We start from the raw sequence: 57,671 nt of genomic DNA, 5'->3' as shown, positions 1-57,671 counted from the left end.
ACGCAACCCCGACTCCTCGGCGAAGGCGAACAGGGTCCCTACCTGTACCCCGACGGCACCGGCGGCGACAGCGTCGGCCACCCGCTCCGGGGTGCCGTAGGCCCCGGCCAGCCAGAAGGGCAGTCCGATGGCTGTCATGGCCGCGAGGTCGGCGTTGTCACGCAGGCCGTAGACCGGCTGCCCGGCGTCGTCCAGGGCCATCTTGCCGCGCGGCGGCGCGCTGTGGCCGCCCGCCAGCGGGCCCTCCACGATGAAGCCGTCCGGCCGGAACTGCTCGCTGCGGTTGAGGAACGCGGCCAGCACGTGCAGGGACACGATGGCCAGGAACTGCGGGCGCTTCAGCTCGGGCAGCGCGTCGCCCAGCAGCTCGACCGGGTCGAGCGAGGCGATGTAGGGCCGGGTAGCGTCCGCGACGTCGATGGTGAGCTCACCGGGGAGCCCGGCGGCGAAGTTGTTCAGCAGTTGCGGGATCTCGCGCGGGATGCCGGCGCCCATCAGGACGTAGTCGACACCGGCGAGCATGGCCCCGAGGACAGCGGACAGGGTCGCCGTCTGGATCTTCTCCAGCAGGTTGATGCCGACGACGCCGTCGTGGCCCTCCTTGGCGAGCCACACCTCGGCGAAGTTGCCGACCAGCGCCAGCTCGATCGCCGCCGGCCGCGGGTTGAGACCGAGCGGGAGCTGGGGACGGTAGGCCGCGCCGTCGCGGCCCCCCTCGCGGAAGTACCGATCGAGCACCCGCGACGCCATCGCTGGGGACGGGAAGTGTGCCAGGGCGCGCCGGATGTGACCACCCTCGTCGCCGTCCTGCAGCCGCCTGGCCACGACGCTGTCGAGGGCCGTCCCCGAGACCACGCCGAGCTGACCGGTCAGGGAGACCTGCCGGGCGAGTTGCCAGCTGGACACAGCGACACCCATGCCGCCCTGAATGATGACGGGGCGCGTCACCACGGCCGTCTGCTCTACCGTCATATTCATAAACCTACGGTACCGTAACTTACGCCTGGCCCTGAATCGGGCGGGAGCGCCCACGAACCCCTGTCGACCGTTGTCATGGCGCCGATCCGGGGGCAGCGTTCTGCCTATAACTGAGCCTGGGCCGAATGTGATTTCGGCGACAGAGCCGGACAGGTTGGTGGAGTTGGGCTCCCCCCCGGGTGGTGAACGGATGGGGAGCTGCGTGGCGACGTGAGTCGGCTCGTCCTCGGCTCCGAACCCGATCGAGAGCGGTCGTACGGTGCCCTGTGGTCGAATGGCCCTGGACGATCCACACACTTCCCGGAGGAGTCACCCGATGCGCGCTGCCGTCGCTGTCAGCCAGGACTACGACCACCCGCTGGACGGCCTGCAGGTGCAGGAGATGCCCGATCCCGAGCCCGGACCCGGTTCGGTGAAGGTGCACGTACGTGCCGCCTCGCTGAACATGCATGATGTGTGGACGCTGCGCGGGGTAGGGCATCCGGCCGAGAAGCTGCCCCGGATCCTGGGCTGCGACGTCGCGGGCGTGACCGACGACGGCCGCGAGGTGGTCGTCGCCTCGGTGATCGGTGACCCGAGCGCGGGTGGGGGTGACGAGACGCTGGACCCGCGCCGGACGCTGGTCTCGGAGAACATCGACGGCGCCCTGGCCGAGCAGATCGTGGTGCCCGAGCGCAACCTGATCGACAAGCCGGCAGCCCTGTCGTTCGAGGAGGCCGCCTGCCTGCCGACGGCCTGGGGCACCGCGTTCCGGATGCTGTTCACCCGCGCCGGGGTCCGTCCCGGCGACCGGGTGCTGGTGCAGGGCGCCTCGGGCGGGGTGAACTCGGCGGCGATCACGCTGGCGGTGGCCGCCGGTGCCCGGGTCTACGCCACCGCTCGCACCCCGGAGAAGCAGGAGTACGCCCGCAGCCTGGGCGCGATCCCGTTCGCGTCCGGAGGCCGGCTTCCCGAGCGGGTCGAGGTCGTCGTGGACAACGTCGGCGCCGCGACGTGGGCGCACTCGCTGCGCTGCCTGAAGCCCGGTGGCCTGGTCGTGACGTGCGGCGCGACCACCGGCGGCGCGCCGGATCCGGAGCTGAACCGGGTGTTCTACCAGCAGCTGCGGGTGATCGGCTCCACCGGCGCCACCCGCGGGGAGGTCGAGTCCCTGCTGCGCTTCATGGCAGACCGCGATATCCACCCGCACATCGACCGGGTGATCGGGCTGGACGAGGTGAAGGACGGGTTCGCGGCCATGATCGCCGGCGAGTTCCTGGGCAAGATCGTCGTCACGCCATAGCCACCGATCACTGCCGATCAGTCATCCCCCGCCTGGGCCACTCACTCCGTGAGCAGCCGGGCGATGGCGGCGGCCTGGGTGAGGGCGTTGAGGTGTCCGCCCGGCGCCACCTCGACCTCGAGGCCGAGACGCTCGGCCACGATGCGGCGCTGGAAGTCCAGCGGGAACAGCCGGTCGTCCCGGGCAGCCAGGAACCGGGTCGGCACGTCCGGCCACGCCGCCAACGGCCATGGATCGGCGAACGGCCGCCCCGACTGCACCACCTCAGGCCCGGCCTTGGCCTCGGCCAGTAGCTCCGGATCGGCGTCGTGGAAGTAGAGCTCCCACGGATCCTCGAGGGTGGCGGGATCGCGCCCCTGCTGCTCGGCGTACGCCCGGGCTGCCGCGGCCTGCCCGGTCACGACCCACCAGTCGCCACCGGTCTCCCCCGGCGAGGGTGTCATGGCGTTGAGCAGGACGATCTGCTCGACCTCGAGCCGGTCGCAGACCAGGGGCGCGACCAGGCCTCCCATGGACTGCGCGACCAGCGTCACCGGTCCGGGCACGTCGACGGCCCGTACGACGGCGTCGGCGTACGCCACCAGCCCGGCGGAGTCGTCGTCGGCCGGCAGCTCCACGGCGATCGCGGTGTGGCCGAGCGAGCGCAGCTCCGCCACCAGCCGATGCCAGGACCACGCCCGGCCCCCGGCTCCGGGAATCAGTACGAAGGTCGTCATGTCATCTCGCTCCCGCCCTCATCGACGACACGGATCAGGGGCGATCAAGGAGCGCGTTGAGGTTCGGCAGGTCCACGAACTGCGAGAAGGTTCCCGTGTCGGCGATCTCCTGCGCGGCGGCGAGGAAGCCACGCCAGGCGGTCTTGGCGAGCATCCCACCCACGCTGATCCGTCGTACGCCGAGGCCGGCGGCCTCAGCGACGGTGGTGAAGGGGGTGTGGATCAGCAGGTTCACGGGTTTGGGTGACACGGCGGCGACGATCGCGGACACGTGGCCCAGCGAGGTGATCCAGGGCGCGTAGAGGCAGTCGGCTCCTGCTTCGGCGTACGCGCTGAGCCGACGGATCGTCTCGTCGATGTCGGGACGGTCCCAGACGAACCCCTCCGAGCGGGCCGTCAGGACGACCCCCGTGCCGCTGTCGTCGATCGCGGCCCGGGCCGCCTGGATGCGCTCCACGGCGAGGCCGAAGTCGAACAGTGGCGCGGCCGGATCGCCGGAGAAGTCCTCGATGGAGAGCCCTGCCACGCCGGTCTGCACCGCCAGACCCACATTCACCGCCAGGTCCCCAGGCTGGGCGGCGAAGCCGCCCTGGAAGTCCGCGTTCACCGGCAGGTCCACGGCGGCGACGATGACGCGGAGGTGCGCCAGGGTCTGCTCGAGGCCGACCCTGTTGTCCGACCGACCCACCGACCAGGCGAAACCGGCACTCGTCGTCGCCAGGGCGCTGAAGCCCATCGCCGCGAGCGCTCGCGCGGTCCCGGCATCCCACGGGTTCGGCATCACGAAGCATCCCGAGGCGTGCAGCCGCCGGAACTCGGCCGTCCGGTCTGCGCTGCTGTTCATGGCACACCTCGTTCATTGGGGGTGGCGGGCTCGGAACCGCCGGCCAAATCAGGAGAATCCCGATTCCCAGCGTACGGAGGTGCCGTCGAGGAGGTCAACGACTCCGGCCGACCATGGGTCCGCACGGAGGAGCTGGTAATCACTCGCCTTCCCGAGCGCGTTCAGGATGCTTCGGACAGGCGGCGAACCACGTACTGATTGAGGCTGAGGTGCTCCTCGGCGGCTTGGATGGCGAGTCGGCGGTGCAGGCTCTCACCGACCCGCAGATTGAACTTGCCCGAGTAGGTTCGCTGTGACAGGGGTTCGGGCACGACCTCGTCGGCGGCGGTGAGATCGGCCACCGTGTCAGCCACCAGAGCCACCAGTCCCTGCAAGGCCTCGGCCTGAGAGCCGGCCAGCCACGACAGGGACGGGAACTCTGCACAGGTGGCGACATACTCGCCGTCCTCGACAGACCAGGTCACCCGGTAGGTGTATCGGGACACGTCTGGGTGCTGCTGGGTCATTTCGCCTCCTTCTTGTCGATCGCGGCCAGGACCTGCCGCACCTGGTAAGACTTGGCCTTGCCGTTGTCGTTCTGGATGTTCACGCGCGGGTCGCCGGGCCACGGGGTCTTGAACACCGCATGGGAGCCGCCGCTGCGCCGTGGTGACCCGAAGTAGTGTTCGCAGACCTTGTGGAGGTCCTCGTAGCGGACATCCTGAGGATTTCTCCTCATTCCGGCGACGAGCTTCTCCACGGACGACACACCGCAATGGTACTACTAGCGGTACCACGCTCAACGGCGCGCGCCGCAAGGCGCCTCATCTCGGGCGCCGAGGGCGATCCAGACGTCCGGGAGCCTGCACGACTTCATCGATGCACTGGGGCGCTCGTTCAATGGCTGATCTGTCCTGAACGCTGATGGCGCGACCCTCACCGGCAGCCGGTGGGGGTCCCGGCGTGTTGAGGCAGTGCGGCATCGCGGACTGACGCCTCAGACGGCCGCGCCGATCGGTGACGGCAACTGAGCGAGGCACCCACGTTCAAGGTCGCGGAATCTCCAGCCAGCGACCGTGCGGGTCGGCGCTCCCCCAGCTGACCGGATCGAGCTCGTCGGCACCCTGCCAGCGGTGGACGCCCAACTGCGCCACCCCTCGGTCGTCGGCTCCTTGCGCCAGCGGCGGCAGCCCGGGCACCGCGTCGGCCGGTTCGGCGGAGCACCAGCTGACCCGCGCTCCGGAGCTCCGGGCGAAGCCGGCCAGTGCCTCGGCAAACAAGACACGGCGGGAGCGCTCGACATAGGTCAGTGCCCAGGAGGTGACCACGACCAGGTGCGCGTCCCCGGTAGCCGTGCCGAGCGCTGCCGCCAGGGCGCCGTGGACCACGTCCGGATCGGTCAGGTCGCCATCGCGCAGCGTGGGCCGGTCCCGGTGCGGCAGCTGCTGGCGCTGGCGGACCGCGGCCCGGAAGCGTTCGACGCGTTCAGGCATGTCCGGCCACAGGCAGGCCTGGAGCCAGCGCAACGTGTCGTGGTCCTCCGGCGGGACCGTCGCGAGGTCGACCCCGACCCGGGCCACGATCCGGGGCGGGTGCAGTGCCGGGACCGTCAGGGTCCCGAGGCGGTCGTCCGCACGGTTATGCACCGCCGATGAGCGGTCGCCCCAGGCCAGTTCGGCATTCCCGGGGCCGGTCACCCGGACGTCGTACCGGTCCGGGGTGAGCAGCAGCCCGGCACTGGTGCCGAACCCGACCAGCGCCACGGGCCGGCGGGGCGAGGCCAGCGCGAGCATCGCCAGCACGTACGTGCTCCGGTTCACTTCGTTGGTCTGGACCGTACGGCCGGCGATCGTGGCCCGGAGCTGTTCGCGATGGCAGAGCACCAGGTCGCGGACCTCGGGCCACGAGCCGGGTGTACGCCACTCATCGGGGGCGGGAGCCTGAGCCGGATCGGTCAGCGAGGCGAACCAGCGGGCGACCGCCGGCGGATCGTCGGGGGCGACCTCGACCAGTCGCAGCACCAGCTCATGGAGCGCGGCGAGCAGCAGCACCGGTCGCTCCTGGCCGGGACGGGCCGCCAGCAGCAGCTCGGCGACCTCGTCGTCCTCGGCCGACGCGGTGCAGATCGCGTGGTAGAGCGGCAGGGACGGGTAGGCGGCGGCGAAGTCAACGAACCGGCGTCGGATGACGGCAAGGCGGTCGGCATCCACGATGGAGGGCACCTCAGCAGCCCCCGTACACCCCGTCGCTGTACGGGCTCAGGACGATCGCGGTGATCTCCTGGGAGGCGGGCCAGTCCGGGTGATCCATCAGTGTCCCGCCGTACCAGTTGTCGGAGTACTTCTCGCTGACGGCGAGGAACAGGATCATCGCGCCCTGGCCGCGGAGCTGGGCGGCGTAGAACGGGCCGCCGTTGCCGTTCTTGGCGACGATCGTCGCGTCCGGATGCCTCTGGCGGACCTGACCCCAGGTCATGCCGACCCGGGCCCCCTTCCAGGTGACCGGTCCGGGCCGGTTCGCGGAGACCTCGACCAGCTCCTTCGCCGCACCGAACGTGACCCCGAGCGGTTCGTCGCGATACGGGCCCGACACCACGTAGCCGCCACACACGTCATCCGGCAGCGGCCGGACGATGTCCCGACGGGTGCCCTCGGAGGCGGTCATCCCCAGCCGGAGCCGTCCGTAGCCGGCGTAGCTGAACACGTCGGCGGTGGCCGGGTCGGCGGACCGTGAGGGCGTGCTGGAGGCGGTGGCCGTGGGGCTCGGCGTCCGGCTGGTCGCGCTCGGCGTCGGGCCGACCACACTCGGAGTCGGACTTGCGGTGACCGAAGCCATGGTCGGCGTCTGCGGGGCCGTCGGCGTGGGCGTCTGGGCCGGCGTGGCTGACGCCGCAGGCCCGGACCCTGCCAGTGACTGGGTACCCAGGCCACAGCCGGCGAGCAACGTGCAGGCGGCCAGCGCCACCACAACCCACCGGATGCGCATGCGTGTCCCTCCACAACGGAGCCGGACCGTACCCGACTGGGCGCCGGTCCTGGCAGGAGGCTAGCGCAGCGAGGGGTTGCTGTGGGCCGGGTCGGCCGCTGAACCGTCGGTCCATCGAAGTTTGTACCTGCTGAAGACTGTGCCAGGTAACGACCACCCGTAGACCTCTTGAGGTTTACAACCCTTGTGTCATACTCGGGGTGTGTGGGAAGTAGACGTCAGCCTCATCGAAGACTGGCTCCTCGGCCTCGACCAAGATGATTACGACCTCATCATCGCCGCCCTGGAAGTCCTGGCTGAGGAAGGCCCGACACTGGGACGTCCTCTTGTCGACACCATCAAGGCGTCCCGGCACAAGAACATGAAGGAGCTGCGGCCAGGTTCGACCGGCAGATCAGAGATCAGGATCCTGTTCGCGTTTGACCCTAGACGCCACGCAATCCTTCTCGTCGCCGGCGACAAGGCCGGCAAATGGCAACGCTGGTACGCGCGCCAGCTCCCACTGGCGGATGACCTGTTCGATCAGCACCTGAACAAGCTGGGCAGGAGGAAGAGATGACCACTCTGAAGCAGATCACTGAGCGCCGGCCCGTGCGTCGCGACGTGGTGGATGACCACAAGGAGCGCATGCTGGCCGAGACCAGGGCGTGGCGGTTGCGGGAGCTCCGCGAGCAGTTCGACATCACCCAGGTCGAGCTGGCCGAGGAACTCGATATCAGCCAGAACCGTGTCTCTCGGATCGAACGCGGGGACATCGACAAGACGCAGGTCGATACCCTGCGCCGCTACGTCGAAGCGCTCGGAGGAACGCTCCGACTCGAAGTACAGGTCGGAGACCAGACGTTCCAGATCGCCTGAGCACCGTGCAACGCCGCCCGTGGTGGGGCATCAGCGCTACAGTCCCAGAATGGCCTCGTTGAACGACCCGCTGGAGCTGCGTCACGGACGTACGCTGCCGAACCACCTGGTGCTCGCGCCGATGACCAACCTGCAGAGCCATCCGGACGGGACGATCTCCGACATCGAGATCGACTGGCTCCTGGCGCGTGCCCGCGGCGGGTTCGGGATCACCATGACCGCCGCCGCGTACGTGAACCCGGCCGGCCAGGTCTGGCCCGGCCAACTCGGCATCTCCTCGGACGCGCACATCGCAGGTCTGGAGCGCCTCGCGCGCGAGGTGGCCGCGGCGGGCTCGGTCTCGTCGGTGCAGCTCCACCACGGTGGCGTGAAGGCGATCGCCGCGGTCTCCGGCCACGACGTGGTCGGTCCGTGGGCCGATGCCCAGACGGGCGTACGGGAACTGTCGACCGGCGAGGTGCAGCAGGTGGTCGACGACTTCGCCGCGGCTGCGCTGCGGGCCGAGAAGGCCGGGATCGACGGCGTCGAGGTGCACGGCGGCCACGGCTACCTGGTCGGCCAGTTCCTCGACGAGTCGAACAACACGCGCGAGGACGGGTACGGGGGTGACTCCGGCGGGCGGGCGCGGTTCGTCCACGAGGTGATGCGCGCGATCCGCGGCCGGACCGGACCGGACTTCCAGGTCGGGCTGCGCCTGTCCGTCGAACGCTACGGCTTGGTCCCCGACGAGATGGTCGACCTCGTCGCCGACCTCCTGGCCGGCGGTGACCTCGACTACATCGACCTTTCCCTGTGGGACGTCAGGAAGCTGCCCGTCCACGCCCCCGAGGGCAGCCGGATGCTGATCGAGGACTTCCTGGAACTGCCGCGGCACGGGACCGCCCTGGGAGTCGCGGGGCACATCGCGAGCGCCGCCGACGCGCAGTGGGTGCTGGACCAGGGCGCCGACCTCGGCTTCGTCGGCAAGGCCGCCATCGCCGACCACGCGTTCGCCCAGCGGGCGATGGCCGATGCCGGCTACCGGGCCCCCAACTTCCCCGTCACGAAGGACCACCTGCGCGCCGAGATGCTGGGCGAGCCCTTCGTGGAGTACTTCGCGACCAACTGGCCGCACCTGGTCACCGCCTGAGCCTGTTCCAGGTCAGTCCTGCGGATCGGGCATCGAGCCATCCCGTCGCCATCCGGTCGGCTTCGCCCCAGTCCCGTCCGTCGGACAACTGCCCCAATTTCTGGAACGCGCCCCGCCACGGCTAAAATGCCACCGCTGTCATTCATACCGGCGTGAACGCCACCCAAAGAAAGGCACTAACAGTGCTGAGGCTTGCTCGTGACCGTAAGACTTCCTTTGTTCGGCTCACGTTCGCGATTCCTGCCGACATCGTCACGGGGACCGTCAGCGTCGTCGGTGACTTCAACGACTGGACGCCCGGCACGCACGTGCTCCGCCGCCGCAGCAACGGCACCTACAGTGCCGCGGTCACCGTGAGCCCCGGTTCCACTCTGCGCTTCCGCTACCTCGGCGAGAACGGCCACTGGTTCGACGATCCTGACGCCGACTACGTCGACCCGCAGGGCAGCGTGGTGCAGGTCCAGGTCTGAGACGCGGTTGCTCGCCTGATCACGACAGCCGCCGTGGTCCCTGGGGCCGGTAGCCGTTCACGTCGGAGCGGCTTGTGCGGATGCGTCAGGGACGACCGACGATGCGTCGGCCGGCGCGAGCGGCGAAGCGATCCAGTGCCTCCGTCAGGCCCGGGACGGTCCACACCGTCGCGCCGTTGATCGGCTTCTCCTGCCGGATGACCCCGACGGCCACCAGCCGATCCAGGATCCGGTAGGCGCTGGAGGGCGAGACACCTCGGTCGGTCACCATCTGCGCGGTGAAGGCCGGTTCGGACGCGCACAGCTCGGCGAAGATGAGCAGATTCACTGTACGCCGCTGCGCGCTACCGATTGCTGCTTCGCGGAGGGCCTGCGCATCATCGCGCAGGACGGCCGCATTGTCGAGGGCCCTGCGCGTGGCATAGGAGAACCGTTCGATGATCGGTTCGATCTCACCTTGGCGGTAGGCGGTGAGTGCGGCGAAGTAGGCATCCGTGTCCGCCAGCAGTCCGGAGGAGATCGGCACCGACAGGTGCCGGGTCACTCCTCTGCGCCGCAGGATGGCGCTCACCAGCGCCCGACCGGTGCGGCCGTTGCCGTCGGTGAACGGGTGGATGGTCTCGAACTGGGCATGCGCGATCGCCGCCTGGACCAGCGGTTGGATGTCGTCGCGTCGAATGAACCCGACCAGGTCGACGATGTCGCTCTCGACGGCATCAGGGTGGACGCCGACGTACGCGGCGGCGACCGGCGACTGTCCGCCGATCCACACCCACTCACGACGGAACTGGCCGGCGTTGTCCGGATCATCCCCGCCGTCGAGCCGCTCGTGCATCGCCCGAATGGTATTGGCACTGATCCGGTCGGCCAGGTCGACAGCGGCCCGCAGTGCCGCGGTGTTGCGGGCGATCATGGTGGCGTCGGGACGGCTGGAATCCCCCAGGGCTGCCAGGGCGATCCGGCGCGCGTTCGCCGTCAGGTGCTCGATCTGCGAGCTGGCGGCCGATTCACTGCGTAGCAGCACCGAGGAGAACGGCACGCCCCATCCGGCGGATTCCTTGTCGAAGGCCTCCATCCGGGCCACGGCCTCGTCGGCATCGGCCACCACATCGGGGCTGACCGGCGGCACCAGGGCACTGATGTGGGGCACGACGGCGTAGCGGAAGGTCCCACGGTTCGCCAGGCGCTGGCGACGGCTCGCCGCCGAGTCGGGTCGGTCCCAGTCGGCCTCGCCGTGGCCGAGCGCCGGCCAGACTGCCGCGGGATCCGCCGGTGTTGGCGCATGATTGTCAGCCTGCTGGTCCATCTCACCCCCTTGATGGGACCAATGTATGCGTATTTTCCCAATAAGTAGCCTATTGGGAATCATCTGCTCGATGCTCCTGGTTGCGGGTGACGCTTTCCCTCCACGGTGACGAAGAGCAAGCCTGCGCCTCTGTGAAGAGTCGCCATGGGAATGTTCGTACGCTCCATAACAACGCTGTTCACGGGCATGTCACCTTCCTTGGGACAGGCCACGGCGCGCGATCAGGATCCTGGTCCGGTTCGGGGCACAGCTCGCCCACCAGGTGGTGGGCGCGAGAGGCATCCGAGCCAGGGACTCAGTCAGTGATCACGTACGCCGCGAGGAACTCTTCTCCCCATGCGGCCTGCGAATACGTCCATCGTCAGGTCGGCAGTCGGCGGGCGTCCAATGCCAAAGCCGCATCCGGCTATCCGTGCTGTGTATACGTCCCAGTCGGAGCTGGTTTCCGAAGCGTCGCAGCGCGATCATGAGTTGGACGACTGTCCGAAGAGGCCGTGATCCGGGCTGCGGCACTGGCCGGGTGCAGTTCCGGCAGGTCGTGGTGGCTTGGAGCCTGTGACCTACGGAGTGTCACGGGCCGAGGAGTCTCGCCTGATGAAGACCCAACGCGAGAGAGGAGGCGTCATAGCTCGTGTACTGATGGCGCAACTGCCAGATCCGATCCGCCAGCGGACCGATCTCGTGTCGGGTCAGAGAGAACGCGAAATAATCATGCCGAGCTTCCTCAGCAGCGGCGGAGTCGATCCGTCCACCCAGCAGCAACCCTCCCAGCACCGAGAGCACCTCCACGTCGAGCAAGCAAGGAGCATGGATCTCGTCGCTCAGCGCATCGAGCAACGCGTCGCTCACCCCGCGGCCGACAAGGGCCTCGACCATGGCCGAGGCGTCGACCACGATCACCGGCGGCCTGCCTGTACTGCTGCGACGATCTCCTCCGAGGTGGGGCCGCTCGAGCGGTCCCGGGCCTTAAGACGAGCGATGATCTGGTCATTCGTCGGCCTGGCGGCGATCCTGGCCAGCTCGGCGGCGACGTACGCCGACAGCGACTTCCCCTCGGCAGCCGCGCGTTCCTTCAGCGTGGCGGCCACTTCATCGGAGACATCACGGATGTAGAGAGTCGCCATTGCTCAACGCTAGCATCCTGCAAGCAGGCCCCAGGTATCCTTGGTCGTCACGACCCGTCGCCGCCGAGCGGTGGCTCCGTCAGTGCCTGATAGGCCGGTCGCAGCACGTCGACCAGCGAGTGGCCGCGTACGGTGACCGGCACTGGCGGCAGCTGATCGAGCAGGGTCGCACCGCCTGCGCCCGAGGGCGCGGGTCTCATCGCCGGGCCCGCGACGTAGAAGTCGTCGAGGAGCTCGACCAGCGGCACGACCCGGTCCTCCTCGACATCGGACGTCGCCACGTCGAGAGAGGCGAGCAGGTCCTCGCGGTCGCGACCGCGCCAGGCGAGGATCTCGAAGGGGTCCTCGTCGAAGCGTTCGGCGAGCAGGTAGAACACTGCGGCCAAGTGCTTGCACGGCACCGCCACGTCCGGACACGAGCAGTCCATGGTGAGGTCGGCGCCCGGGAACAGGGGCAGGTCGAGGTCGGCGAAGACCTGCTCGATGTCGGGCGGCATCGTCCCGGAGAGCAGCTGCGCGACGAACCACGCATCCGTGGCCAGGCGTTCCTGGATCCGCGCCCACTGGTCCTTGCCGTACGCCGTGACGCCGATCCGCACCCGGTAGGGGCGGGCCCGCGAACCCTGCACACTCGCGGCCACCTGCCCGGCGGCCAGGTCCAGCGAGATCACCTGGCCGCGGCGGGCGTAGTTGCGACCCCGGGCGAGCCGGGCGCCCATCCCGATCTGCTCGAGTGTGTCGAGGAAACGGGTCGACCACCACGTGGTGGCGATCTTGCCGCGCGCGCTGCGGGCACGCAGACCGCCCTCGACGGAGCGCGGCACGGACGGCGGGTAGAACCCGGAGGCGTACGGGTCGGAGCGCCTACTCACCGACGGCCTCCTTCGACAGGGTGAACAGGTCGCGCAGCCGATCGGTCGACAGCTCGGTCAGCCACGATTCCCCGTCGCCGACGGCCAGGTCCGCGAGCGCCTTCTTCTCCTCGATGAGCTGGTCGATGCGCTCCTCCAGGGTGCCGGTCCCGACGAACTTGTGCACCTGCACGCGCCGTTGCTGGCCGATCCGGAAGGCCCGGTCGGTGGCCTGGTTCTCCACGGCCGGGTTCCACCAGCGGTCGAGGTGGATGACGTGGTTGGCGGCGGTGAGGTTGAGTCCGGTGCCGCCGGCCTTCAGCGACAGCAGGAAGATCGGCGCGCCCTGCCCCGCCTGGAAGCGCTCCACCATCTCGACGCGACGCTGCCGGGACGTGCTGCCGGACAGATACGCGACGTCGGTGTCGAAGCGGGCGGCGAGGTGAGGGACGAGCAGTTCGGCGAACTCGGTGAACTGGGTGAAGCACAGCACCCGGTCCCCCTCGGCGAGGATCTCCTCCAGGATCTCCTCCAGCCGCAGAATCTTCCCCGAGCGCCGGCCGATCGCCGAATGGTCGTGCAGCAACTGTGCGGGATGGTTGCAGACCTGCTTGAGCTTGGTCATCGCGGCCAGCACGTTGCCGCGCCGCTGGATGCCGTCGGACTCCTCGATCCGCGCCATCATCTCGTCGACCACGGACTGGTAGAGGGAGGCCTGTTCGACGGTCAGCCGGTAGGGCTGGCGCAGCTCGATCTTCTCGGGCAGGTCGTCGATGATCGCCGGGTCGGACTTCAATCGCCTCAGGATGTACGGCCGGGTGATCCGACGCAACAGTCCCACCGCCTCGTCGTCGTGGTGACGTTCGATCGGTGTCGCGAAGCGCTCCCGGAACACCTCGGCGGGGCCGAGCATGCCGGGATTTACCACATCCATGATCGACCACAGCTCGGCGAGCCGGTTCTCGACCGGAGTGCCGGTCAGGGCGATCCGCTGTCCCGCCGCCAACCGGCGGACCGCCTTGGCCGTACGGGAGTGGCGGTTCTTGATCGCCTGGGCCTCGTCGAGCACGAGCCGTTCCCAGGTGATCGTGGAGAGTTCGTCGATGTCGTTGAGTGTGGTCGCGTACGTGGTGATCAGCAGGTCGGTCCTGGCGAGCACGGCGGTCAGGTCGTCGCCACGGGGGCGATCAGGTCCGTGGTGGGCGACCACCCGCAGGCCCGGCGCGAACCGTGCGGCCTCGGCCTGCCAGTTGCCGATCAGTGAGACCGGGCAGAGCAACAGCGTGGGACGCCTCACCGCACCGGCCTCCGGCGTGGTCCGGGCGCGGGCGGTCGTCTCCAGGGCCAGCAGCTGCACCGTCTTGCCGAGTCCCATGTCGTCGGCCAGGCAGGCCCCCATCCCGAGTCGGCCGAGGAAATCGAGCCAGCTCAGGCCTCGGCTCTGGTAGGGGCGCAAGGTGGCGGTGAAACTCTCCGGCGGTTCGACCGCCCCGATCGACGCCGGCGCCGTGCCGTCCAGCAGGTCACCCAGCCAACCGGCGGCGCTGACCCCGGTGAGCGGCAGCGGCAGATCGAGATCGTCTGGGTGACCGGCGGCGAGCCCCAGGAACTCCCCCGCCGTGGTTCGGCCCGTTCCTGACGACCGGAGGAAGTCCAGTCCGCGCGCCAGTTGTGCCGCATCGACGGCGACCCACTCACCACGCAGTCGCACCAGCGGGGCCTTCGCGGCGACCAGGGCGGCGATCTCGTCCGCGCTCAGGCTGTGCTCGCCGACGGCGAGTTCCCAGCGGAAGTCGCACAGCTGGTCGCGGCCGAGGGCGATGCCGGTGGCGTCCGCGTCGCTGGGGGTCGCGCTCACCCGCAGTCCCATCCTGGCCCGGCGCCCCCACCATGCCGGGAGCAGCACCTCGACCCCGGCCTGGTCAAGAGCGGTGGCCGCCACGGTGAGGAAGCCGGCGGCGCCGTCGGTGTCGAGGTCGAGGCCGGACGGTTGGGCCTGCCGCAGACCCGGTTCCAGATCGGGGTAGATGGCCTGGGCGCGCGCAAGCTCGGCCAGCAGCACCTCACGGGGGCGTTGGAGCCAGCGGCCGAGCGTGCCGTCGTCGCCCCAGATATGGTCGGCATCGACCAGCAGGCTGGGGTCGGCCCGCGACCGGAGCAGGAAGTCGAGGCGCCAGGCGGGCGGAGCGGTCTGCTCGGCGGGATCCTCGGCGGCCGGTTCACCGACATCTGGATCCCCGGTGGCGGGGTCGTTCAGGCGCAGGACCAGGTGGGCGGGGCCGGGGTGCTGCACACCCACCGCGGCCCATGGCTGCAGGTATTCGGCCAGGGCGTCCAGGTCGGCCTCGCTCGCCTCCACGCGGGCATCGGGGCCGGTGAGCGCGTCGAGCCAGGCCTCGACGACGGGCGGACGGGCAGGCTTCCGTCCCCGGCGCGGGGGCAGGAACGATCCCGGGAGCCGTAGGCGGGCGCGGGCGTCCACCAGCGCGTCCAGCGCTTCGGTGACGAGCGCCGGCGCGGACCGGGTCGCATCAGCGGCCCGGAACGCCGGGGGCATCGCCGCGATCAGCGCGTGCGCGGCCGTCGCATCGGGCCCGGTGAGCACCGCACGCCAGCGCGCCTCGGCGCCGACCTCACCCCGCTCCAGGGCGGGGTACAGCCGGCCGCGGTCGACGAGCTCGTCGGCGAATCCCGCCAGGTCTAGCAGCTGGCGGACGGAGGCAGCGGGGCGTACGTCGTAGGCGTCAGCTCGCTCGTCCGGGTGGGCGTCGTCGATGTCGGCGGTGTCGTCGGGGTGTACGAAGCGGGACAGACGCTCGGCGATCGCAGCCGGGGCGAGCCACACCAGCGGCACCGTCCAGGCGAGCAGCGACGGGGCGGCATCGGTCGACCTGCGCGGTGCGATGCGGATCAGTTCCGGGGAGTCGAGCGGTGATCGACGCAGCGATGGCAGGTGCACGGTCGCCCTGGACGGTTGCCCACCGAGGAGATCGGCCAGCGTCGCCGCAGTCGCCGCGAAGGGATGGGGACGGGCGCTGCGCAGCGCCTGGCTGGGGCTGGACACCGGCAGCCTGGAGTCCTCGGCCCAGATCCCGGCACCGACACCCGATGCCCAGACGGTATGCAGCACCAACACGCGACGCCCAGCCCCTCACCTGATGACTCTGTCCTGGGAGGCTCCAGCGTAGCGGAGCGCGAGGAGGTCGCGGGCAGCCAGGCCGCCGTGCGATCCTACTGGTGGCCGGAGACAAGGCCGGCCGATGGAAGAGCTGGTACTCCCGCAACATCCCGGTGGCGGACGACCTCTACGACGAGCATCTGAGGAAACTGGGACGGAGGAAACGATGACCACCTTGGAGCAGATCACCGAACACAGGCCCGTGCGTCGAGATGTGGTCGACGCCCACAAGGAGCGCATGCATGCTGGCCGAAATGCGGCTGCGCGGGCACCGCGTTCGGCGGCCGACGCGTGCCCGAGTACTCGCTGTTCCTCGTCCGCAATTCCCTGACCAAGGTCGGCTACAAGTTCTCCACCTACGCGGCATGCTCCCGTACGCCGGGGAGGAAATGCGACAACCACAGCACAGCGACACAAACTGCACCAGGAACCCGGAACCACACCCTTTCGATTCTTTCGATTCAGCGCTAGTCTGGGGGCATGGGTACGCAAACGCACGATCAGACGGTGCTGCCGCCCCAGGACCTGGAGGCCATGCTGGACCTGTCACGCTTCCTCGACCACATGCCCGAGCCGGCTGCCCTCCTGGGTCCCGACGGGCAGACGGTCCCGCTTCCGCTCGAGGTCTTCAGCGTCTTGGAGTCCGTGGTGTCCGCGATGCGGCAGGGCAAGGCCATCACCGTCGCCCCTGTCGACCAGATTCTCACAACTCAGGAAGCAGCTGACTTCCTGGGCATCAGCCGCCCGACGCTCGTGAAGCTCCTCGAGTCCGGCGAGATCGATTTCGAGCAACCCGGGGCGGGTCGCCACCGTCGCGTACGGCTCCAGGACCTCCTTGCCTACAAGGATCGCCGCCGCACCACACGACGCAAAGCACTCGACGACCTCACGCACGAAGCTGCCGAGGCTGGTCTGTATCAGTCGGATGTCGACTACGCCGCAGCACTGAAGGCCGCGCGTAAGCGCCGTCCGAAGGAAGCTCATTGACTCGATTCAGCGCGCTTCTCGACGCATGCGTCCTGGTGCCCATCGCCTTGGCAGACACCTTCTTGCGCTTGGCAGAAGCAGGCCTCTACCGTCCGCTCTGGAGCAGCACCATCCTCGACGAAATGGTGGCGGCCGTGGAGGAGGTACATCCCGACCTGGCCGACGGGCGAGCCCGACGACGCGCCGAAGTCATGCGCACAGCATTCGACGACGCCTGCGTGACGGGATGGGAGCCGCTCTTGGCCGGAATCGACTTGCCCGACATCGATGATCGACATGTGGTCGCGGCCGCCCAGCGGGGGCGCGCAGACATCATCGTCACCTTCAATCTGAAGGACTTCCCATCAGCAATCCTGGACGACCTCGATATCGAAATCCAGCATCCTGACGAGTTCCTCTTGAACCAGCTTGACCTGGACCCCGAACGCACTATGCGTGTGCTGCAGGAGCAGTCGCTCGTCACTCGCAACCCAGCGATCACGATCCACGAACTGATTCGCCTACTTTCCCGTTGCGGGGTCAGCCGCTTCTCGGAAGCAGCCAAAGGACAGCTCTGGCGGGTCCGGTGAGTAGGGTGCGATCCCTTCCCGATCGGATGTCAGCGCGCTCGCCATCCGGCGGAAATGGCTCCCAGGTAGAGATCCTGTGGCCCGGACGCCACAGGATCTCTACCTGAACGGGGGCCCCGATCGCGGGACTGCGAACATCGTCTTCCATGAGTACTTCGGCGTGGACCCGGACCTGATCCTGGACCTCGCCGATCACCATCTCGGCCCGCTGGCCGAGCGCCGACACAGCCTCCGAACCGCCCGCCCTGCTCCACCTGGCCGTATTCGTCCGGGCCGACCGGTCCACTGGCACTACTGGGACCAACCTCTGACATCATCACCTCGACGCCGTCCTGCTTCTTCCCTCGGAGGTTCCGTTGTCCTCTCTAGCCGATGCCGTGCTGCCGCTGGTCCGTACGCGCGCCGACCTGCACCGCTGGAGCGCCTCCAATGCGTACGGGCGCCAGCTGCACGAGGCCGTGGCCATGCTCCGGCAGGCCGCCCGGGACGAGCCCGCCGACGAGGTGCTCGGGGTGACGCAGCGGGCGATCGCGAGTGCGCTGCGGGTGATCTGGCGAGCCGATGACTCCAGCGGCATCATCGGCGACGCCATCCGGGACCTGCTCGACCTGCACGCCGAACTGGTCAGGGCCGCGCAACCCGCGGCGACCAAGATCATCAACTGGATGATCAACTTCCAGTTCGTCCAGGAAGTGGACTACTTCACCATCGACCCGGTCGCGTACGCCCCGGCGCTCGGCGGGAGGGGACTGGCGCGGTACCGGGAGAAGCTGGCCGAGATCGCCGACACCCTGGGCCCGGAGCTGAGCGACGAGGAGGAGGCCGGCCTCCGGGGCCAGCGCACCGCCCACCCGGAGAGCTGGGAACGTCGGATCAACGAGCGACACATCCGGTTCACGCTGGCCTGGAACGCGCAACGGCTCGCGGTCTGGGACCGCGATGTTCCGGCGATCATCGCCACCCACGCCCGTGACCGCAAGGTCGCCGCTTGGTTCACGGACACCGCCGAAGCCCTCGCCGAGATCGGCGAGTACGACCTGGCGATCGACTGGGCCCGCCAGGGCGCGGACTTCGATCGGGGTCACCAGTCGGTCGACGCCGCCGCGTACTGGTGCGCCCTGTTGGCCGACCACCGCCCGCAGGAGGAGTTGGCTGCGCGGCTGGAGGTGTTCCGGCGCTGGCCAACCGCCGGCCACGCGGGCGCCGTACACAAGGCGGCCGGCGATGCCTGGCCCGAGCACCGCGACGCGATCATGGCCGGCCTGGCGCAGCAGCCCAGCGAGGCCGTCGGGTTCGCCCTGCACGCCCTGAAGGACGTCCGTCTGGCCTGGACGCTGGCCCATTCGCTCGGTCTGGGCGATGCCTACCTCTGGGACGAGCTCGCCTCCGCGTACGAAAAGGTGGACCCGCTCGCCACCCTGCCGGTGCACACCGCACTGCTCGTGGCGGACCTCGAGGTCGCTGACGCCAGGCGCTACCGCGCCGCGGCTCGACGGCTGGCGAAGATGCGCACCCTTGCTCGCAAGACCGACCAAAGTGCCGAGGTGGACCAGCTCATCGCCGAACTGCGCGCCACTCACCGACGACGTACACGGCTGCAGCAGGAGTTCGACAAGGCCGGGCTGCCCTGACCGCGACGGTCCTCCGCCCTGTTCGGGCCAGGAACGACGGCTGCGTGACCCCGAGCCGCGTCGCTTCCAGTCAGCCGCTACGTGTCGGCAGGTAGCGGCTGACCGGAACCGAAGCGGCTGGTACGGGGTGATCCGGAGGCAACTGCGGGCCCGCCGATGTTGGCGCATGGTTGTCGACCTGCTGGCCCAGCTCGCCCGCTTGATGGGAGCGATGTACGCGCGTTTTCGCCAGGGTCGGCTCCGCCTCGCAGGCCGACGTCGAGGCCCCCGCCTTCACGGCCTGGACGCTGCTGTCCGTGGAACCGGCCCAGACGAAGGGTCCGGGCTGGCCGATGAACCGTACGTCTCCGCAGTGGTACCGGCTGGGGCTCAGGTCCTGAACGACAGGCGCTCCAGCGTCCCCCCACGCTCCCGCTCCTCGGTACACGAGGGGGTGAGCAGGACACGATCGGTCCGCGGTATACAACGGGGCACACGAGAGGTGGGCCCCTACCGGCAGCGCCTCCAGCAGGGACCCACCGGTCCTGGTGACCGCGGGAACGTCAGCCCGCGGACCTGAGCCCGTGGGATGCGACCCCGCAGCTGTCAGCCGACGCCGAGCAACGCGTGTGCGCGCTTTCCGTCGGCGCGGAATTCGGCGGTGCTGCTGCTGTGGACGATCTCGCCCTTCTGCATCACCAGCACGCGCTCCGCGACGTCGAACGCCAGCCTGAGGTCCTGCTCGACGATGAGAACCGCCAGTCCGGTCGACCTCAGCCGGGTCAGGACGTCGCCGACCTGTCCCACCACCGCCGGGGCGAGGCCGTCGGAGGGCTCGTCGAGGACCAGCAGCTTGGGGTTCCCGACCAGGGCACGGCCGATCGCCAGCATCTGCTGCTCACCGCCGGACAACTGGGAACCCAGGTTCGTCCTCCGCTCCCCCAACCGCGGCATCAACTCCATCACCGACTTCACCGTCCACTCCCCACGCTTGCGGGCGGAGATCAGCAGGTGCTCCTCGACGGTCAGCGAGGCGAACACCCGTCGGCCTTGCGGAACGATGCCGACGCCGGCCTTGGCCAAGGCGCTGGGCGGCTTGCGGGCCAGGTCGATGCCGTTGATCAGCACCTGCCCCGAGCTCGGCCGGACCAGCCCCATGATCGACTCCATCAGGGTGGTCTTGCCGACCCCGTTGCGTCCGAGCACCGCCACCGATTCGCCGGTGTCGAGGCTCAGATTGACCCCGTTGAGCACCCGGCTGCCGTCATAGCCGGCGACCAGGTCCTTGACCTCAAGCAACATCGCTACCTCCCGAGTAGAACAGCGGCTCCGCACCCTCGGACTCACCGAGATAGGCGACTTTGACGGCCTCGTCCTCCCGTACCTCGGCGGGACTGCCGTGGGCGATCAGGCGCCCGGCGGCCAGGACGCTCACCGACTGGGCCAGTCGGAACACCAGGTCGAGGTCGTGCTCGACGATCAGGACCGTGACGTCGGCCGGCAGGCTCTCGATCAGATCCATGAACCGATGGGTCTCCGCCGCCGACATGCCCGCGGCCGGCTCGTCGAAGAGCACCATCGTCGGATTGCAGGCCAGCACCATGCCGACCTCCAGCTGGCGGCGCTCGCCGTGCGACAGGTTGCCGCACAGCTCACCCGCCCGATCGGCCAGGCCGACGTTGGTGAGGTGCTCCATGGTGCGTTCGCGGATCTTCCGGTCGGCACGCGGGCTCGGGAAGAACCGCCAGGGCCTACCCTCGAAGCCCTCCACGGCCAGCGCAACGTTGTCCAGCACCGACATGTTGAGGAACAGGCTGGAGTGCTGGAACGTACGCACCAGACCGGCACGGGCCCTGGTCGACTCGGACTCCGCGGTGATGTCCTGCCCGTTGAAGGTGATCGTCCCTGCGGTGGCCTTGCGAGCCCCGCCGATCACCGAGAAGAGCGTCGACTTGCCCGCCCCGTTGGGACCGATGAGCGCGTGCCGCGCCCCTCGCTCCACCTCGAAGCTGACGTCATCGACAGCCTTCAGTGACCCGTAGTGCAGGCTCACGCCCTCGAGCTTCAGCAGTGCCTCGGACATCAGAGCTCATCTCCTTCTCCGGCGATCGGGGTGGGGCCCACAGCAGCGGCCCGCCTGCGGCTGAGCCCGGCAATGCCGCGCGGCAGGAGGAACACCGCGAGCACGAACACGAAGCCCAGGATCATGCCGCCGCGACCGTCGGCGATCGCGCCGATCTCGTCTCGGATCAGGATGACGATCGCCGCAGCGACGATCGGGCCCCAAATGGTCCCGGCACCGCCGAACACCACCGACAGCAGCGCGATCGCGGCCAGCGCGAACGCCATGTCGCCCGGGGAGACGAACCGCGCCTGGGCGGTCCAGGCCGTTCCGGCCATGCCGGCGAGTGACCCTGCGAAGGTGAACGCCACCAGCTTCACCATGAACGTACGCCGGCCGATGGCCCGCATCCGCTCCTCGCCGTCCCTGATGCCCCGCATGGAGCGACCCATCGGGGACCTGACCAGGATGACCGACAGCGCCACGCCGAGGGCGAACACGAACAGCACCCACCAGTACAGGTAGCCGACCAGCGCGATCGGTTCGCCACCGGGCAGGATCGAGATCCCGGGGATGCCGGAGAGCCCGTTGGAGCCGCCGGTGAGGGCCATCGCCTCCGCCTGCTTGTGCGCGAGTTCCGTGATGGCCAGTGTCACCATCAGGAACACGAAGCCCTTGGTGCGTACGGCCACGATGCCGGTGACCAGGGCGAGTGCCGCGGCCACCAGTGTCCCGACCACCATTTGCACGAAGGCATTGGTGGTCAGGTAGATGCCGGTCAGACCCGCGGCGTACGCGCCGGCACCGAAGTACGCGACCTGGCCGAGGGTGGGCAGGCCGGTGTAGCCGGTGAGCAGGTCCACGCTGACCACCAGCAGGGCGAAGGCGAGGATGCGCGACAGCATCGTCACCGGATAGGGCGACAGCCACAACGGCACCGACGCCAGCACCAGCAGGGCCACCACGGCCAGCAGCAGCCCCAGCCAGCGCCGTCGTCCGCCGCCCCTGACCGCGTGGCGCGGAGCGGGGGTCTTCGTGCCGGGGTCGACGGTCGTCTTCTCGTTGTTGATGGTGGACATCAGTGGCCACCTCCGTGTCCGTGCTTGGACGGCAGCAGGCCGGCCGGCTTGATCAGCAGGATCGCCGCCATGACGGCGAACATGAGGAACGACGCGTAGCCCGACAGCAGCGCAACGCCGACGGTCTGGACCTCGCCGACCAGCAGGGCGCCGACGGCCGCGCCCTTCAGTGACCCGAGGCCGCCGATCACGACGATGACCAGCGCGTACACCAGCATGAGGTTGTCGTTGCCCGGCTGGGCGCCCATCAGCGGGGACGCGATCAGGCCACCGACGGCGGCGAGGGCTGCGCCGCCACCGAAGACGCCCGCCAGCACCAGTCGCGTACGCACCCCGATCGCCTCGACCATGCCTCGGTCGTTGACCGTGGCCCGGACGACCGCACCGATGGTGGTCTTCTCCAGCAGCAGCCACAGGCCGATGCCGACCACCAGTCCGACGCCGATCAGCACGAGCCGGTAGACGGGATAGGGCGCGCCCAGGAACGGCACGCTGCCGGCCAGCGCGGGCGGCGGCGGCACCGTCTTCACATCGCCGCCGAAGACCATCAGCAGCAGGTCGCCGACGATCATCGCCACCCCCAGGGTGAGCATCGCCTGTCGGAGGTGGTCCCTGACCGAGGTGGTGAGCACCGCCAGCAGCACACCCGCCAGCAGGCCGACCAGTGCCGCGACCAGCACGGCTGCGAAGGAGAGGGCGCTGGAGGCGCCCCCACCGAGGACGGCCACCCCGACGTACGCCCCGATCAACGCGATCGAGCCGTGCGCGAGGTTGAGCACGTCCATGGTCCCGAAGACCAGCGACAGTCCGATCGCCACGATGAACAGCACCGCGCCGAGCGCGATGCCGTTCACCATGGTCACGGAGTTCGCGACGAACCAGTCCATGGCTGGATCAGCCCGCCTTCAGTTCTTCGACGACTGCGTTGACCCGCTTGCCGTCGACGACCCGCACCTCACGCAGGTAGTACTTCTGGTCGGGGTCGTGCTGGGCGTTGAAGGACCAGGTGCCGCGCGGGGAGTCGATCTGGCCGACCTTGCCGATGGCTGCCCCGATGGCCTCGCCCGTGGTGCCGTCGGCCTTCTTCAGGGCCTCCGCGAGGACGTTCGCCGCGTCGTACGCCTGCACGGAGTAGACGGTGGGCGAGGTCTTGTAGGCGTCGCTGTAGGCCTTGACGAACTCCTTGTTCTTCGGGTTGTCGAGCTGGTCGGAGTAGTGCAGGGAGGTCTGCACTCCGTTGGCGGCGTCGCCCTGGGCGTCGAGCACCGAGCCCTCGGTCAGGAAGCCGGAGCCGTAGAGCTTGATGCCGGTGCCACCGAGGAACTGCTTGAACTGCTTGACGAAGCCAACGGCCTCCGAGCCGGCGTAGAAGACGTAGACGGCCTTGGCGCCGGAGTTGCGCACGTTGTTGAGGTAGGGCTGCCAGTCGGTGGTCGCGCCGAACGGCGGGGTGTACTCCTCGCCGGCGACCTTGCCGCCCGCTGCGGTGAAGGCCTTCTTGAAGCCGCCGACCTGCTCCTTGCCGGCGGCGTAGTCGGAGCCGAGCAGGTAGACCGAGCCGCTGCCGATCTCCTCCTTCACCTTCGCTCCCATCGGCGCGTTGACCCCGCCGTTGGTGAAGCTGGTCCGCCAGATGTAGTCCGAGGGGGTGTCGACGAGCTTGTCGCTGCCGGCGTTCGCCACGATCAGCGGGACCTTGTTCTGGTTGAAGGTGTTCGCCAGGCCCGAGGCGGTGGCGGAGTTGACCAGGCCGACCACGGCCGAGACCTGGTCCTGGGTGACCAGTCGCTCGGTGGCCGGGATACCGGTCTGCGGGCCGTTGCCCTCGTCGGTCTCCACGAGCTGGACGGTCTTGCCGCCGAGCTTGTTGTCGTTCTGGGTGAGGTAGAGCTTGAAGCCCTGCTCCATGTCCTTGCCCAGGGCGGCATAGGTGCCGGACTTGGGCACCGAGAGGCCGATCTTGACGGACCCGGAGGTGCCTCCGGACCCGCCGCTGCCGCCTCCGAGGGAGCCGCCGCCACAGGCGGTGAGCATCATGGCGCCGACGAGGGCCGGGACGACGGCCGCCTTGCGCAGGAATGAAGCGCTCAGGAATGACATTGATTCTCCTTTGAATCTTTTGGGTTCTGCTCCGCCGGAGTCGTACGACCCGGGGGACGTTGGTGCATCTCGGCCGCCGGCCGAGGGGTGGGAGCGATCGGCCTGTCGGCCATCGCCCGCAGGACGTACGTGTCAGGTCACAGCCACGTGCCGCCCTGGATGGCGGAGGGTTCCTCCTCGCCGGGACGGAAGCCATGGATCCAGTCCAGGTGACGGTCCCAGGCCGACGGATCGGCGAGCCGGGCGTTGCGCTCGTCGGCACGCGGGCCGTCGGGCAGGTGGAGCACGTCGGCGTTGGTGATGGAGGCGTACTGGATCTTGCGGGTCCGGCCCCGGCGCAGCCGCTCGTACTCGGCGCGGGCGGCGTCGAGGTCGGTGCCGGCGGCGAGCTGCTCGGCGAGCACGATGGCGTCCTCGATCGAGGTGTTCGCGCCCTGGCCGTGGTGCGGCACCATGGCGTGGGCGGCATCGCCGAGCAGGGTGACGCGGCCCTTCGACCAGCGGCTGAGCGGGGGCCGGTGGAACAGCGCCCAGCGCTCGGTGGAGGAGACGGCCGAGACCATCTCGACGATCGCCGGAGCCCAGTCGCCGAAGCTGGCCAGCTTCTCCTCGTCGTTCGTCGGCGCGATCCAGCCCTTGTGCGGCCAGGGGGACGGGTTGCGCTCGACCAGGAAGAAGTTGTGGTCCCCCTCGGAGTTGATCGGGTAGTGCAGGCAGTGCCGTCCGGGGCCCATCCAGAACTGGATCGCCTCCGGATCGGGCATCGAGGGCATCTGTTCGGGCGGGACGATGCCGCGGAAGGCGCTGGCACCGGAGTACAGGGCGTCGTCGTAGCCGAGCAGCAGGCGGCGTACGGTCGAGCGGGCGCCGTCGGCGCCGATGACCAGGTCTGCGGTGGCGGAGGTGCCGTCGGTGAAGTGCAGCACGGCCTCGTTGCCCGAGTCGTCGATGTCGACCAGGCGCTTGTTGAGCTTGATCGCGTCCATGCCGACGGCGCCGGTCAGGACGACCTGGAGGTCGACGCGGTGGATGCCGACCCAGGGTGCGCCGTAGCGGGCCCGGTAGTCGAAGCGGTGCTCGGCGATCTTGCGGCCGTCGCGCCCGTCACGGTAGATCAGCGCCTGGACCTCGAACCAGCGCTCCTCCAGCGGCCCTCCCAGGCCGAGCCGGTCGATGAAGTACCGCGTGGAGGCCGCCGACAGCCCGACCGCGGCACCGACCTCCCGGAGCTCGGACGCCGCCTCGTAGAGGGTGCACTCGATGCCCTTCTCGCGCAGGGCGAGGGCCAGGGCCAGGCCGCCGATCCCGGCGCCCACGATGGCGATCCGCAGGTCCTTCACCAGTCCTCCTCGTTGAGTGTGACGAGGGCCACACTAGGAGTCGGACTCTGTCGCGTCATGAGACAAACACGGGGACCGTGAGTGCGAAGTTCAGACATCTGTTCAATCCCCGCCCGGGGCCTCACGTTCACGGACGGAACGGAGGCCAACCGGGGGCCGCCAGGGCTAACACATCCCGGTAGCGTGCCTCACAGTGAGACACCGGTCACACTACGGGGCAGGGGCGAACCGTTTTCCGACCCGCCGGGTCGGCCAGCAGCCCGGTCAGTCGGACGATCGTGCAGGTCAGACGATCCCGGCCAGCCTCGCGATGCGCATGCCGATGGTGAGTTCCTGGCGCAGCACCGGGTCCGCGATGTCCACGCCGGCCAGCGCACCGATCCGGCCGAGGCGGTAGTAGAGCGTCGAGCGGTGGATGTGGAGTGCACCGGTGGTTGCGGCGACGTCACCGCCGCAGTCGAGGTAGGCCTCCACTGTGCCAAGGAGCTCCTCCCCCAGTCCGGCGGCCAGGAGACGACGGACCTGCACCGGCAGGTCGTCCGGTCCGAGCGCGGCCAGCGGCAGGCGCACCAGCACCCGATCGATCCCGAGGGAGTCCCAGACGGAGACGTGGACCGGTGAGCGGGTGGCAGTGTTGACCCGCAAGGCGTCCCGGGCCCGCCGGAACGAATCGGCGACCCGGTCGAGGTCGCCGACGAGGGGACCGATGCCGGCACGTATCGTGGCGAGTTCCGTGCGGTCGAGGAGACGCTCGAGGCGCTCCGCCACGACCGCACGGGGGAAGACCAGTACACCGACACCATCCTCGAGTACTGCCCCGACGAGCGAGGCTGTGGAGGTGCGCGCGACGAACTCGATCACCGACTCGACGGCGAGCTCGACCGTCGCGTCCGGATCGGGCAATGCGCCCAGTTCTGCGTCGCAACCGAGGGCGACGGCGGAGTAGTTCCGGGAGGCGCCCAACATTCCCTCGCGCAGGAAGGATTCCGCGGCCGTACGGCGGGCCGCCTCGGTGTCCCCCACCAGGTCGCGCAGAAGGCCCGACATCCGATGGTGGTCACGCTCGGCGTAGAGGGAGCGGAGGGACAGCAGCATGCCCAGCGTGGGGGTGTGCTGGGCAAGGATCTCGCGCGCCGCCTCGGGCAGGTCGGCCTCGTCGGGCGCGCACGGGACCAGCAGGAACCCGACCTGCTGCCGGTTGTCGCGCAGCGGGAGGAGCCGAATAGTGCCGTGGCCGGGGAGGTCGCGGACCTGTTCGGTCCCTGCAGGGGGGACCTGCCACGCATCGCTGTGCGCGAGGACGGTGGACAGCCGGACCCGGTCGGCCTCGGTCTCGTGGATCGAGTAACCCACCACACGGAGCCGCTCGTCGGTCAGGACCAGGCGGCGTCCCAGCAGTTCCGAAAGGTCCTGCAGGGTGTCATGGAGGTCAGCGCTGGGGGCCACCCGCCGATCGTACGCGTTGGTCAGCCGTTCGCCCTGCGCCGCCGAGGACGAGGACGACGTCGGCCATGCGCGGAGCGCGGTTGATGGAGGCCACGAGAAGGTAGCGTTCGCCCACCGGGCGATGGCCGACGCCGACTACCAGGCACCGGCCTTCCCAGTCACGAAGGATCACCTGTGCGCCGAGATGCTGGGCGAGTCCTTCGTGGAGTACTTCGCGACCGCCTGGCCACATCTGGTCAACAGCTGAGCGGGCCGGAGGAACTGACAGCCGTGGGTTCCCCGCGGGAGTCCGGCTGTGCGCCCACCATCTGCTTCGCTTGCAGGTAGCCGCTACGCGTCGACGGCATGCGTCCCGCTCCCCCACGGCTCATCCGACCCGCAGCCCCTCCACGGCAGGACGGAAGAGCAGAACACCTGCCCGTCGATCCGGGCGGCCGCACTGGCCGGATGAGGCTCGGGCAACGGTTCCAGGGGCAGCCGTGAGAACACCCCGGCCCAGTGCTGGCCCCGGACCATCACCTCCGCGGTCAGGACCTTGTCGTAGCCGGGCACCTCGAGCCGGGGCGAGACCTCGGTCAGCAGCAGAACGTCGCAGTCCAGGTTGAGCAGGAAGTCGACGTGCGCCGGCTGGCAGCGACTGTCGAGGTTCCAGGTGCCGATCCGCAGGGCTTCACTCACCGCCGAGCACCGCCTTGACCGCCGCCACGGCGTCGGCGACGCGCACGGGTCCGTCCTCGGGCAGGTCCCAGCACTCGATCGTCACCACCGGCACGCCCGTCCGTACGGCCAGGGCGATCTCGCTGAGCGTGCCCCAGCTGCAGCCGACCGCGATCACGGCGTCACAGCTGCGCACCAGCAGTGCGTTGCGCATCTCCCCCAGCCCGGTGGGCAGGGCGACGGTCAGGTAGAGGTTGGCGGCGCTCCGGTCGGAGCCAGGCAGCAGCCCCACCGTTGTGCCCCCGGCCTCGAACGCTCCGCGGCTCGCGGCCTCCATCACGCCGCCGAGGCCGCCGGTGAGCACGACGGCTCCGCGAGCGGCGACGAGCCGGCCGACCTGGTGGGCCTGGGCCAGCAGGGCCGGGGAGACGTCCTGGCCGGGGCCCACGATGCCGATGTAACGCACGGATCCCGACTCGGTCATGGCAGTCACCCTCTCAGCTCACCCGATCGACAACGACCACCTGCGCCTCGTGGCCGCCGCTGTCGAGTTTCGCATCGCACGTGTAGAGCGGCACCTCCAGGGCTTCGGCCAACGCGATAGAGGAGGCGTCATGGCTCGTGTACTGATGGCTCAGCTGCCAGATGCGGTCCGCCAGCGGTTCGATCTCGTGGCGGGTCAGGGAGAACGCGAAGTGATCGTGCCGAGCTTCCTCTGCTGCGGCCGAGTCGATCCGTCCCCCCAGCAGCAGGCCTCGGAGCACCGAGAGCACCTCCACGTCAAGCAAGCACGGAGCATGGATCTCGTCGCCCAGGGCATCGAGCAACGCGTCGCTCACCCCGCGGCCGACAAGAGCCTCGACCATGGCCGAGGCGTCGATCACGATCACCGGCGGCCGGCCCGTACGGCTGCGACGATCTCGTCCGAGGTCGGTCCGCTCGAGCGGTCCCGGGCCTTCAGACGAGCGATGATCTGGTCGTTCGTCGGCCGGGCGGCGATCCTGGCCAGCTCGGCGGGGACGTACGCCGACAGCGACTTCCCCTCGGCCGCCGCACGTTCCTTCAGAATGGCGGCCACTTCATCGGAGACATCACGGATGTAGAGGGTCGTCATGACTTCATGCTAGCAGTGTGCAAGCAGCGGGTGGGAAGCTTCGAGGCCAGCTATCCGCCGGCTGGACTCCACCTCGCCATAGCCCAGGCTCCTCGACTCCACGATCTGGGCGGGCACCATGACGACCGGCATCCGCACCTCACGACGTTTCGGGAACAACGCCTAACCGCGCATGTGGGAATGCTTCAGGCAGCTGATGGAACGGACTGCCGGGCGCACGTTCAGGTGACGAAACGGCTGGCGGGTCAGGAGATGTCCTGTTTCAGCTCCGTACGATCTGCTCATTGGTCAAGACTGATCACGTGGCTGATTGGACTCCCCTACGAAGGGCTCTCGACGACGTTACGACCTCCGTGACATACGCATGGTCTGACCTGGACAAGCTCGTCGGCGGCCTTCCTCGCTCTGCCTACGAGTACAGCGCGTACTGGAAGGGCGCTCGGGGCGGATGGCCTGGCTTCACCACCGTTGACGTACGAGTCGGCGAGTCGGTGACCTTCGTGAGGATCGCGGACACGCCTCCTGCCGAGCTGGCGCGCAGGGTCGCGCCTCCCCAGGGAGGCCCTCAGCCGTCACGGGTCAGCGGCGAGAAGCGGCCTGACCTCGTTCTTGTCGGATGCGTCAAGAGCAAGCTGCCTTTGCCGGCTCCGGCGAAGGACCTCTACATCTCGGCGCTGTTCCGCAAGGAGCGGGAGTACGCCGAGCATCTGGGCGTTCTTTGGTTCATCCTCTCGGCGGAGCATGGCCTGGTCGCTCCCGATACCATCCTCGAGCCGTACGACCGGCAGCTCAGCAAGACCTCCCGTGACTACCGTCTGGCCTGGGGCCGACAGGTGATCGTCGACCTCAACCGCGTGGCCGGCGATTTACAGGGCCGCACTATCGAAATCCACGCCGGCTCGGCGTACGCGGACGCTATCCGCGACGGGTTGCTTGCCGCGGGCGCCGACGTCGTCGAACCACTCGCAGGTCTGCCGATGGGGTCCAGACTGGCGTGGTACGGGAAAAGCAAATCGATCGCGGACGAACCCAACGACTCCGATGTATCGGTACTGGTCAAGCAACTGACCGACTTCTGGAGCTGGTCACCCACAGGTGAACTACCCCGGTCCGCCCCAGGCACGCAGGGAGTCGCGACCAGCACCCAGGCATGTTGTCCCTCCTCGAAGTGGTGAAACCACCGCTCATCGACCTCGGACAGCTGACGGGTGCCGACTTCACCTCCAGCGTCCAAAGGCAAGCCGGTGGGCCGCGAGGTCGTGACGCTGCTCGTGCGCGACACTGCCCGGGTCGGACTTCTCGACACTCTCCGGTCCAGGGTTCCCTCGAGCCGCGTTCTGTCAGTGGTGCTTGAGCACCAGCAGGTGTCAGCTATAGTCGACACAAGGTCGTCGAAGTCCTCACAACCGACGATTTCGACCGATGGCTGAGGAAACTGAAGGATCGGCAAGCCAGACTCCGAATCCTGGAGCGGATTGATCGGCTCACCCATGGCCACCCCGGCGACGTGAAACCCCCTCGGCCCCAAGGCGTCTCCGAACTGTGGTCGACCTACGGGCCGGGTTACCGGATCTACTACCTGAACGAGGGTCAACGCCTGATCCTCCTGCTGTGCGGCGGCGACAGCCGACCCGGCAAGCAGACATCGAGAGGGCGCACCACTTCGCCGACGAGTGGCGCTCCGAGGAGGAGGATGACGATGACGAAGAAGAGTGAGAAGTACACGCCGTTCGATGTGGCCGACTACCTCGACAGCATCGAGGACGTCTCGGCCTACCTGGAGATCGCTCTTGAGGAGTCGTCGGATGACCCGACGGCGTTACCCCGTACCCTGGGTGTCATCGCCCGCTCCCAGAACATGAGCGAGCTCGCCCGGCGGGTCGGCATGAGCCGGGACGGCCTCTACAAGGCACTCTCGGCCGAGGGCAATCCGACGTGGTCGACGGTTCTCAAGGTGACCAACGCCCTCGGGTTGCGCCTCACGCTTCGCGCCGTGGCGTGACACTCAAATGTCCGACTCTGACACGTCTGGAGGTGAGCCCCGTGGTGCCGGTCGCTCCCCACCACACTTGCCCACACGCCTCAAAGACGCCACAATTGTGTGCATGACCATTGAACCTCTCCGCGACGTCCGCAACCACTTCAGCGACGTCATCGACCGCGTCGAGCACCAGCACGAACGCGTCACAGTCACGCGCAACGGACGCCCCGTCGCCGTGATTCTCAGCCCTGAGGACCTGGCTGAGCTCGAGGAAACCCTCTCGGTACTCAGCGATCCACAGGCCCTGGCAGACATCCGCGAAGCCGATGCTGCGTATGCAGCTGGTGACATCGTCCGCGGAGTAGATGCCGTTCGCGGCTTGCGCTCGTGAGCGAAGAACGTTACGAACTGATCCTGACCCCGCCCGCCATCCGAGCAATCCAGTCAGCGTTACCTGAGTCCGTAGCGGCAGCGGTCGTCGAGTTCCTCACCGGAGCCCTGATCGAGAATCCCCATCGCGTCGGCAAGCAGCTCCGCCGGGAACTGGGCGGCATCCATTCAGCGAGGCGCGGCACCTACCGCGTCCTCTATCGCATCAACGAGGCGCAGCGCGAAGTCGTGGTCCTCCGCATCGAGCACAGGCGCGACGTCTACCGTCCCACATGACCGCACATGCCGCCTGTCACTGCGACGTCCGGAAAGCTCCCTGGCTACGGCTGTACCGAGTCGATGCCCCTGACCAAGCAGTTGGGAACCGCTAAGCGTGGCTCCTTCATGGCAGAACTGCGTGCGATCGACCCGCTGGCCTGGAAGGGCAGGTATGACAACCCGGGCGTCCTCGACGGCACCATCTGGGCGGTCACCATCACGACCGGCATGCGCACCTCACAATCCTCCGGGAGGAACGCCTACCCGCGCACGTGGGAACGCTTCCGGCAGCTGATCGAACGGACCGCCGGGCGAACATTCAGGTGACTGAAGTCCCGCCTCGAGTCTTCCAACTCGGAGGACCGACTCTTCCCGGCACATCTACGTGAACAGAGGTCGGTCCACGCCCCGCCTCCTCGGCGCTCGCCCCCTAGCCAGCTGGCAGACTTACCAACCGTCCGAGAGATGAGGGGACGGATGTCGAATACGCAGGGTGCATCAGAGAAGTCGGTACGAGTTGCCATCAAGCAGTGGCGCGACGCACTGATCAACCTCTCCGGCCTGAACCCGCTGCTGAACTACCGCCCGAGCAGCTCGCGCACAATCGAGTTCGTCCAGCACACGACAGACGAAGTCTTGGGGATCATCAACTCGGCGAACACGACCTTCATCCGGGGGACCAAGGAGCCCGAGCGCTCAGGCGGGGCCGAGAGTTCCGAGGGCCTCGAGCTCGAAGAGGAGCTCTTGGACCAACTCGGAGGCTTCGATTCGGAGGGTAGCTCTAGCTCTGACTACCTGTACGCCAACACGACCCAGCGCACTGTCGACCGTGCCTTGCGCAATCTCGACGCGAGCTACAAGCTCGAACTCATCGACAAGGGCATCAGGACCTTGTACGTGGTGCTCGGAGAACTCCGCTGGCGGGAGACCTCGGGTGACGCTCGACGCAGTCCCCTCATTCTCCTTCCCGTCGAGTTGGATTCAGCTGCTGCTCGCGAACGCAAGTACCTGAGGGCCGCCGACGAGGACCTCGTCGTGAATCCGGCCCTATCCCTCCTCGTCATGCAGCAGTACGGTCTTCAGCTGCCCACGACCGAGGACATTGCATCCGCGCTGGAATCCGCCGGCGTCGCCTCGGCCCTCGACCTGTTCCGAAGCATCGCTTGGCCCAATGGATGGCAGGTGAGGGATTTCGCGGCACTGGGCAGCTTCAAGTTCGCGAAGGAGGCGATGTACCGCGACCTGATCGACAATGAGGACGCCATCGCCGAATCCCCCTTGGTCCAGTCACTTGCGGGATCCATCAGCGCCGACAATTCTCCCTTCAACTTCGAGCCGCACGGCGACCACGACATCGACGAGGTTGCACCCCCGGAGACGACTCCCCTCGTCCTGGACGCAGATTCGAGTCAACGAGCCGCGATCCAGGCCGCTGTCGAGGGACGGAGCTTCACGCTCGACGGACCACCGGGAACCGGCAAGAGCCAAACGATCGCGAACATCATCGGAGCCTTGATCGAAGCCGGCAAGACCGTCCTCTTCGTCTCCGAGAAGGCCGTGGCCCTGGACGTCGTACGGAATCGCTTGGCGCACAGCGGATTGGAGCCCTTCCTCTTCGAACTCCATAGCAGCAAGGCAAATCGTAGGGAAATCGCAGCAAGGCTGGGCAACGCCCTCAACAGCATGCCCGTTGCACCAGCTGGCATGGGATCTGTCGAACTCACCCGACTCCGCGAGGCGCGGCAGGAACTGTCCTCCTACGTGCAGGCCGTCAACGAGATCCGGCAGCCACTCGGGTCGAGCTACCACGCCGTCCTGGGCCGGCTCGAACAGCTGGGGCAACAGCCACTGGGCCCAGCATTCGCGGCCAATGTCCTCGAAGTGTCCGACTCGTCCTTGGCCAAAATCGTGGACCTGATCGAACGGCTCACCAAGCGGTGGCCGATGGCACTCCAGGGCGAGCGGGCGGCATGGTACGGGCTCCTCCATCACAGGAACCCGCGGTTTGAACTCCAGCAGCTGGCCACAGCCCTGGACACCCTCGATGGTGTACTGGATGACTCTGCGGAGGTACGAAATACTTTTGGGCTCGGAACACTCGCCGACCTGCATCGAACCATCCAGCTGCTCGAACGCTGGCATGCCGAACCCTCGTTCCATGTCAATCCTTGGCTCGACCAAGCGGAGATCGTTGCCGTCGGTGCCGCGCTCGCTGATTACGAACAGGCGACAGAGACCCGCGCCCGCGCTGAACAGACCGCCCGAGCGGCCCTAGGAGAGATGTGGAAGTCCGTCCGGGTCTTCCCCAGCGACGGGATCCCTCGTCTCGAGGGCGAGCTACTGGCGCTTCCCGACGTCTCCGGCAATTCGACACAACAGTCCCTGATCGCCGCCGCTGACGGACTCAGGCAGGGCCTTTCGGGTCTCACCGAACTGGCCCGACTGGCGGAGGAGCTCTCGACGCAGCTGGGTGCACGACGACCCCAGACTCCAGCGGAAGTGGGGCGGCTCATCAGTGCCGCACGGGCAGTGCTGGCCGATGATGCTCCGGAGGCGGAGTGGATCCACGACCCCGAGTCTCGAGGGTCTGCCCGCTCCATTGCGGAGCAGACGATGCAGTCCCAGCTGACTCTGGAGGAAGCAGAAGAAGTGGCCGAGGGCAGCTTCACCGAGGACCTCCTCACCATCGACCTAGCCGCACTCGAGACCTCCGCCGAGGAGAACAAGGGCTTCTTCAGGAGGTTCAGTTCTGACCACAAGGCGATGCGGGCAGCGCTCAGCGAGGTGTCTCCCCTGACCTGGCAGCAGGCTGTGGCCGCGCTGCCCACCGCCCGACGGTGGTTCGACGCACAAGCGGCCTACGACGCGCTCCTGCCATCTGCGCAGTCAATCCTCGGGCATCGGTTCTCCGCCGACCGCACCACCGACTGGGATGCCGTGACGAGGTGCTTGGAGAACGCCGACGCCACCGTGGTCTGGACGTTCCTCGACCCCTCCGCCACCAGTCGTCTACTCCACAGCCAAACCTCGATCGCTGCCGCCCGCGTACTCGTCGACGAAACCGACCGCGTTCTGGGCCGGTGGAACTCCGACCTCAGCGTCTGGGCCGCTACAGACGGCAGCCATGAGGACTTCCATTCGCTCGAGACCCGACTTCGGGACCGTGACCAGCTACTGCGGCCTGTCCTGGATCTCGTCGCTGCCCAGGCTGCCCAGCTCGGCCAGACAGCGACGTTGGCGTCACACCTGGAGGCCGCAAGGGCGCGTTCTTCCTACGAGCAGTCGGCACGTAGCGCGACCGAAGCTGCCCACAGGCTCGTTACTCTCGGCCAGCTGGAAGGTGTAGCGTCCGAACTCGCCGGAGTGGACGTCGGCCTTGTGCATCACAAGCTGCGCTGGGCGACAGCAGTCCTGGAGGCCGCGAACGCCGCCGGGGGCGAACGTACGGCCTTGCGGAACGACCAGATCACGGCGCTGCGACGCAGCGAGCCTCCCCTCGCCGGAGCCACTGACGTCCTCCAGTCTTTCGAGAAGTATGCCGAACGGGTAGTCAGCTGGTTCAGCGAGGAGCGACAGGCCTGGCTGCGCGCGGATCTACGCGATCAGTCCACGGCGGTCGAGCTCGTCGAGCACCTGACGTCTGCCGTTGACGAGATCGACGATTGGTTCTCCTTGGGTGCAGCCGTCCAGGAACTCACCGAAGCAGGCTTCGGGCCTGCATTGGCATTCGCGAAGGCGCAGGAACTCCCGCAGCAGACGATGCCTGACTTCCTCCTGGCGACGCTGTATCGCAGCTGGCTCGATGCCCAGCTGGCGGGTGACCCGCGGTTGGCCTCCGGGAGTGGCGACGACCGTGACGACCTCGTCCAGCGGTTCCGCAGGCTGGATGCCGATCTCGCCGGGGCTGCGGTGGCCAAGATCATCGAGGCTGGGGCAGCCCGCAGACCTCGCTCGTCTGCGGGCCAAGCCGCCATCATCCAGCGTGAGGCCCAGAAGAAACGCAAGCACATGCCTGTGCGGGATCTCATCGGCCAGGCGAAGGACGTGGTCCTCGCTCTGCATCCGTGCTTCATGATGAGCCCCCTGGCTGTGTCGCAGTACCTTCCGGCGGAGCAGATGTTCGATGTGGTCATCTTCGACGAGGCCAGCCAGGTCCTGCCGGCGGACGCTATCAACTGCATCTACCGGGGATCGGCCCTGATCGCCGCCGGAGACCAGAAGCAGCTTCCCCCTACCGCGTTCTTCCAGACCTCGATCGACGACGGAGACGAGGACGGCGAAGAAGACGTCGCGAACGACTTCGAGTCGATTCTGGACCTGATGAAGTCCAGTGGAGCTTTCACTCCCCTGAGCCTGCGCTGGCACTACCGCAGTCGCCATGAGAATCTGATCGCCTACTCCAACGCATCCTTCTACGATTCTCGACTCATCACCTTCCCCGGGGCACTCCACGAGTCGGAGGATGCAGGCGTCCGATTCATCAAGGTTGATGGCGTCTACCGCCGATCCTTGGGACGCAACAACCCGATCGAAGCCCGCCACGTCGCCGAACGCGTCATTCACCACTTCTCCACCCGCCCGGACAAGACACTCGGCGTCGTCGCGTTCTCGACGCCCCAACGCGATGCCATTGAAAATGCGATCGAGCTGGCCCGCGGTCAGCGTCCAGATCTGGACCAGCACTTCGGCGAGGACCGGGTCGACGGCTTCTTCGTGAAGAACCTCGAATCCGTCCAAGGCGATGAGCGAGACGTCATCATCTTCTCCATCGGCTACGGTCGCGACCAGAACGGCAAGATGTACAACAACTTCGGCCCCCTCGGAAAGAAGGGGGGCGAACGTCGGCTGAACGTCGCCATCACGCGAGCCAAGCAGCTGGTGGAAGTCGTCAGCTCCATCAGCGCCTCCGATATCGGGGAGGTCACCGGTGCCGGCTCGCGGCACCTGCGACGTTACCTCGACTTCGCCGAACGCGGCCCCTCCTCGCTGGAGATCGAACTGGGACCGTCTGGCATGGACACGGAATCACCGTTCGAGGACGCTGTGGTGTCCTACGTCACCAGCCTGGGATTCGCGGTCCAGCCTCAGGTGGGTGTCGCCGGCTATCGCATCGACATCGGCGTGAAGCATCCGGACAAGCCGGGTGCTTTCATGCTGGGCATCGAGTGCGACGGAGCCATGTACCACTCGAGCAAGGCTGCGCGCGACAGGGACCGTCTGCGCCACCAGGTCCTGGAGGGTCTGGGCTGGCGGCTCCATCACATCTGGGGCACGGCCTGGTACCGACACCCGGAGCGGGAAAAGGAACGTCTGCGGACGCTCCTGGAGGAGTTGTCCCAGAAGCCGATGACAGGTCGGCTTGCGGCATCCGCATCACCGGCTCGCCCACAGGTGATCGTCGAGACCGTCCAGCACTCCTTGGATGAATCGCCCGACTGGATCGAGGACTACTCCAAGGCCTCAGTGGGCTGGGTGGACGAAGAGGTGCTTCGCGACGTTCGCAATGCGCCTCGTCTTCGACGCTTCGTCGAGGAGGTCGCCGCGGTCGAGGCCCCCTTGCACATCGACGTCCTCTGTCAAAGGGTCCGCGATCACAGCACCATCGAACGGATCAGCGCGCGGGTCAAGGAGACGATCCTCAAGGCCGTGGAGGTCGCCGATGTCTCCTTCGATGGCGCATTCCTTCGAACGACCAACGCAGGTCCCGTGGCCGTACGGCGCTCCACCGACGATGTCAATCGCAAGGTGGAGCAAGTGGCAGACGAGGAGCTCCGTCGCGCGGTGGAACTGCTCATCGGCCACGCCATCGGGATCTCCCGAGAAGATCTGGTCACCCAGGCTGCACGAATCTTCGGCTGGCGTCGCGTGGGCGCTGGGATTCGCAACCGCGTCGAGGCTGCCATTGACGAGCTGCTGAAGGAGGGGGCAATCGAGGAAGGCCCCGGCGGATTTAGACGAACCGCCAGGACAGGTGATCACAGCAGCACCCAGCAGGCAGCCACGCGAGATGCGGGCAGAACTCAGACGAGTGACAACGTGCTTCATGGCGCCGCAACGTCACCGTCATCAGTGAAGTCGACTAACTCGACGAACTCCTCCAGCGCTTCTCGCTCCCGCGCTTCCGCCGTGCGAAGCGATGCATCTCACCGTCGTGACGATGCCGGCGATGAAGACAGCTTCGCCCAGTTGAGCAGCAGCGCGGGGCGTTCGCCTCGTCGGGCCGCGACAAGTCCGAGCAAGGCTTCACCTTCTACCGGGAAGCGGCACCCCCTCAAGACGACCATCCCCGGCGACGGCACCTGGCTGGTCGGCACCGACATCGAACCCGGCACCTACCGCACCACCCACCCCACCCCCGAGGACAAGGGCTCCTGGTACCGACTCAGCAACCTCACCGGCGCCTACGACGCCCGCATCGAAGAGGGCTACGACGCCGGCCCCATCGTCGTCACCATCCACCCCACCGACATCGCCTTCAAAACCGAAGACTGCGGAACCTGGGAACGCATCGGCTAAACGGCCAACTCAGGTCAGGAATCGACCATCGACGCCACGGGAAAGACGCTTTCAGTAGGGTGTTTGCATGACGACCAAGACCCAGGGCTCGGGCTCCCAACCATCCTCATATGAGCAGCAGGCCTGGGGTGACTTGATCAATGGCCAAGCGAAACCGACGAGGCGGGCGGCACAGGCCGTCAGCGACGGCATGACCCGCGCCTACGACGGAGTCCGGCAGTCGGACCCGGCCAAGCGAATCGGCCGGTTTGGCACCTCTGTGACGAAGAAGATTGGCGAGATCGTTCCTCAGGGGGCTAAGGATGGCGCAGGGAAAGCTGCCGATGCCGCCGGCAGAGTCGTCGAGAGCATCCCCGTGGACTGGCTAACGGACGGAGCCCGAGCAGCTGGGAAGTCAGTAGTCCGAGTTAGCCGCATCGGATTGACTCCGGAAAGAGTGGTTAGAACCCACCAGCGGAAGGGACATGCTGTTACTGCCTTCCATGAGCTACGTGGTCTCGACCTTGAACTGATCGACCGAGTGCGTGGACGTAACACGGACTTGGTGTACGCCAGCATTGGCGCCGCATCGGGTGCTGGTGCTGCGCTCGCCATGACCGGCGGCGAGGTCGGTGTCGGCACAGGAGTCGGCACTGTCCCCGGTGGTGCAGTCGTCGCATCTGCAATCACTGCCGACATCGCAGTTCTTATCGGCCTAGCATCCAGAGCAGTGGGGCAGGTTGCGCTTGCCTACGGCCACGATCCCGAAGATCCCCTTGAGAAGACGTTCGTGTTGAGTGTGGTGAACTTCGGGACGGCGACTTCCACGGCCGCGAAGCAAGCCGCCTTCGTAGACCTCGTTCGGCTCTCCCAGCTTCTCGTTCGAGGGGCCGCGTGGCGCGTGCTCGAGGAGCAGGCAATCGCCAAGATCGCGAGGAAGATCGCGGAACGCCTGGCGATCCGGTTCACCAAGAAGTCTCTGGGGAAGCTCATTCCGGTCGTTGGTGTCGGATTCGGAGCCACCATGAACTTCGCCACGCTCGAGTCAGTGGTGGACGCAGCGAACGTCGCCTACCGGCGGCGCTTCCTTGTCGACAAGTATCCGTTCCTCCTGGACGACGGTGACATTGACGGTGTTCGCGGCTTCGGGGTTGCACCCGACGACTCCGCGGACGATGTCGTCATCAGCGTTGCGGAGGATCTTGATCTAGTGGAGCAAGAAGGTGACCCATCGGACGGAGAAGTTGACGGGCGCTCCGGATTACGCACGACCGACGGCGTCAGCTAACTGCCGGATGGGCCTGTCAGCGGCGGCGAGGGCAATCACGGTTGCGCCCGTAGGCTCGCCACCTGATCAGGCGCGCTCAGGTCCAGCCTCAGCCCCTCCAGCTCCTCCGGACTCGCCTCCGAGTAGTGCATCTTCAGCAGCTCGAGCATGTCTTCCTGCCGTGGCTGCCCGAAGGTCAGCCGGTACAGCGCCACGTCCCGTTTGATCTCCTCCAGCCGCGCCGAGTCGATGCTCAGCGGGTACGGCGCGACGTGGCGCTCGATCCGCGCGTCGCCCGGATACACCCAGTGCGGAGCGAATTCCCCCAGTCGTTCCCGCTCGTCCTCGGCCAGTTCGTACGCCGCCCGCCACGGGTTCGGCTCCGCGCTGGCGAGGATCGCCCTGCGGTGCCGGGCGGCAATGTTGCGGCGCACCGCATGGCCATCGAAACGGTCGACGCGGCCCTCCCGCTGCTCGAAGTCGACGGGGTTGGCCGGGGTGTTCCAGTGCATCACCGCGTGGCACCACCAGTGGAAGTCCACGCCCTCCTGCCCCACGCTCGTCGTCGCGAGCACGAACGGCCAGAACGGGCTGTTGAACGCCTGCCGGACCAGTGGCTGGCGGTTGCTCTCCTCGGTCGCCCGCCGGCTGCCGAACCGCAGCGCGAACCGCGCCCGGATCCGCTGCTGCTCGCCGGGATTGTCGGCATCGAACAGCTCGTACGTCGCCGGCCGCAGCTCCAGCGCCACGGCCACCATCCGCGCGATGTCCATCAGAGTCTCGTCGGTGAGGTCGGCCGCGCCCTGGGCAGCGTGCACGTGATGGACGAACTCGTCGAGGACCGCCTGCAGGTTGCCCCACGCGCAGTACTGCAACACCTTGCGCCAGTACGGCAGCTGGTCGGGGATGAGCTGGTCGATCAGGAGCGCCGTCTCCGGTCGGGTGAACAGGGTACGGAAGGCCGACGACACGCGGACGGCGGCCAACCAGAGCCCCTCCTTCGTGACCTTCGCCTGACCACCCGCAATCCTGGACAGCGCGCGGTAGGCAGCGTTGCCCGGACTGTGGGCGGCGACCTCGGCGATCCTGGCCAGCGCCTCCTCGGTGACCGTACGGTCCTGCTGCTGCCCGCGAATGCGGAGCGCCAGGTCGAGGTGGTGCTGTTGACGCTCGCCACTCTGCCGACCCGTGTCGGGACCGTCGGAGGAGTGCTCCGGCTCGTCGGGCGACTCTCCGCTCGACGCTTCCTGGATCCGGGAGGTAGTCATTCCGTCCGGTGTGGAGTCAGCCCTACGCAGCGCCTCGAACCAGTGCGATGCACGCAATCCCGCCACCTCGATCGCATCGACCTGGTGCTCAGCGCGCAGCCGCCCGACGACGTCGTCGTGCAGGACCCCCGGTTCCAGCGGCGCTCCCGCCTGGTGCAGGTCAGCGCGCCGCGGATCGGCGAGGGCGGCCAGCCCGGGCATCGGCCAGAAGATCGCCAACGTGGACATCGACGAGGGTCGTTCCCGGTCGCCGTCGGGGTCCATCCGGTACGCCAATAGGTTGCGCCGGTTGCGCCGGTCCCGGTCGCGGTCCTCGACCGTCGTCCCGCGGAACGTCTCCCCCGCCCCGAGCCGGTCGGCTTCGTAGCTCAGCAGGGACGCCACCGCGCCCGGGGTCGCCATCCAGGAGGAGAAGATCAACCGCTTCGTCACGTCCTGCGCGAACTCTTCGGCGTACGGGCCGCCGGGCGCCAGGTACGGCAGCGACGGCGGTACCCAGAGCAGCTTCCACCAACCGCGCTCGACTGTGTCGGCGGCGAGATCGCGGAGGCGGGAGTTGCCCAAGTCGATCGGCTCGTACGCGTCGACCGCGCGGAAGTCGATGCGCTGGGTCCGGCCCAGCGCAGCCCGTACGGACTCCGAGCGCAACGGGTCGGTTAGCGAGGCACGGATCTGGTCGGCGATCTTGTAGCCGTCCATGAAGTTCACGAAGTACGGCGCGGACTTCCAGTAGGCGATCGTGAACGGCGCATCCACCGTCTGGGCCAGCTGCCTGAGCGCGACGTAGCCGCGCAGGTCGTCGGCCGGCGGCGGGGCCAGCGGCGTCGAATCCTCCTTGGTCATCGCGGTGGTCAGCAGGCGGGGACGTTCGGTGCGTTCCATCACGGTGAGCAGGCGGTCGCGGACCTGTTGGGTGAGGTCGTCCGCGCCACGGCCGGTGACCACGGCGTTGCGGTAGTCGCGCAGCGCCGCCGCGATCCCGTCGGTGACCTCGCCGTCTTTTCCGCCGGCCAGGAACCGGACGATCTCGAGGAAGTCGCGGTGGTGGTCCTCGCCACCGTGCGCCTCCTCGGCATAGGTGAACGGCTTGAACGGCGTCGCCGACAGCAGCAGCACCTTGGCCCGGTGGTCAGTGCCCTCCTCGTTGAAGTTGAACAGGTGGTGGGCCAGCTCGCCGGTTTCGCTGTCCTCCACCAGCAGGTCCCGGAACCGTTGGAACTCGTCCAGGATCACCAGGTCGGGGGTGAGCAGCCGAACGCTCTCTCGGGCCAAGAGCTTGCGCAGCTCGGCGACGAGAGGCCAGGCATCGTCCCACTTGTTGCGATGGTGGACCTCCTGCAGCAGGTCCTCGAACCGGTCGAGCAGGCTGCGCTCCCCCGCGGCCGCAGCGGCCAGGAAGGGGCGGGAGACGGCTGGGTCGATGCAGTCGGGCAGCTCGGGGTCGTCGAGAGCCTCGGCGATGGGTGCGCGGCCGTAGGTGAGCTGCCTGCGCAGATCACTCACGTACCAGTCCCGGAAGCGTTCGGGGTTCGAGACGGTGCCCTGCAGCACCTGGAGCGCCCCTTTGGCCCGCCAGCCGGTGAGCTGCATCTTCTTCTCTAGCAGGAGGTAGAGCATCGCCCGCTCCTGCGCCGTCCCGGAGCGCCAACTGCTGCTGAACGACGTCCCTGGTGTGAAGGAGACGAGGTTGACGGCTTTCATCAGGCCGTCGTCACCGGGCTGGGTGAAGTCGCGCGAGTGCTTGGCGAGCAGCGTGAGTCGGCTGGCGATGCCGTGCTGGGCTCCGTCAGTGACGTTGAGCTTGCGCAGGTTCTGGTGGGCCAGGTCGAGGTTGGAGCAGACATAGACGACGTCGATCCGGTCGACGTGGTCGTTGCGCTGCAGTTGCTCGACCGTACGGGCGATGACGCCGCGGGCGACGATGGTCTTGCCCAGACCGGTCTCGTCGGCGATGAGGAAGCGGTCGGTCGGGTCGTCGCCGTAGAAGCGGTCGATGATGTGCTCGACGGTGTTGCGCTGGAAGCTGGTCAGTCCGTCGAGGATGGGTTGCGCCAGGAAGGGGCGGCGATCGGTCATCGTGACACCTCCACCATCGGAAGCACGTCCATCACGGACGCCCACAGCTCGTCGAAGCCGTCGGGCAGGACCGTGCGGCCCGTCTCGGTCTCCCGCAGACGCCTCACGAGCCGGTCCAGGTCGTGCAGGGCGTCGGGTCGATCGGCCAGTGCCCGGACGAGCAGCTCGAAGACGCCGGTGCTGCCCCGGAAGGAGGCGCCCCACGATCCCGCCCCGGCGTCACCGCTCGTCTCGGCCCACAGCGCCGACGGATCGGTGAGTCCGAGCAGGAGCGAGAGGAAGCGGAGGAACTTCTCCGGGGTGTCGACTTGGCGGGCGAGCACCTCGTCGAGTCGGTGGGGCGGGTCGTTGTGCAGTGGTGCGTGCACGACGGTGCTGAGCGTCAGGCCCGACGGGTTGGTCACGCGCATGGTCACGAAGGGGGTGATGTCGGCCAGCACGGCCGGGAGGTTGGCCTCACAGGGGCCGGGATCGGTCTGGGTGTGGCTGACCCCGGGCTGGGTGAGCAGGGCAAGACGGACCAAGTGGCCGGAAGGGATGTGCAGGTCGGATTCACTGGTCAGGTGGAGCTGGTAGTCGCCGTCCCGCTCCTGTTCCACGGTGATGCGAAAGGCCACGGCGGCCAGGGTGCGCAGCAGGTTCTCCAGCTCGCGAAGGGCCTCGTCCTCCCCCGGTAGCGGTTGGTCGGCGCTGGGGGCGTACGCCTGCAGGAGCGTACGCAGGTTGGCGGCGGTCGGGCCGTCGGGTGGGTCCATCATGGTCGCGACCCCCAGGTCCTTGGCGCGGCCGATGAGTTCGACCACGAACTCGACGTTGCCGCCATAGGCCGCGGATGTCGCGTTCGCGGAGCCGATGAAGACGTGGGTCTCGCCACGGTTGCGTTCGGCGACGGTGATCTTGGCGTGCAGGCCGAACAGCTCGCTCGTCTGGGGCGTGCTCGTCCGGTCGCCACCCTGCTCGCTCGCCCGATCGCTCGGACGCTGTTCGGTGTCGGATTCGGCGGCGGTGATGTCGGCGTTCGCCAGCGGATCGAGGACGAAGACGGCGTCCCCGTCCGGACGTCGGAGCCCGGAGAGCAGGTCGGAGCCCAGGGCGTCGAGCGCCTCGGGGCGCGAGACCAGCGCCACGTCCCGGGTGTTGTTGCCGGTGACCCGGCGGACCCCGTCGGCGTCGAGGAAGGGCGAGACCACCAGGTGTCGGTAGCCGGAGAAGTCCGGCGGTGCGGTGCGCAGCTTCGGCACGCCGAGGGCGTGGAACCGGGCCTCGCTGACGTGCTCGGGCAGCGACCACTGGACCCGCTCGGCACGATCGGCCAGGTCCGTGACGCGTGCCAGCCGCTCGGGCGCCAGCTCCGTGACCGCCCACTTCGGCAGCCGGCGGAGGAACGAGGCGAGCGGTCGATTGGAGTCCAGGCGCTTCCCGGGGGCGCCGTCGAGGATGACCACGGCGTCCCAGGCCCGGCTGTCGGCGAGGTTGCGGGTGGAGCAGATCAGGCGGTAGGCGTCGGGCAGGTCGGCGGCGGTGTAGCGCAGGAACCAGATCTTGGGATGGAACAGGTACCCGGGACGGGGCCGGTCGACCGGGTGCAGCATCGGCTCGAGGAAGGCCATCAGGTCGGAGGCCTGCTGGGGGACGGTGATCTGGCCGGCCTGGCAGAAGATGTCGACCCGATCGGCGCAGGCCCGTACGGCCTCCAGTGCGGCGATGGGATCCTCGCGCGTGCGCAGGTCGTACGAGGCGAACGCGAGTGGGGCCACCAACGCGGTCGGCAGGTGCAGGGTGAAGGTCGTGGTTACGGCAGCCTCCAACCGGTACCCAGCGGGCGGGCGCAGCTGGTCCATCAGGACGACTCGACTGTCGGGCTCAAACACGGGCCAGCCCCTCGTGGATGTCGGTGATGATGGTCTTGACGGTTCCCCAGCGGTAGTCGAGGCCTCCGCTTGCTCCCCCACCCCACTGGCCGAGCAGCTTGCGGTTGGTCAGTCTGGCCTGCTTCCCCTTCAGCGAGGCCTCCCGGTTGGCGATCAGCAGGCGTGGCGCCTCATTCTCCAGAGCCGTGTGGGCCGTCCCATCGCGCATGCCCTGGACCCACGCGTCGACGAACATCCGGGTGCGAGGGGAAATCCTCGGGTTGCGGGCGTGCGCCGTTGCCCAGAAGCCGAGCATGTCCCATGCCCCCAGTTGGTGACGGGCGTCGCCCACCTCACCGAGCCAGACGCGGTACTGCTCGTGGTATTCCTCCACGCTCTTCGCGACGGTAGTGAAGCCGGCTCGCTCGTACGCCTCGGCGAGCAGCACGTTGTAGAGGCGGGTGGCGCCCTTGACTGCCAGGGAGAACAGCTCGGCATGGCGCATCAGGTGGGCGGCGGGGTCGGGAGCTGACCGGCAGGTCTCGTCCCGCCACGGGTACGGGCTGTCCTCTGTCGGCGGCTGGTCGGCGACGACGACGTGCGCGAGCAGGGTCGCCGGCACGCTCTCCAGGATGCGTTCGCGCAACCACGAGGCCTCCGGTGCCGTCAGGTCCAAGCCGCCCTCGAGAGTCGACGGGAAATCCTTCGGGGCCGGCGGCAGAGTCGGATGCCAGTCGCCCCCGGCCCGAGAGGCGAGTTCGTCAGCGGCGTCGCGCTGGTGCCTGGTGCTCGCAATCTGGTCGAGCCCGACGTCGCGGCGCAGAATGCCGAAGGTCAGCAGCCCGTTCCAGTAGATCGACGAGGGCAGGATCTTCACCCCTGCCCCAGCCCGCGCGCCGATGACTCCCCGTTGGCGCTCACCGCGATTGAGGGTCCGGACAAGGTCCCGCTCCGACCGCTCCACCTGCACGCGCACCTGGGCGGCGCTGCGGCCGGGTCTGCTCTCCTTGACGTACGCCCAGGGCACCAGCAGGAAGTAGCGCGCCCGAGTCTCGATCGTGGTGATGCCAGGGAACAGCGCGTCACTGAAGGTGTCGCGGATCTGACCGATGCCGAGCTCGTCGAGGGTTTCCTTCTGGGTGAACAGCGCGATGACCTCACGGACCCGACGCTGCTCGTCGGCTGAGGTGTCGAGCCAAGCAATCGACGACACGGCGCCTCCCTCCCCCGCCTCAACCTAGCGGGAGCACAGGAGACAGGCGCTCATTCGAAGAAGTCCTCGTCGACCTCGACGATCTGCACCGTACGCCTGACCTGGACCCCCACGCCGTAGCGGACCATCAGCGCTGCGAGACGCTGACCGTCGATGAGGATCACCCGGGTTGGCACGGAGTCGACGTAGGCCCGGGCCCCGGTGGCGAAGCGGCCGGTGGTGAAGACACCCTGGTTGGCCTGGTTGCCGTGCAGTGCCCCGACGAAGGCTTGGATCTCCGGCCGCCCGACACTGGCATCGAGGGCATAACGCTTCGCCTGGACGTAGATGCGGCTCAGCCCCAAGGCGTCCTGGTCGACGAAGCCATCGATCTCTCCATCACTGGACCGTTGGGACCCAGTGACCTTGCCTCCGGCTCCCCCGTAGCCCATCGCCAAGAACAGGCCCAGAATTGCCTGCTCAAAGAACGCAGGATTCTCGGAATTTAGCCGAGTTAGCAGGTCCGCTCCGACGCTCGCCTGGAGACGAGCGACGCCGGTCTCGATCTGCTCGACCGGGTCGATCTCCTGCGCAACCTCCAACGCATGATCTATGGGCTCAACCGACTCAACCGACTCAACCGAGGAACCCAGCAGTGGTCCGAGATCTATGAGTCGGATGCGGTGCGGATGCTGGGCCAACAGGGTTCTACCCGCTTCCGTGATCTGGTAGATCCCACGTGCCGGCCGCCGGGCTGCGCCGTATTGAGCCAGGCGGGAGAGCGCCCAGTTCGCGCGGTTCTCCCACCGGCGTTGCCCCGACTTCATCATCTCCTGGCGAGCCTGCTCGGTCAGGCCGAGCTCGTCCGCGGCGGCCTCGCGGACGTCCATGGCCTTGTGGCCGACGCCATCCGACAGAAACCGAAGAGCCGAGGCACCGAAGTACTCCCAGGTCGGGACCTCAGTCATCGGAATCTCCTAGCCTGCCCCTTTCATGTGGGGGCGTCTTGAGGGCTGGGCTGGGGATGTGAAAGTGCTCCTGGCTAGGGAGAATGGGAGTGTCTAGATCACATTCCGGCCCGTAGCAAGGAGCACCTCCGAGGTGAAGAATACCGGCTTGTACCCGCGCGTCCATATCGACCGCGCCGATGTCCCCGCGGTCGGGCAGGCCGGGGGCCTGCTGCTGGTCGAAACAATCCGCGCGACCGGCCTGGACCGGGCCCTGTCGGCGCAGCTGGCGGGCTGGCGCAAACCGTTCGCGGTGCATGATCCGGGCAAGATCATCTGCGACCTGGCCCTCACGCTCGCGTTGGGCGGGGACTGTCTGGCCGACATCGCCCAGCTGCGCGACGAGCCGGGCATCTACGGTCGGGTCGCGTCCGACCCGACCGTCTCCCGCCTCATCACCCTGCTCGCGAAGGACGCTGATCGTGCCGTGGCCGCGATCGGGCGGGCCCGCAAGGCGGCCCGTCAGAACGCCTGGCAGTTGGCGGGTGAGGCGTCCCCGGCCCGGCGGGCGACGGTGGCGGATCCGTTGGTGATCGACCTGGACGCGACCCTGGTCACCGCGCACAGCGAGAAACAGTTCGCCCGTCCGACGTTCAAGAAGGGCTATGGCTTTCACCCGTTGTGCGCGTTCGCCGACCACGGCCCCGACGGGACCGGCGAACCGCTGACGATCCTGCTGCGGCCCGGCAATGCCGGATCGAACACCGCCGCCGATCACCAGAAGGTGATCGCCGACGCGCTGGACCAGGCCGGTCTGGGGCCACGGCCCGGACGCAAGGTCCTGGTCCGCATCGACGGGGCCGGGTCGACCAAGGACACCGTCGGCACACTCACCGCGCGGAGGGTGGCGTACTCGGTCGGGTTCACCCTGCCGATGAACACCCCCGAGTTGTACCGGCTGATCCGTGAGGACATCTGGGAGCCGGCCTACAACACCGACGGCCAGCCCCGTGACGGCGCTGATGTGGCCGAGTTCACCGGGCTGCTCGACCTGGACGGGTGGCCGGCCGGGATGCGCGTCATCGTCCGCCGCGAACGGCCCCACCCCGGCGCCCAGCTGCGGTTCGACGACGTCGACGGCTACCGCCTGACCGCTTTCGCCACCAACACCACCCGCGGACAGTTGGCGGATCTGGAGGTCCGTCACCGGCGCCGGGCCCGCTGTGAGGACCGGATCCGCAACGCCAAAGACACCGGCCTGACCAACCTCCCGTTGCACGGGTTCGATGCCAACCGGATCTGGTGCCAGATCGTCGCCCTCGCCGGAGAGATCACCGCCTGGATGGGACTGCTCGCCCACCCCGACCACCAGGCCCGCCGCTGGGAACCCAAGCGACTGCGCTACCGCCTCTTCACCATCCCCGCGACCCTCGTCCGCAGAGCCCGCCGCATCCTTGTGCATGTGTCCGCCCGGCACCGCTGGTCCGGGCTCGTCGAAGAAGCGATCAACACACTGCGGGGCCTACCGGCCCCGGCCGTTGACGCCGGCCCCGACCGTTGACCGCCACCACCCCAAGGACCCCACAGGCCCGGACAGCCCGCCACCGCGTCGCCACGCGGACCATCGTCATACCCACCTGCCACAATCAGGCCACGAGGCGGAGATCCCAGCCCCGACAACGACAAGAGCCCGCACGGTGAAAGATCGAGGCTAGTCTCCTGGGCCGCATGCCACGGATTGATAATGGACCCCTCCCTTTGCACCGCGTGCTGGCGACGGCTGCCCGTCCAACGCGAAAACCGTCTCCCCTGACACCCTAATCATTCGCCAGCTTTACCAGATCCCGTCCTTACGGACGGTAGTCATCGTGGACCCGTATGCTGCTCAGTTCCACGCCCCCGTCCGCACGCGACCAGTAGTGCAGTCGACGCGCCGCCGGCGAGTTGCTCTGCAGGCTCACTCGCCAGCAGATCTCACCGCTGTCCCTGATGACGGGGGTGTCGTTGCCACCGAGGCCCGCCCGCAGGGGATGGAGCTCACGAGAGTTGAGCTCTGCATCTCTGCCCGTCAGGACATGCACGATCACCTCGATGACTTTTCCCCGCGAAATGCCTTCCACTTCCTGCAGTGTGCGCAGAAACTCGGGCCCGCAGGACCAGTCCTTCAGTGGCAGCTGCTTTTTCTCCGACGGCAGCGTCATGCGTGCCCAAGCCTGGTGGATCTCGAAGTCCAATTGCTCGGCAGGGTCCTCGAACAGGCCGCTGTCATCCTGCCCTGCCCCTTCGCCTTTGCGCCTCTTCGCACGGCGAAGCTGAGCACGGATGCTCTTGAGTTCGGCCTCCAACCTGACCCGGTGTTCGTGCTCCTCCTGGAGCTCGGCGATGAGCTGCACCGTCTCGCGCTGGAGGGCAACTACCCGCGGATTCTCGGGGACCGCGCGGGCCGCCGCAGTCTCCTCCTCCTTGCCGACCTCCTCGGCAGCAGTCGGCGGGAGCACTGGCGCCTCGTTCGCGCTCATATCGGGCGGGAGCAGCCACGAAGGGCCACCTACCAGAATGCTCGGCGCCGGTTCCGCCTCGATGCTCTCGTCAGCCTCGGCAACTGACAACAGCCAGTCGCCCTCAGCGTCAGCGGCAACCAGGAGCGCTGCCATGACCTCGCCCTCCGTGACGAGTCCCCGGAGATCACTTTGTTCCCCGATCAGGTCGAGCGCGGTGATGGTGTGCGTACGTCCAGGGAAGGACTCCACCTGGCATGCCTCGGCAGTCACAGACGTCACCCTGACCAGGACGACGTCTCCGGCGTGATAGGAGTCCAAGGCCTCCTCAGGTCGACGCCGCATACCGCCGACATCAATGCGCTTGCTCTCCGGATCGAGGAGTCCTTCGATCCGCATCCCCTTGGCGAAGAGTTGCCGGGCCGGAGTGTCGGGCTCGATCAGTTCAGGCCACAGGACACCCTGCTGTGCCCCGCCCAGATTGACCAGAGCACGCTCGGCGATGACACCCAGGACCTCACCCGTCACGGGAAGCGGTGCGGCCTTCGCCGACATGGGTGCAGAGGACACGGAGGTCGATGCCATGCGCATGACGTCCCCGATAAGGGAGCGGGTGATTCGGGTACGGTCGGCACGGCTGTGCGCGAAGTGCAAGGGCGAGACGTACGGATCGCTTTCCCAGGCTGTGCCGAGCGGGTAGACGCGTGCAGCGCCGCCATAGACCTGGCAGCGCGGAGGCACGGCATCACTGAAGGCCCAGCTCGCCTCCACTGTGCAGATCTCGAAGACGGTGGCGAGGCCTTCGAGGTCGTTGGTTAACTCCTCCACATCGGCGTAAGCCTCACTCGCCTCAGTGGCCCAGGAAACCACGACGGCTGGAAACCTGCGAGACGAGCTGTGTAGGAAGGTAGCGAGCTGCTGGGCTTCGGTAGCTGTTGTGATGCGGGCAGGGGGCGGCGATGTCGCTCCCTCCCTCGGCGTCACAGGAAGAGGGGCCCCTCCTGGGTTCGATGACGCGGAAGCTCGTTCTGCCCCCGAACGGGATTGTGCGTGCTTGATGTCCATCATCAGGTCCCGGCGCAGGCGTGCGCCGTCATCACTACTGCGTGCATGGCGTACAGGCATCGTGAACGGCTGTCGCTCCCACTCCCTGCCTGGAGGGTAGATTCGACAGGCCCCACGGTGCACACTTGCGCATTCATCCTCGAGTTGGTGCGCCATCGCCTCGGTCAGGTCGCCCTGGGGGATGGTGACGACGTCGACAGCACCTCCAGCCGATTTGAGCAGTTCGGAAGCCGAAACGTACGGGCCCCTCTCGCCTTTCGCCACGGTCAGGACGGCTACTGGGCGCCTACGTGACTCATTTCGCAAGTACTGCACGAGCCCTGCAACATCGACCACATCGTGCAGGATCACAGGAGTATCGCTGGGGAACATCGAGCCCTCCGAGACGACCTGGCGACCATGCCCGCCATTGCGGTGCCCTGATTTGTTATGCCGGCCCGATACTTCGCGATTCATGGTGAGCTCCATTTCGTGCGTTCGGCTCTGGGGAAGAGTGCCGAACCGTATCGCCCCATCGAATCGCACGCCTATGACATCTGGCATCCCCCTATCGGTCAGGCTCGCTGTCCAAGTGGCTGCTTCCCTCCTCGACCACCACGCGTCGGCTTGCACGAGGGCCACCTCGTCAGCGCGCCAGGGCCACGGAACCGGCAGACCCGACTCGCTGGCCGAAGGGATGACATTACCTAGCCAACCGGGCGACGCAGGACCTCGCTTCGGCACGGTCAGATGGATGGCATGGGACAGCGACGCTCCGACTCCCGGCACTCTGGGGTCGAAAGCCTTGTGTCGGGTGACCTGCAGGCGACCTGTCTGTGGCTACCTCTAGGCTCTCAGCAGGCACACAGTTCGAGGAGGAACAGGGATGGCGCTGGATCGGATCGGCTATTACCCCGACGTCGAGGGTCTCGACAGCGTGCGCGGCACCGCCGAGTACCACCGCGTGTTGCTCGTAGGTCCACGCGCCGAGGACATCCGTGCCCAGACCCCGTTCCGGTTCCGCGAGGCAGGCCCCGAACTGTCGGACTTCCCCGTCGGAATCTACTGGCGGATCATCGACGACCGCCTCGATGCGATGGTGCTGGCCGATGAGGTGGGGTCCGAGCCTGAACCTTCCGAGGAGTCCGTCCTCGCACATGCGGATCCCGACAGCTTTGGTCCGCTCGGGATGGAGTGGTTGGACGCCTACTGGGAGGACGCCCTCCCTATCGACGCTCCCAGGTTCGGAAAGGGGGACCTGACCGTGCATCGGGCCAGCGGGCGTGACGCCACGGTCGAGAAGCGCACGCTCACACTGACCGGGCAGCCTCGGCGCGCGGTCTGGAACTATCGGGTGAAGACAGAGGGCAGGTTCGTCACCGTCAGCGAGGACACACTGGAGCCTGCCGCCGATGCCACTGATCTGCACTCGCTACTCGACTCCGAACCGGGGACGGCCCGCGGATTCGGTGCCACCTTGACCTACAGCAAGCTTAGTTTGGGCGTGACTGATGCCATCTTCTCCTACAAGGCCACCAAGTCCATGTACCTGCCCTACCAATTCAGGCCGGTGCTGAAGTTCCTCAACACCTATGCCCAGCGCATGCTGATCGCCGACGAGGTCGGTCTGGGCAAGACGGTCGAAGCCGGGCTGCTGTGGACCGAGATGGCTGCCCGCAACCAGGCCAACCGCGTCCTCGTCATCTGCCCATCAGCGCTGGTCGTCAAGTGGCAGCAGGAAATGCGGCAACGTTTCGGTTTCGAACTGGAGCGATTGGACGGGGCCGGACTGCGCCGCCTGGCCGAGAAGGTCGCCGACGGCAAGCCGCCGAAGGAGTACGCGTACGTGGCATCGCTGCAGACGCTGTCCAGGGCAACCGACGCTCGTGCGCTACTGACCGAATCGGACTTCACGACCGATCTGTGCATCGTCGACGAGGCCCACCAGCTCCGCAATCCCCGCACCGCGGCGCACGACACCGGTGAGGATGTAAGCCTCTGGTCGCCCGCCCTCGTGCTGCTCACCGCCACCCCGCTGAACCTCGGCAACCATGACCTGCTGTCGCTGATCCAGCTCCTCATGCCCGGCGAGGTCAAGGACCTGCGGGATCTCGAGGAACGGATCGAGCACCATGAGCCCTTGCAGAACATTGTGAGGAGCGTGTCCGACCGCACGAGCTCGAACGCTGATCGGCGCCGGTGGCTCAACGAGATTGCTGCGTCACCCCTGGGAGCGGCACTGCGCCAGCGAACGGCATTCCAGGACCTCAGTGAGCTGCTCTCGTCCGACACGCTCGCCGTCGAAGAGGTACCGCGACTGCGTCGCTACTGCAGCGAACTCCACGGCCTGTCCGCTGTGGTGACGCGCACGCGGAAGTCCGAGGTGCGCCAGGACCGCACGGTCCGTCATGCCGTGCCGATCGAGGTCGACTGGACAGATGCGGAACGCCGGTTCTACGACGACTACAAGGAGTGGGTACGCCAGGAGGCCCGAAACAACGACATCCCGACCGGATTCGCCTTGCAGATGCCCTTGCGACTGGCAGGGTCGTGTCTGCGAGCCACAGCAAAGACAGTGCTCAGCCGCGCGGCCATCGAGCCCGAGGTGGCCGACGACGACTGGGTGTCGATGCCGAGTGAACACTGACCCTGTGGCGCCGAGTGAATGTTGACCCCCCTCGGACAGAGTGAGGGAGTGATCAAAGTGGAGGATTGGGCAGAGATCCGTCGGTTGCACCGGTCGGAGCAGATGGGGATCAAGGCGATCGCGCGGCGGTTGGGGCTGGCCAGGAACACGGTCCGTTCGGCGTTGGCCGCCGATACCCCGCCGAAGTACTCCCGTGCCCCGCAGGGCTCGCGGGTCGATGAGTTCGAGCCGGCGATCCGTAGGCTGCTCAAGGAGTTCCCGGAAATGCCCGCCACGGTGATCGCAGAGAAGATCGGGTGGGAGCCCTCGTCGTCGGTGTTGCGGGCGCGGGTCGCGTTGCTGCGGCCGTTGTTCAGCCCGCCCGACCCGGCCGATCGCACCACGTATGTGGCGGGGGAGATCGTGCAGTGTGATCTGTGGTTCCCGGGCAAGGTGGTCCCGGTCGCCCCGACGGTGTTCGCGGACCCGCCGGTGCTGACGATGGTGGCCGCGTATTCGGGGTTCATCATGGCGTTGCTGTTGCCCTCGCGGCAGGCCGGGGACCTGGTCGCGGGGATGTGGCAGCTGCTCGCCGGGCTGGGCGGGGTCCCGAAGATGCTGGTCTGGGACAACGAGTCCGGCATCGGTCAGCATCACCGGTTGACGATGTCGGCGCGCTCGTTCGCGGGCACCCTCGGGACCCGGATCTACCAGGCCGCACCGCGCGACCCGGAGACCAAGGGTGTCATCGAGCGGGCGAACGGGTTCTTCGAGACGTCGTTCATGCCCGGGCGCTCGTTCACGGGTCCGGGTGACTACAACGCCCAGCTGGCCGAGTGGTTGCCGCGGGCCAATGCCCGGATGCTGCGCCGGACCGGGCAGCGCCCCGGGGTGCTCATCGAGGCGGACGTCGCGGCGATGGGTGGTCTGCCGCCGGTCGCGCCCACCGTGGGAGCCTCGAGCCGGGTGCGGTTGGCGCGGGACTACTACGTGCGGGTCGACGGCAACGACTACTCGGTCGACCCGAGGATGATCGGCCGGTTCGTCGACGTCCATACGGGCCTGGGGGAAGTGGTCGTGACCTGGGCAGGGACCCAGGTGGGCGCGCATGTGCGGTCCTGGGCGAGTCATCAAACGATCACCGACCCCGACCACGTCACGATGGCCGCGCAGCTGCGCACCGCCTTCCAGGCGCGCACCGCCGCGATGCGCGGACCGGTCCCCGCCCCCGGGACCGCGGTCGGTCAGCGGGCCCTGGCGCACTACGACGAGGTCTTCAACCTGCCCGCCGCACCACCCTTCCCGCCGGCGGCGCCGACCCTGAAGGTCGTGCGGTGAGCGCGCCGATGAGCGCACTTGCGGGCAAGGACGTGGCCGGGGAGATCACCTTCCTGGCCCGCGAGCTCAAGGCCCCGGTGATCGCCGCGACGTTCAGCGCCCTGGGTGACCAGGCCCGAGCCGAAGGCTGGTCACACGAGGAGTACCTCGCCGCCGTGCTGGGCCGCCAGGTCGCCTCCCGGGTCGCGAACGGCACCAGGATGCGCCTGAGCGCGGCCCGGTTCCCCCAGATCAAGACCTTGGAGGACTTCACCTTCGAACACCTGCCCACCGCGCCGCGCGACATCATCGCGCACCTGGCCACGACCACCTTCGTGGCCCGCAAGGAGAACGTCGTCCTGCTCGGCCCGCCCGGGATCGGCAAGACACACCTGGCGATCGCGCTGGCGATCAAAGCAGCCGAGGCCGCCTACCCGGTCGCGTTCAACTCCGCGACCGGGTGGATCACCCGCCTCGCCGACGCCCACGAACACGGCCGCCTCGAGGTCGAGCTGCGCCGCCTGAACCGCTACCGGCTGATCGTGATCGACGAGGTCGGCTACCTGCCGTTCGACGCCGCGTCGGCCGCGTTGTTCTTCCAGCTCATCGCGTCGCGCTACGAGACCGGGTCGGTGATCGTGACGTCCAACCTCGCGTTCTCCCGCTGGGGGGAGACCCTCGGCGACGACGTCGTGGCCGCCGCGACCATCGACCGCCTCGTCCACCACGCCCACGTCATCGCCCTGGACGGCGACTCCTACCGCACCCGTGCGCACCGCACCGGGCCACCACCAGCAGCACCCCAGACGACCAACTAGCCATCGAAAACAGACCCAGGGGGGTCAAAGTTCAACCGGCAAAAAGGGGTCAAAGTTGGCCCGGCGTTGACACTGGGAGCTGGCATCCCGCCCCACTGCTGGATCATTCCTCGGAGAGGCTGTCCCGCCACACCAGTTGGTGGCGGATGCCCAGGCTGTCCTCCGGGTCGACCGGAAGTACGACGCGTTGTTGCGACGGCTGCGCACGCCCGAGTTCAACGGGCATCAGGCCCTGGTCTTCACGTTCTTCCGGAACACCGCCGACTACCTCACCAACCGGCTCGCGGCGGATGGGCTGCGCGTCGCCAGTCTGCACGGCGGCGTCGCGGCCGATGATCGACAGCGCATCATCGCCGAGTTCCGGGAGGGCAGATACGACATCGTCGTTGCGACGAAGGTCGCCAGTGAGGGCTTGGACTTCGAGTTCTGCTCGGTAGTGGTCAACTACGACCTGCCATGGAACCCGATGGAGGTCGAACAGCGGATCGGCCGCATCGACCGTCTGGGCCAGAAGTCGGAGAAGATCAACATCCTCAATCTGGTCACCCCGGGGACGATCGAGACCGACATCTTCCTGCGCCTCATGGATCGCACCCACGTCTTCGAGCATGCGATCGGTGAACTCGACGAGATCCTCGGGCAGGAGTTCCAGAAGGCTTCCGACACCGTCCTGGAATTCACTCTCTCCGGGGAGGAAAGGCAGCGCCGGATCGACCAGTCGCTGATGGCCATCGAGCAGCACCGGGCCGACAACGCCGAGGTCAGCGATGCCGCGGCCTTCCTGCAGGCAGGTGACGACTACGGGATCGATGCCATCGAGCAGAGGGTCGCGCGCGGTCGCTATCTGGGGCAGGCCGAACTCGCCGGTCTCGTGACGGAGTGGGCGGCAGGACGGGGTGGCGCGACGGTCATCGACCAGAGGGCCCAGGAGTTCAGGGTGGACTTCACCCAGGAGATGCACGAAGCCGTCGTGGAGTGGCGGCGTTCACTGCTCGAGGTGCCCGGACGCGTACGGGAGCTGGAGACCGCTCCTTCGCTGACCTTCAGCTTGGATGCTGAACGGGCGCGCCAGCACGACATGCGGCTGCTGAGCGGCAGCCATCCCCTCGTCCGGGCCGTCGCTTTCTCGGCCAAGGAGCATCGCATCACCAGGTTCGGCAATGTCCAGGTGCGTTGTGCGGGAGGATGCGAGCCCGGTCTCTATGCGGTGGCCATCGCGTCGGCCGGATGGCAGGGACTGCGCCCGACGAGCGAGCTGTGGGTCCAGGCCGTCGACCTCGACAGCGGTGAACAGGTCCATGGGGGTGTGGAGGCAGCCCTGTTCGCGGCGCTGGCGAATGGGGAACTGCTGGATTCACGGCGACGCATCCACGAGGATTTCGCGTCCAGGGTCAAGGAGGCATTCGCCCTGCTCGACGAGCGACGGATCCACGAGGAGCAGAAGCGCCGAGCAGACAACGAGGCCCTCACCGAAGAACGCCGGATCCGGGCCCAACGGACGCGGGATCGGCAGGTGGAGATGACGCGCGAGCGGTTGACGCAGAACCGTATCAGCGGCAACCACACCATGGATGCCGCCATACGAGGGAAGGCACGCAAGGCGGAGCAACGGTACAACGACGAGATCAGCCTGATCGACAGCCGGGCGGCCTCGAGCCTCGACCTGAACCAAGTGGCCATCTGCCAGCTGCAGGTGGTCCCGGCATGAGCAACACCTCCGATGAGCTCGCCTACGAGCGCGTCATCAACCGAAAGTACCTCCAGTACGTCGAGAACAAGCCTGACTACCCGATCTACGGAGTCCGCAAGCGCCCGAGGAACTGGGGCCCCCTGACCGGCCGTGTCTCGTTCCTCCAGTCGGGGCCAGACGACGACGCAGAGTTCTACATCGGCCCGGAGCAGGCGACCTGGGAGGGAGTCGAAGTTGTCAGCTGGGCCGCGCCGGCAGCGCAGGCCTTCTTCACCAGCGACCGCCGCTGGAACGGGCAGTACATCCGCGTACGCCGTCGCTTCAACAGCAACCAGGACTACGTCATCGGGTATTCAGACGAGTGGGTGATGCGCAAGAACGCAGCGCCTTTCCCCCGGCCCAAGAAGCGCCGTGCACTCGTACGCCCCAACGGCTCATCGGTCCAGAGTGGTGGCGATCGCCCGGATCCTGCCGAGCGCCCCATGCCATCTGCCGCTGAGCTCGAGGCCGTGCGCTTGGCAGAGTCCGAGCAGAACAACGCGAACCGAGCCGACTATCTGCTGCAGGTCATGCAGGCCCCACGCCAGGACACCCTCGGCCCTGTGCTCTCGACGCTCCAGCCCGAGCAGTACGAACTGGTCACGGCTGACCCGGCGACCTCCCTCACCGTCCAGGGGTTCGCCGGCACAGGTAAGTCCATCATCGCGACCCACCGCGCCGCTTGGCTGACCCATCCTGATCGGGAGGGACCGGCGGTCCATGACCTCTTGCTGGTGGGGCCGAGCCTGGTGTGGGCCGACCACATGGAGCCTGCCGTGCGCGGCCTGCTCGCCGGCGACGCCTGGGTCGAGACCCGCACGCTGGGCGAGCTGATCATGGACCTGATCGGTCTTCCCCCTGACTATGCGGACACCGTGTCAGCCTGGGACGTGGGGCCGATCATCACGAAGTTCGCAACGCTGGTGATACGCGAGGTGGTCAATGAATATTCGCTTCACTGGGGTCCGTCTGTCGTGTGGTCGGGGGCCGGCGGGCTGATTCGGCGGTAGCGGGCTTGGGGGCCGGGTGTGGCGTGCTTGGGGGCCACCCTGTTTAGGCTCCTTCCGCCGTGTGTATAGGGCGCGCGGCGGAAGGAGTGGGTGTTCATGGTACGGAAGATCAGAGCGAAGCTGGTGTTGCAGTTGCGCGCCGAGGGCTTGTCCGGGCGCGCGATCGCGGCATCGCAGGCGATGTCGCGCAAGAGCGTCACGGCGGTGCTGGAGGCTGCTGATGCGGCCGGTGTCGGTTGGG

General features: G+C 67.7%; 50 protein-coding genes and 1 pseudogene (1 of these 51 running past the window's edge). 23 read left to right on the top strand and 28 right to left on the bottom strand.

From position 1 onward, the window contains the following. Positions 1-978 carry the 5' portion of a nitronate monooxygenase gene (locus GA0111570_RS16355; protein ID WP_245703264.1) on the bottom strand. Its footprint begins 468 nt before the window's first position, so only the first 978 of its 1,446 coding nucleotides appear in the window; its start codon is at positions 976-978; its stop codon lies beyond the left edge, outside the window. A gap of 316 nt (positions 979-1,294) precedes the next feature. Here GA0111570_RS16355 and GA0111570_RS16350 point away from each other — a divergent pair, with 316 nt between their 5' ends. Then, complete coding sequence (locus tag GA0111570_RS16350; RefSeq protein WP_092613695.1) at positions 1,295-2,260, top strand: zinc-binding dehydrogenase; 966 nt, start codon at positions 1,295-1,297, stop codon at positions 2,258-2,260. Positions 2,261-2,301: 41 nt separating this feature from the next. Here the strand turns inward: GA0111570_RS16350 and GA0111570_RS16345 are convergent, their stop codons facing one another. From GA0111570_RS16345 to GA0111570_RS16320, 6 genes are all read right to left on the bottom strand, one after another. Next, on the bottom strand, positions 2,302-2,976 hold the full coding sequence (locus GA0111570_RS16345) for an alpha/beta fold hydrolase (RefSeq protein WP_092613693.1): 675 nt from the start codon (positions 2,974-2,976) through the stop codon (positions 2,302-2,304). Positions 2,977-3,010: 34 nt separating this feature from the next. Beyond that, on the bottom strand, positions 3,011-3,820 hold the full coding sequence (locus tag GA0111570_RS16340) for an isocitrate lyase/PEP mutase family protein (protein WP_092613691.1): 810 nt from the start codon (positions 3,818-3,820) through the stop codon (positions 3,011-3,013). Positions 3,821-3,981: 161 nt separating this feature from the next. Then, entirely contained in the window at positions 3,982-4,326 is a 345-nt protein-coding gene (locus tag GA0111570_RS16335; protein ID WP_092613689.1) for a type II toxin-antitoxin system HicB family antitoxin, read from the bottom strand. After that, a complete protein-coding gene (locus tag GA0111570_RS18455) occupies positions 4,323-4,568 on the bottom strand; it encodes a toxin HicA (protein ID WP_092613687.1) in 246 nt (81 codons plus the stop codon). The genes GA0111570_RS16335 and GA0111570_RS18455 overlap by 4 nt, the downstream gene beginning before the upstream one ends. A gap of 277 nt (positions 4,569-4,845) precedes the next feature. Beyond that, complete coding sequence (locus tag GA0111570_RS16325) at positions 4,846-6,021, bottom strand: DUF2332 domain-containing protein (protein ID WP_092613685.1); 1,176 nt, start codon at positions 6,019-6,021, stop codon at positions 4,846-4,848. Position 6,022: 1 nt separating this feature from the next. Next, positions 6,023-6,634 carry a hypothetical protein gene (locus tag GA0111570_RS16320; protein WP_139283296.1) on the bottom strand — a complete coding sequence of 204 codons (612 nt, stop codon included), beginning with the start codon at positions 6,632-6,634 and terminating at the stop codon, positions 6,023-6,025. 352 nt (positions 6,635-6,986) lie between these two features. Here GA0111570_RS16320 and GA0111570_RS16310 point away from each other — a divergent pair, with 352 nt between their 5' ends. The 4 genes from GA0111570_RS16310 to GA0111570_RS16295 all read left to right on the top strand — a co-directional run bounded on the left by GA0111570_RS16310 (position 6,987) and on the right by GA0111570_RS16295 (position 9,241). After that, complete coding sequence (locus tag GA0111570_RS16310) at positions 6,987-7,343, top strand: type II toxin-antitoxin system RelE/ParE family toxin (protein WP_092613679.1); 357 nt, start codon at positions 6,987-6,989, stop codon at positions 7,341-7,343. Next, positions 7,340-7,642: a helix-turn-helix domain-containing protein gene (locus GA0111570_RS16305; RefSeq protein WP_092613677.1), complete on the top strand. Its 303-nt coding sequence runs from the start codon at positions 7,340-7,342 to the stop codon at positions 7,640-7,642. Before GA0111570_RS16310 ends, GA0111570_RS16305 begins: the two co-directional genes overlap by 4 nt. Positions 7,643-7,691: 49 nt before the next feature. Then, positions 7,692-8,771: an NADH:flavin oxidoreductase gene (locus GA0111570_RS16300; RefSeq protein ID WP_092613675.1), complete on the top strand. Its 1,080-nt coding sequence runs from the start codon at positions 7,692-7,694 to the stop codon at positions 8,769-8,771. Between the two features lie 152 nt (positions 8,772-8,923). Further along, entirely contained in the window at positions 8,924-9,241 is a 318-nt protein-coding gene (locus GA0111570_RS16295) for an isoamylase early set domain-containing protein (RefSeq protein WP_245703262.1), read from the top strand. An 85-nt stretch (positions 9,242-9,326) separates the two neighbouring features. Here GA0111570_RS16295 and GA0111570_RS18305 read toward each other — a convergent pair whose 3' ends face one another. From GA0111570_RS18305 to GA0111570_RS16270, 5 genes are all read right to left on the bottom strand, one after another. Further along, a complete protein-coding gene (locus GA0111570_RS18305) occupies positions 9,327-10,547 on the bottom strand; it encodes a Fic family protein (RefSeq protein WP_092613671.1) in 1,221 nt (406 codons plus the stop codon). A 570-nt stretch (positions 10,548-11,117) separates the two neighbouring features. Further along, entirely contained in the window at positions 11,118-11,447 is a 330-nt protein-coding gene (locus GA0111570_RS16285) for a type II toxin-antitoxin system VapC family toxin (RefSeq protein ID WP_092613669.1), read from the bottom strand. Next, entirely contained in the window at positions 11,444-11,671 is a 228-nt protein-coding gene (locus GA0111570_RS16280; protein ID WP_092613667.1) for a FitA-like ribbon-helix-helix domain-containing protein, read from the bottom strand. The genes GA0111570_RS16285 and GA0111570_RS16280 overlap by 4 nt, the downstream gene beginning before the upstream one ends. A 47-nt stretch (positions 11,672-11,718) precedes the next feature. Next, positions 11,719-12,543 (bottom strand): SWIM zinc finger family protein, encoded by an 825-nt coding sequence (locus tag GA0111570_RS16275; RefSeq protein ID WP_092613665.1) that lies wholly within the window; start codon positions 12,541-12,543, stop codon positions 11,719-11,721. Next, the gene (locus GA0111570_RS16270; RefSeq protein ID WP_092613663.1) at positions 12,536-15,658 is read right to left on the bottom strand and encodes a DEAD/DEAH box helicase; all 3,123 of its coding nucleotides are present in this window, start codon (positions 15,656-15,658) and stop codon (positions 12,536-12,538) included. The genes GA0111570_RS16275 and GA0111570_RS16270 overlap by 8 nt, the downstream gene beginning before the upstream one ends. Before the next feature lie 522 nt (positions 15,659-16,180). Between GA0111570_RS16270 and GA0111570_RS16260 the strand changes: the two genes are divergently transcribed. From GA0111570_RS16260 to GA0111570_RS16250, 3 genes are all read left to right on the top strand, one after another. After that, positions 16,181-16,687, top strand: coding sequence for a helix-turn-helix domain-containing protein (locus GA0111570_RS16260; protein ID WP_217634232.1), 507 nt, complete (start codon positions 16,181-16,183; stop codon positions 16,685-16,687). After that, complete coding sequence (locus GA0111570_RS16255) at positions 16,684-17,256, top strand: PIN domain-containing protein (RefSeq protein WP_092613661.1); 573 nt, start codon at positions 16,684-16,686, stop codon at positions 17,254-17,256. Before GA0111570_RS16260 ends, GA0111570_RS16255 begins: the two co-directional genes overlap by 4 nt. 356 nt (positions 17,257-17,612) lie before the next feature. Beyond that, entirely contained in the window at positions 17,613-18,887 is a 1,275-nt protein-coding gene (locus GA0111570_RS16250; RefSeq protein WP_245703260.1) for a DUF6880 family protein, read from the top strand. A gap of 585 nt (positions 18,888-19,472) precedes the next feature. Here GA0111570_RS16250 and GA0111570_RS16240 read toward each other — a convergent pair. From GA0111570_RS16240 to GA0111570_RS16210, 7 genes are all read right to left on the bottom strand, one after another. Further along, positions 19,473-20,168, bottom strand: a complete 696-nt coding sequence (locus GA0111570_RS16240) for an ABC transporter ATP-binding protein (protein ID WP_092613659.1) — start codon at positions 20,166-20,168, stop codon at positions 19,473-19,475. Further along, positions 20,158-20,949, bottom strand: coding sequence for an ABC transporter ATP-binding protein (locus GA0111570_RS16235; RefSeq protein WP_092613657.1), 792 nt, complete (start codon positions 20,947-20,949; stop codon positions 20,158-20,160). Before GA0111570_RS16235 ends, GA0111570_RS16240 begins: the two co-directional genes overlap by 11 nt. Then, positions 20,949-22,007, bottom strand: a complete 1,059-nt coding sequence (locus GA0111570_RS16230; protein ID WP_092613655.1) for a branched-chain amino acid ABC transporter permease — start codon at positions 22,005-22,007, stop codon at positions 20,949-20,951. The genes GA0111570_RS16235 and GA0111570_RS16230 overlap by 1 nt, the downstream gene beginning before the upstream one ends. Further along, the gene (locus GA0111570_RS16225; protein WP_092613653.1) at positions 22,007-22,894 is read right to left on the bottom strand and encodes a branched-chain amino acid ABC transporter permease; all 888 of its coding nucleotides are present in this window, start codon (positions 22,892-22,894) and stop codon (positions 22,007-22,009) included. Before GA0111570_RS16225 ends, GA0111570_RS16230 begins: the two co-directional genes overlap by 1 nt. 7 nt (positions 22,895-22,901) lie before the next feature. Further along, entirely contained in the window at positions 22,902-24,107 is a 1,206-nt protein-coding gene (locus GA0111570_RS16220) for an ABC transporter substrate-binding protein (protein WP_092613651.1), read from the bottom strand. Positions 24,108-24,244: 137 nt separating this feature from the next. Then, on the bottom strand, positions 24,245-25,447 hold the full coding sequence (locus tag GA0111570_RS16215; RefSeq protein WP_092613649.1) for an FAD-dependent monooxygenase: 1,203 nt from the start codon (positions 25,445-25,447) through the stop codon (positions 24,245-24,247). Between the two features lie 285 nt (positions 25,448-25,732). Next, positions 25,733-26,893, bottom strand: a complete 1,161-nt coding sequence (locus GA0111570_RS16210) for a PucR family transcriptional regulator (RefSeq protein ID WP_092613646.1) — start codon at positions 26,891-26,893, stop codon at positions 25,733-25,735. A 16-nt stretch (positions 26,894-26,909) separates the two neighbouring features. On the opposite strand from GA0111570_RS16210, the gene GA0111570_RS16205 reads away from it, so the two are divergent. Next, positions 26,910-27,140, top strand: coding sequence for a hypothetical protein (locus GA0111570_RS16205; RefSeq protein WP_092613644.1), 231 nt, complete (start codon positions 26,910-26,912; stop codon positions 27,138-27,140). Between the two features lie 83 nt (positions 27,141-27,223). Here the strand turns inward: GA0111570_RS16205 and GA0111570_RS16200 are convergent, their stop codons facing one another. From GA0111570_RS16200 to GA0111570_RS16185, 4 genes are read right to left on the bottom strand one after another with little or no spacing between them, the layout of a single operon-like run. Next, positions 27,224-27,571 (bottom strand): hypothetical protein, encoded by a 348-nt coding sequence (locus tag GA0111570_RS16200; RefSeq protein WP_092613642.1) that lies wholly within the window; start codon positions 27,569-27,571, stop codon positions 27,224-27,226. Next, positions 27,564-28,034: a TIGR00725 family protein gene (locus tag GA0111570_RS16195; protein ID WP_092613640.1), complete on the bottom strand. Its 471-nt coding sequence runs from the start codon at positions 28,032-28,034 to the stop codon at positions 27,564-27,566. Before GA0111570_RS16195 ends, GA0111570_RS16200 begins: the two co-directional genes overlap by 8 nt. Positions 28,035-28,047: 13 nt before the next feature. Next, complete coding sequence (locus GA0111570_RS16190) at positions 28,048-28,440, bottom strand: type II toxin-antitoxin system VapC family toxin (RefSeq protein ID WP_092613638.1); 393 nt, start codon at positions 28,438-28,440, stop codon at positions 28,048-28,050. Beyond that, a complete protein-coding gene (locus GA0111570_RS16185; protein WP_092613636.1) occupies positions 28,437-28,664 on the bottom strand; it encodes a FitA-like ribbon-helix-helix domain-containing protein in 228 nt (75 codons plus the stop codon). The genes GA0111570_RS16190 and GA0111570_RS16185 overlap by 4 nt, the downstream gene beginning before the upstream one ends. Positions 28,665-28,966: 302 nt before the next feature. Between GA0111570_RS16185 and GA0111570_RS16180 the strand changes: the two genes are divergently transcribed. The 8 genes and pseudogenes from GA0111570_RS16180 to GA0111570_RS16145 all read left to right on the top strand — a co-directional run bounded on the left by GA0111570_RS16180 (position 28,967) and on the right by GA0111570_RS16145 (position 39,076). Continuing rightward, complete coding sequence (locus GA0111570_RS16180) at positions 28,967-29,839, top strand: DUF6884 domain-containing protein (RefSeq protein ID WP_425438634.1); 873 nt, start codon at positions 28,967-28,969, stop codon at positions 29,837-29,839. Between the two features lie 251 nt (positions 29,840-30,090). Then, positions 30,091-30,234, top strand: a pseudogene (locus GA0111570_RS18195) (type II toxin-antitoxin system RelE/ParE family toxin); the annotation flags it as partial. A gap of 129 nt (positions 30,235-30,363) precedes the next feature. After that, the gene (locus GA0111570_RS16170) at positions 30,364-30,666 is read left to right on the top strand and encodes an addiction module antidote protein (protein WP_092613632.1); all 303 of its coding nucleotides are present in this window, start codon (positions 30,364-30,366) and stop codon (positions 30,664-30,666) included. A 103-nt stretch (positions 30,667-30,769) separates the two neighbouring features. Then, entirely contained in the window at positions 30,770-31,036 is a 267-nt protein-coding gene (locus GA0111570_RS16165; protein ID WP_092613630.1) for a type II toxin-antitoxin system Phd/YefM family antitoxin, read from the top strand. After that, positions 31,033-31,311 (top strand): type II toxin-antitoxin system RelE family toxin, encoded by a 279-nt coding sequence (locus GA0111570_RS16160; RefSeq protein WP_092613628.1) that lies wholly within the window; start codon positions 31,033-31,035, stop codon positions 31,309-31,311. Before GA0111570_RS16165 ends, GA0111570_RS16160 begins: the two co-directional genes overlap by 4 nt. A 108-nt stretch (positions 31,312-31,419) precedes the next feature. Next, positions 31,420-31,620: a hypothetical protein gene (locus tag GA0111570_RS16155; RefSeq protein ID WP_139283295.1), complete on the top strand. Its 201-nt coding sequence runs from the start codon at positions 31,420-31,422 to the stop codon at positions 31,618-31,620. A gap of 150 nt (positions 31,621-31,770) precedes the next feature. Next, positions 31,771-37,809 carry a DUF3320 domain-containing protein gene (locus GA0111570_RS16150; RefSeq protein ID WP_175557545.1) on the top strand — a complete coding sequence of 2,013 codons (6,039 nt, stop codon included), beginning with the start codon at positions 31,771-31,773 and terminating at the stop codon, positions 37,807-37,809. Between the two features lie 67 nt (positions 37,810-37,876). Next, positions 37,877-39,076 carry an EcsC family protein gene (locus GA0111570_RS16145; protein WP_139283294.1) on the top strand — a complete coding sequence of 400 codons (1,200 nt, stop codon included), beginning with the start codon at positions 37,877-37,879 and terminating at the stop codon, positions 39,074-39,076. Between the two features lie 35 nt (positions 39,077-39,111). Here the strand turns inward: GA0111570_RS16145 and GA0111570_RS16140 are convergent, their stop codons facing one another. The 4 genes from GA0111570_RS16140 to GA0111570_RS16125 are packed head-to-tail and all read right to left on the bottom strand — an operon-like array spanning position 39,112 to position 46,409. Next, entirely contained in the window at positions 39,112-42,399 is a 3,288-nt protein-coding gene (locus GA0111570_RS16140; RefSeq protein ID WP_092613622.1) for a hypothetical protein, read from the bottom strand. Beyond that, positions 42,396-44,270, bottom strand: coding sequence for a phospholipase D family protein (locus GA0111570_RS16135; RefSeq protein WP_139283293.1), 1,875 nt, complete (start codon positions 44,268-44,270; stop codon positions 42,396-42,398). Before GA0111570_RS16135 ends, GA0111570_RS16140 begins: the two co-directional genes overlap by 4 nt. After that, on the bottom strand, positions 44,263-45,462 hold the full coding sequence (locus tag GA0111570_RS16130; RefSeq protein ID WP_092613618.1) for a DUF6361 family protein: 1,200 nt from the start codon (positions 45,460-45,462) through the stop codon (positions 44,263-44,265). The genes GA0111570_RS16135 and GA0111570_RS16130 overlap by 8 nt, the downstream gene beginning before the upstream one ends. A 50-nt stretch (positions 45,463-45,512) precedes the next feature. Continuing rightward, the gene (locus GA0111570_RS16125) at positions 45,513-46,409 is read right to left on the bottom strand and encodes a restriction endonuclease (RefSeq protein ID WP_092613616.1); all 897 of its coding nucleotides are present in this window, start codon (positions 46,407-46,409) and stop codon (positions 45,513-45,515) included. A 133-nt stretch (positions 46,410-46,542) separates the two neighbouring features. Between GA0111570_RS16125 and GA0111570_RS16120 the strand changes: the two genes are divergently transcribed. Then, complete coding sequence (locus tag GA0111570_RS16120; RefSeq protein ID WP_092613614.1) at positions 46,543-47,949, top strand: IS1380 family transposase; 1,407 nt, start codon at positions 46,543-46,545, stop codon at positions 47,947-47,949. A 289-nt stretch (positions 47,950-48,238) separates the two neighbouring features. Here the strand turns inward: GA0111570_RS16120 and GA0111570_RS16115 are convergent, their stop codons facing one another. After that, the gene (locus GA0111570_RS16115) at positions 48,239-50,407 is read right to left on the bottom strand and encodes a hypothetical protein (protein ID WP_139283292.1); all 2,169 of its coding nucleotides are present in this window, start codon (positions 50,405-50,407) and stop codon (positions 48,239-48,241) included. A 409-nt stretch (positions 50,408-50,816) separates the two neighbouring features. Here GA0111570_RS16115 and GA0111570_RS16110 point away from each other — a divergent pair, with 409 nt between their 5' ends. The 5 genes from GA0111570_RS16110 to GA0111570_RS16090 all read left to right on the top strand — a co-directional run bounded on the left by GA0111570_RS16110 (position 50,817) and on the right by GA0111570_RS16090 (position 57,430). After that, a complete protein-coding gene (locus GA0111570_RS16110) occupies positions 50,817-52,577 on the top strand; it encodes an SNF2-related protein (RefSeq protein WP_092613610.1) in 1,761 nt (586 codons plus the stop codon). A 48-nt stretch (positions 52,578-52,625) separates the two neighbouring features. After that, the gene (gene istA, locus GA0111570_RS16105) at positions 52,626-53,894 is read left to right on the top strand and encodes an IS21 family transposase (protein WP_217634231.1); all 1,269 of its coding nucleotides are present in this window, start codon (positions 52,626-52,628) and stop codon (positions 53,892-53,894) included. Positions 53,895-53,902: 8 nt separating this feature from the next. Then, complete coding sequence (istB, locus tag GA0111570_RS16100; protein WP_092613717.1) at positions 53,903-54,691, top strand: IS21-like element helper ATPase IstB; 789 nt, start codon at positions 53,903-53,905, stop codon at positions 54,689-54,691. 139 nt (positions 54,692-54,830) lie between these two features. Continuing rightward, the gene (locus tag GA0111570_RS16095) at positions 54,831-56,399 is read left to right on the top strand and encodes a helicase-related protein (RefSeq protein WP_175557544.1); all 1,569 of its coding nucleotides are present in this window, start codon (positions 54,831-54,833) and stop codon (positions 56,397-56,399) included. Beyond that, positions 56,396-57,430, top strand: a complete 1,035-nt coding sequence (locus GA0111570_RS16090) for a helicase domain-containing protein (protein WP_092613604.1) — start codon at positions 56,396-56,398, stop codon at positions 57,428-57,430. The genes GA0111570_RS16095 and GA0111570_RS16090 overlap by 4 nt, the downstream gene beginning before the upstream one ends. Positions 57,431-57,671 lie beyond the last annotated feature (241 nt).

The sequence above is a fragment of the Raineyella antarctica genome (assembly GCF_900092135.1).
GTDB lineage: Bacteria > Actinomycetota > Actinomycetes > Propionibacteriales > Propionibacteriaceae > Raineyella > Raineyella antarctica.
Note: the sequence above shows the minus strand (reverse complement) of the source record. Positions and strands in the feature narration are given on the sequence as shown.

Coding starts and splice junctions, on each gene's coding strand:
- GA0111570_RS18305 (WP_092613671.1), bottom strand. CDS start 10,547: ATGGACCAGCAGGCTGACAATCATGCGCCAACACCGGCGGATCCCGCG.
- GA0111570_RS16350 (WP_092613695.1), top strand. CDS start 1,295: ATGCGCGCTGCCGTCGCTGTCAGCCAGGACTACGACCACCCGCTGGAC.
- GA0111570_RS16170 (WP_092613632.1), top strand. CDS start 30,364: ATGACGAAGAAGAGTGAGAAGTACACGCCGTTCGATGTGGCCGACTAC.
- GA0111570_RS16345 (WP_092613693.1), bottom strand. CDS start 2,976: ATGACGACCTTCGTACTGATTCCCGGAGCCGGGGGCCGGGCGTGGTCC.
- GA0111570_RS16195 (WP_092613640.1), bottom strand. CDS start 28,034: ATGACCGAGTCGGGATCCGTGCGTTACATCGGCATCGTGGGCCCCGGC.
- GA0111570_RS16185 (WP_092613636.1), bottom strand. CDS start 28,664: ATGACGACCCTCTACATCCGTGATGTCTCCGATGAAGTGGCCGCCATT.
- GA0111570_RS16165 (WP_092613630.1), top strand. CDS start 30,770: ATGACCATTGAACCTCTCCGCGACGTCCGCAACCACTTCAGCGACGTC.
- GA0111570_RS16125 (WP_092613616.1), bottom strand. CDS start 46,409: ATGACTGAGGTCCCGACCTGGGAGTACTTCGGTGCCTCGGCTCTTCGG.
- GA0111570_RS16220 (WP_092613651.1), bottom strand. CDS start 24,107: ATGTCATTCCTGAGCGCTTCATTCCTGCGCAAGGCGGCCGTCGTCCCG.
- GA0111570_RS16145 (WP_139283294.1), top strand. CDS start 37,877: ATGACGACCAAGACCCAGGGCTCGGGCTCCCAACCATCCTCATATGAG.
- istB (WP_092613717.1), top strand. CDS start 53,903: ATGAGCGCACTTGCGGGCAAGGACGTGGCCGGGGAGATCACCTTCCTG.
- GA0111570_RS16090 (WP_092613604.1), top strand. CDS start 56,396: ATGAGCAACACCTCCGATGAGCTCGCCTACGAGCGCGTCATCAACCGA.
- GA0111570_RS16305 (WP_092613677.1), top strand. CDS start 7,340: ATGACCACTCTGAAGCAGATCACTGAGCGCCGGCCCGTGCGTCGCGAC.
- GA0111570_RS16335 (WP_092613689.1), bottom strand. CDS start 4,326: ATGACCCAGCAGCACCCAGACGTGTCCCGATACACCTACCGGGTGACC.
- GA0111570_RS16260 (WP_217634232.1), top strand. CDS start 16,181: ATGGGTACGCAAACGCACGATCAGACGGTGCTGCCGCCCCAGGACCTG.
- GA0111570_RS16340 (WP_092613691.1), bottom strand. CDS start 3,820: ATGAACAGCAGCGCAGACCGGACGGCCGAGTTCCGGCGGCTGCACGCC.
- GA0111570_RS16235 (WP_092613657.1), bottom strand. CDS start 20,949: ATGTCCGAGGCACTGCTGAAGCTCGAGGGCGTGAGCCTGCACTACGGG.
- GA0111570_RS16230 (WP_092613655.1), bottom strand. CDS start 22,007: ATGTCCACCATCAACAACGAGAAGACGACCGTCGACCCCGGCACGAAG.
- GA0111570_RS16140 (WP_092613622.1), bottom strand. CDS start 42,399: ATGACCGATCGCCGCCCCTTCCTGGCGCAACCCATCCTCGACGGACTG.
- GA0111570_RS16115 (WP_139283292.1), bottom strand. CDS start 50,407: ATGAATCGCGAAGTATCGGGCCGGCATAACAAATCAGGGCACCGCAAT.
- GA0111570_RS16225 (WP_092613653.1), bottom strand. CDS start 22,894: ATGGACTGGTTCGTCGCGAACTCCGTGACCATGGTGAACGGCATCGCG.
- GA0111570_RS16155 (WP_139283295.1), top strand. CDS start 31,420: ATGGCAGAACTGCGTGCGATCGACCCGCTGGCCTGGAAGGGCAGGTAT.
- GA0111570_RS16300 (WP_092613675.1), top strand. CDS start 7,692: ATGGCCTCGTTGAACGACCCGCTGGAGCTGCGTCACGGACGTACGCTG.
- GA0111570_RS16150 (WP_175557545.1), top strand. CDS start 31,771: ATGTCGAATACGCAGGGTGCATCAGAGAAGTCGGTACGAGTTGCCATC.
- GA0111570_RS16280 (WP_092613667.1), bottom strand. CDS start 11,671: ATGGCGACTCTCTACATCCGTGATGTCTCCGATGAAGTGGCCGCCACG.
- GA0111570_RS16320 (WP_139283296.1), bottom strand. CDS start 6,634: ATGGCTTCGGTCACCGCAAGTCCGACTCCGAGTGTGGTCGGCCCGACG.
- GA0111570_RS16110 (WP_092613610.1), top strand. CDS start 50,817: ATGGCGCTGGATCGGATCGGCTATTACCCCGACGTCGAGGGTCTCGAC.
- GA0111570_RS16240 (WP_092613659.1), bottom strand. CDS start 20,168: ATGTTGCTTGAGGTCAAGGACCTGGTCGCCGGCTATGACGGCAGCCGG.